Below are 54,832 nucleotides of genomic sequence, written 5' to 3'. Positions count from 1 at the left end.
ACCGGCGTCGGGTCCGGCGCACTCGCCGACCGGCTGCGCGTCAACGAGGCGACCGACGCGGCCGTGCTGATCGGCGGCGTCCCCGACGGGGCCCGGTACGCACTCGCCGCCACCGTGCCCACCGTGCCGGACGACGCCGCCATCGGCGCCGCGGCCGCCGCCGACGTCGACCTGCCCCCGGTCACCGGTGTGCCCGACGTCGTCGGCCTGGTGGCGCAGGAGATGGCCGGCCGCGCGACCACGCCGCTGGAGGTCGCCCGTGCGCTCGAGGCGGGACTGGCCGAGCGGGGCTGGTTCAGCCACGGCATCGCCGAGGCCGGCGACCACCCGTCGCTGTCCGGCCACGGTGCCGACCGCATCACCTCGCTGCTCAGCGGTGAGCTCATGGTCGGCGACAGCGAGCAGTACGCCTCGGCGATGGCCCTGATGGCGCGCGAGCTGGGGCTGCCGGCCCGGGTGGTGCTCGGCCTGCGCCCGGACCCCGACGACGGCGGCGACGTCACGCTGACCGGTGGTGACGCCGAGGCGTGGGTCGAGATCGCGTTCGCGGGCCACGGCTGGGTGCCCTTCGACCCGACGCCGGACGAGAGCCGCACCCCCGACGACCGCACCCCGCAGGACCAGGCCGAGCCCGAGCCGCAGGTCGTCCAGCCTCCGCCGCCGGCCGAGGAGCCGGTCGTGCCGCCGGAGGAGGAGACGGAGCAGCCGCGCACGGAGGACCCCTCACCCGGCGACGACGTCGCCCCGGCCTGGCAGCGGGCCGCGACGGTCCTGGCCGTCGCGGGCGCCCCGCTGGTCCTCGTGCTGGCACCGGCTCTGCTGCTCGCGGCCCTGCGGGCCCGTCGGCGGCGGCGCCGGCGCACCGCCGACGACCCCGTCGACCGCGTCGTCGGGGGATGGGAGGAGGTGCTCGACGCCGCCGCCGACCTCGCCCTGCCCGTCCTTTCCGGCGGCACCCGGCGCGAGGCGGCTCAGGTGCTGGCCCGGGGCGCCGGCCCGGCCGGGGCGCCGCTCGCCGGTCTGGCCGGTCGGGCGGACGCCGTGGTGTTCGCGCCCGGCCGCCCCGCGGACGCCGAGGTGGACGGCTTCTGGGCCGGTGTCGACGCCGCCGTCGCCGAGCTGCGCGCCGCCGTGCCGCGCAGCCGGCGCCTGCGCGCCCGGTGGTCGACCGCGTCGTTGCGGCGCCGGCCCGGTCGGGCGGGCGTGGGCACCACCTCGGCGCGGCCCGTCCCACCCACCCGGCCCGAGGCCCGCACCCGGCACCGTGCGACGGCGGCCCGCGACCGTCCCGCGAGCACCGGGCCCCGCGACCACCCCCGCGACCACCCCCGCGGGGTCGGCCGTCGCGGACCGCACACGACCCCCGGCGTCCCGGCCGGCGCGCGCGCCGACGACAGCGCCGACCTGACCGTCGACCACATCGACCTGACCGTCCACCCCACCCCACGAGCCCGGCGGCGCACGCCCCGGGACGGAGAGTCATGACACCGCACCCGTACGCCGCCGTCCCCGGGGCGCCCGCACCGGCCTTCCCCGCCCCCGCCCGGGGGACGGTCCCGACGCCGCTCGCCGGCACCGTCCCCGCCCCGACCGGCCGGCGGGTGGCCGCCCACCTCGTCGACGCGGCGGTGCTGCTCCCGGGCGTCCTCGCCGTGCTGGGCGGGGCGCTGCCCCTGCTGGCCGGTGCCGCCGGGCCCCGCCTCGGCGTGCGCGCCGCGCTGGTGCTCGCCGGCGCCGTGATCGGCGTCGTGACCCTCGCGGTGCAGGCGTGGAGCGACGCCGCCCGCGGCTGGACCGTCGGCAAGCGGGTCCAGGGCCTGCGCACCGTCTCCGCACGGACCGGTGCCCCCGTGGGTCATGTCGGTGCGCTGGTGCGGGGCTGGTCCGACCTCGCCGACGGCACCGTGGTGATCGACGCACGCCACGCGGAGCCGGCACCGACCGCCACCGAGCGGCCCCTCCCGGCCGCCCGGCCCGAACCGACCGGGCCGCCGCCCACCCCGGCGGCGCCCCCGGCCGCGGCCACGGCGGCCGGCCTGCTGCCCGAGCCCAGGCCCGCGGGGCCGGTGCCGCGGTCGGCGACGCTCACCGTCCCGACCCGCGTGCCGCTCGCCGCCCGGCTCCAGGCGTCCCCGGTCCCGCGGGTGCCGGTCGCCCCGGTCGTGCCCGTGCCCCGGCCACCGCTCGCCGACGGACCCGCCGGCGCGAGGACGGCGGCACCTGCCGAGCGCCCCGCCGGGCCCTGGGTCGAGGTCGTGCTCCTCGACGGCCGCACGGTGACCGTCGCCGGCCACGCCCTGGTCGGGCGCGACCCGGTGGAGCGGTCGGGGGAGTCACCGGGCACACTGGTCGCCGTGGACGATCCCGACCGCTCCGTGTCCAAGACCCACCTCGCGCTCGGCGTCGACACGTCCGGCGCCTGGGTGGTCGACCGCCGGTCCACCAACGGCACCGTCGTGACGCTGCCCGACGGGCAGCAGATCTTCTGCGTCCCCGAGGAGCGCGTCCGGCTGCGGGTGGGCGCGACGGTCGGGTTCGGCGGCCACGCGTTCACCGTCACCGAGCTCGCGACGGGCGCCGGCACGGGTGCCACGGCCACCGCCGTCGAACCGCCGACGGCGCTCACCACGCCGGCCGTCAGCCCGTGGGCCCCGGCCGTCCCGGGCGGTGTCGACCGGGTGACCGGCCGATGACCGGGACCGCGCGGTTCCCCAGCGAGGCCTTCCCCGCCTTCCCCTCGATCGAGCTCGACCACCCCGGCGCCTGGGTGCCGCTGGTCGCGCCGGGGGTCGTGCTCGCGGTCGCCAAGCGGGTGCCGCCGCGCAGCTTCCAGCCGCTCGTCGGTGTCTCGGTCACGCGCTTCGGCCCCGGACGCACCCTCGCCGACGCGATCGAGGCGGTGCTGGCCAGCATCGCGCCGCTGTCGGGGTACGCCGAGCTGGGCCGGGCCGAGCTCGACGTGCTGGGGCTGCCCGGCTTCCGCATCGAGGGTGCCTTCGAGCACCCCCAGCTCGGCGGCCTCGTGCAGGCGGCCCGCCTCACCGTCGTCGACCACGGGGCCGCCGTCGACGTCGTCCAGCTGACCGGGACCTGCACGGCGAAGCAGCTGCGCGGGACCCTGGACGAGATCCGCGCGATCCAGGCGGGCGCCCGCCTGGCGTGAGCCCGCGGTCGGCGGCCGGGGCCCGGGGTGGGTCCGCCGGCCGGTCAGGCCGCGGCGCGTGCCGCGGTCCGCCGGGCGAGGGCCTCGGCCCGGCCCGTGCGCAGCCCGTCGGCGGTCAGCAGGACGAGGGCGACCCACACGAGTCCGAACCCGACCCAGCGCGCCGTCGGCATCTGCTCGCCCAGCACCACGACGCCGATGATGAACTGCATGGTCGGCGCGATGTACTGCAGCATCCCGACCACCGACAGCGGCAGCCGGCGCGCCGCCGAGCCGAACATCAGCAGCGGCACCGCGGTGACCACACCGCTGGAGACGAGTGCGACCACGTGCCCGGTGCCGTGCGCCCCGAAGCTGCCCGTGCCGTTCGCCGCCAGGACCACCAGGTACGCCGACGCGAACGGCAGCAGCACCAGCGTCTCGACCGCCAGGCTGGTGACCGCCGGGACCGTCCGCCCGGCGCGGTTCTTGATCAGCCCGTACAGCCCGAAGCTGAAGGCCAGCGACAGCGCGATCCACGGCAGCCGGCCGTAGCCGACCGTGATCACCACCACGGCGACCGTCCCGCAGGCCAGCGCCACCCACTGCGCGCGCCGCAGCCGCTCACCCAGCACGAAGACCGCGAGCAGCACGGTGACCAGCGGGTTGATGAAGTACCCGAGGGCGGCGTCGACCACCTGGTCGGTCAGCACGCCGTACACGTAGACCGTCCAGTTCACCGCGATGAGGACGGCGGCCACGGCGAGCAGCCCGAGGGTGCGGGGCGTGCGCAGCACCCGGACGAACGTGCCCCAGGTGCGGGTGGCCACCAGCAGCAGCACGCAGAAGCCCAGCGACCAGACGATGCGGTGCCCGATGATCTCCACCGCGCCCGCCGGCTGCAGCAGCGGGAAGTAGAGCGGCAGGACGCCCCACAGCAGGTACGCGCCGGCGCCGAGGGCCAGCCCGGTGCGGTCGGGCAGGGCCGGTGCGGGCACCGGCGTGGAGACGGCGGGATCGGTGCCGCGGGTCGAGCTCACCGGGTGAACCTAGTCCCCGCGGCGCCGCGGCCGCCTCGCCACGCCAGCGGGTGGTCCGGCGTCACACCCGCCGTCGTAAGGCTTCCCTCACCTCACGCCGTAGACTCGCGGGTGAGAACCCCGCCCGGCCGCACGCCACCGCGCTCGCGTCGGACCTGCGCCGGCGGGAGTCCCCGACCCGGAAGGTCCCCGCTCGTGAGCACCCGACCCCTGCGCGTCGCCGTCGTCGGCGCCGGTCCCGCCGGCATCTACGCCGCCGACATCCTGTCGAAGACGGAGCTGGACGTCAGCATCGACCTCCTCGAGCGGTTGCCCGCCCCCTTCGGCCTGGTCCGGTACGGCGTCGCCCCCGACCACCCGCGCATCAAGCAGATCATCGTCGCCCTGCACAAGGTGCTGGACCGTGGGGACATCCGGCTGCTCGCCAACGTGGACTACGGCGTGGACCTCAAGCTCGAGGACATGCGCCAGTTCTACGACGCGATCATCTTCTCGACCGGCTCGATCCGGGACGCCGCGCTCGACATCCCCGGCATCGACCTGCCCGAGTCCCTGGGCGCCGCCGACTTCGTCTCCTGGTACGACGGCCACCCCGACGTCCCGCGCACCTGGCCGCTGGGGGCCCGCGAGGTCGCCGTGCTGGGCGCGGGCAACGTCGCGCTCGACGTGGCCCGGATCCTGGCCAAGCACGCCGACGACCTGCTGCCGACCGAGATCCCGGCCAACGTCTACGAGGCGCTCAAGGCGTCGCCGGTCACGGACGTGCACGTCTTCGCCCGCCGCGGCCCGGCCCAGGTCAAGTTCTCCCCGCTCGAGCTGCGGGAGCTGGGTCACGTGCCGGACGTCGACATCGTCGTCTACCCCGAGGACTTCGACTTCGACGACGGCTCGATGGCCGCCATCCACTCCTCCAACCAGACCAAGCAGGTCGTCAAGACCCTCACCGACTGGACGCTGAAGGAGCCCGAGGAGCTCACCGCGAGCCGACGCATCCACCTGCACTTCCTGCACCGCCCGGTCGAGGTGCTCGGTGAGGACGGGCACGTGGTCGGCCTGCGCACCGAACGCACCGCCCTGAACGGCGACGGCACCGCGAGCGGCACCGGGGAGCACCACGACTGGCCGGTCCAGGCGGTCTACCGGGCGGTCGGCTACTTCGGCTCGCCCCTGGTGGACATCCCCTTCGACGACGCCGCGGGCGTCATCCCGAACCGCGCCGGCCGGGTCGTCGACGTGGACGGTGACGTCGTCGCGGGCGTGTACGCCACCGGGTGGATCAAGCGCGGCCCGGTGGGCCTGATCGGGCACACCAAGTCCGACGCCACCGAGACGGTGCGCCACCTCGTCGAGGACGTGCTCGCCGGGGACGGCGGGCAGGCGCCGGACCTGCGCACCGCCGTCGAGCCGGAGCCGCAGGCCGTCACCGACTTCCTGACCGCGCGCGGGGTGCCGGTCGTCGATTGGGCGCAGTGGCAGGTGCTGGACGCGTACGAGCGGTCCCTGGGCGAGGCCGCCGGGCGCGAGCGGGTCAAGGTCGTGCCCCGCGAGGAGATGACCGCGATCGCGCGCGGGGAGCGCCCGGGCGCCTGAGCGGGCCGCCGCCGTCGGGCCCGGCCGGCGCCGGTCAGGCCCGGCCGGCCCCGGTGATCCGCCGCAGGAACTCCTGCGTGCGCGGCTGCCGCGGCGAGCCGAGCACCTGCTCGGGCGTCCCCCGCTCGTGCACCCGCCCGGCGTGCAGGAAGCACACCTCGTCGGCGACGTGCCGCGCGAAGCCCATCTCGTGGGTCGCCACCACCATGGTCATGCCCTCGGCCTTGAGCTCGCCGAGCAGGTCCAGCACCTCGCCGACGAGCTCGGGGTCCAGGGCGCTGGTCACCTCGTCCAGCAGCAGCAGCCGGGGCGAGTGCACCAGGGACCGGGCGATCGCCACGCGCTGCTGCTGACCGCCGGACAGCTCGTCCGGGAAGGCGCCGGCCCGGTCGGCCAGTCCGACGCGCTCGAGCATCTCGCGCGCCCGCTCCTGCGCGGCCCGGCGGGGGACCCGGTGCACCAGCCGCGAGGCGAGGGTGACGTTGTCGAGCACCCGCATGTGCGGGAACAGGTTGAAGGACTGGAACACCATCCCCATCCGGGCGCGGTCGGCGTCGGCGTCGCGCCGGGGGTCGGTGATGTCGTCGCCCTCGAGCAGGATCACCCCGTCGTCGACCTCCTCGAGCAGGTCCACGGTCCGCAGCAGCGTCGACTTGCCGGAGCCGGAGGCGCCGATCAGCACCACGCACCGGTGGGCGTCGACGGCGAGGTCGACGCCGTCCAGCACGACGTGGTCCCCGAACGCCTTGCGCACGCCGCGCACGTCCAGCAGCGGCGCGTCGCCGGAGCGGTCCGCCGAGCCGGGCAGGGTGGCCGGCCCGGATGCCGGCGTGGACGACGGCGCGGTCATCGCAGCTCCCCGGCGCCGGCCAGGCCGCTGGTGGCGCCGGCCCAGCCGCCCCGGCGGGCCAGGGCGTCGGTGAGGCGCGTCAGCGGGATCGTGAGCAGCACGAACAGCACCCCGGCCACGACGTAGGGCGTGAAGTTGGCGTACTGGGCGGTGGAGATCTGGGCGGCCCGGACGGCGTCGATGGCGCCGAGGATCGAGATCAGGCCGGAGTCCTTCTGCAGCGAGACCAGGTCGTTGAGCAGCGGCGGGACCACCCGGCGCACCGCCTGCGGCAGCACGACGGTCCGCATGGTCTGCCCCCGGCTCAGCCCCAGCGAGCGGGCGGCGGCGACCTGCGACGGGTGCACGGACTCGATGCCGGCCCGGAAGACCTCGGCGACGTACGCCGAGTAGGTCAGCACCAGCGCGAGGCCACCGAGCACCACCGCGGACGTCGGGATGCCCTGCAGCCGCAGGCCCGGCAGGCCGAACCCCACGAGCAGCAGGACCAGGATCAGCGGCAGCCCGCGGAAGATGTCGACGTAGGCGGTCGCGGCGGCCCGCAGCGGGAAGAACACCGGCCCGCGCAGCGTCCGGGCGATGGCCAGGGCGAGCGCCACGACGAGGATCACCACCGCGGCCACCACCATGATCCGCACGTTGAGCCACAGCCCCTCGAGCACGCGCGGCACGGACTCCAGCGCCACCTGCGGGTCGAGGAAGGACTGCCGCACCCGCGGCCACCCGGGCGAGCTCGTCAGGACGAGCACCGCGACCGCGACCACGGCGGCGGTGCTGGCGACCGCGACGGCGGTGGACCGGACCGACTGCCGGCGCCGGTACGCCAGCCGGTCGACCTGGACCGGCGACGGCGTCCACCCCGGCCGGGTCACTTCAGGACGGGGGCGCCCGCGGACTCGGTGAGCCACTGCGCCTCGAGGTCCGCCAGCGTCCCGTCCGCGCGCAGCGCGTCGACGGCCTCGGTGACCGGCTCGGTCAGCGGGCTGTCCTTGTCGAGCACCAGCCCGAGCTGGTCGGGGGAGTCCCCGGGCGGCAGCTGGCCGACCAGGACGCCGCCGTCGAGCTCGGCCGCGGTGATGTACAGGGCGGTGGGCAGGTCCACCACGATGGCGTCGACCAGGCCGGCGGTCAGCGCCTGCTTGACCTGGTCGTTGTCGTTGAAGAGCTGGACGGGCCTGCTGGGCGCGATCGTGTCGGTGGCCACCTGCGCGCTCGTCGTCGCGACCATCGCGCCGATCCGGGCGTCGGCGAGCTCGGCCAGCGACGTCGCGCCGGCGACGGGGGAGCCCTCCACCGTGACCACGGCCTGCGCGGTGTCGTAGTAGCTCGAGGAGAAGTCGAGGTTCTCGCGCCGCTCGTCACTGATCGACACCTGGTTGATCGCGATGTCGAACGACTTGGCACCGGGGGCGATGATCTGGTCGAACGTCACCGGCACCCACTCGACGTCGTCCGCGGCGAAGCCGAGCTGCTCGGCCACCGCGTACGCGACGGCCGACTCGAAGCCCTCGCCGCTGCTCGGGTCGTTGCCGGACACCCACGGCTCGTAGGCCGGGTCGGAGGTGCCGACCGTGAGCACGCCCTCGGTGAGGGTCGGCAGCGCGTCGTCGTCGGTGGTCGCGGTGCCCGACGGCGCCGGGGCCTGGCCCCCCTCCTCGACGGGGGCGCACGCGCCGAGGGCCAGCACGCCGGACAGGGCGAGGACGACGACACGGGTGGTGCGCATGGGGGGCTCCGGGGGACGGTGGGCCAAGGGTGCGCGCGCCCGGCGGGGCGGCGGGCACAGGGTACGGGAACGCCTGCGGCCGGTGCCGCGTTGGTCGGGGCAGCACAGCGGTCGGCGGGACGTCCCGCCGCGGAGGGAGAACTGCGTCCATGGGTCGTCGCCACTACAACGGTCTGAAGACCGCCGCGCTGTTCGGCGTCATGTGGGCGGTGCTGCTGGGCCTCTACGCCCTCGTCGGGGGCGGGAGCAGCAGCCTGTTCCTCGTCTTCGCTGCCATCGGCCTGCTCGGGACCGCCTACGGCTACTGGAACTCGGACAAGATCGCGATCCGGTCCATGCGGGCCTACCCGGTCAGCGAGCTCGAGGCGCCGCAGATGTACCGGATCGTGCGCGAGCTCTCGACCCAGGCGCGCCAGCCCATGCCGAGGCTGTACCTGTCACCGACCGACGCGCCGAACGCGTTCGCGACCGGCCGCAACCCGCGCAACGCGGCGGTGTGCTGCACCGAGGGCATCCTCGACCTGCTCACCGAGCGGGAGCTGCGCGGCGTGCTCGGCCACGAGCTCATGCACGTGTACAACCGGGACATCCTGACGTCCTCCGTGGCCGCCGCGGTGGCGGGGCTGATCACCTCGTTCGCGCAGTTCCTCATGTTCTTCGGCGGCAGCCGCGAGCGCGGCGGCAACCCGCTCGCGGCGCTCGCCATGGCGCTGCTGGCCCCGTTCGCGGCGATGCTCGTGCAGATGGCGATCAGCCGGACCCGGGAGTACGACGCGGACGAGGACGGCGCCCGGCTCACCGGGGACCCGCTCGCCCTGGCCTCGGCCCTGCGCAAGCTGGAGCACGGGACGCAGCGTGCACCGCTGCCGCAGGACCGTGACCTGGTCGACGTCTCGCACCTGATGATCGCCAACCCGTTCCGGGGGGCGGGCATGGGCAAGATGTTCGCGACCCACCCGCCCATGGCTGACCGGATCGCCCGGCTCGAGGCCATGGCCGGCGGGCCCGGCGCCGGTCCCCTCGGCGGCCCGCAGGTCAGCCCGCCGCTGTACTGACGGCCGCCGCCGGCCGTCCCGCCGGCGTCGCGGGACGACGACGCCCGCACGTCCGGGGCGCACCCGAAGGCTGTGCACGGGGTGCGCGGGGCGGCGTCGTCCGGCGTCGGCGGTGCTAGCGGTAGTTGACGAACTGCAGCGCGACGTCCAGGTCCTTGCCCTTGAGCAGCGCGATGACCTCCTGCAGGTCGTCGCGGCTCTTGGCCGACACCCGCATCTCGTCGCCCGTGATCTGCGTCTTGACGCCCTTGGGTCCCTCGTCGCGGACGATCTTGCCGATCTTCTTCGCGTCCTCGGTGCTCAGGCCCTCCTTGACGGTGGCCGCCAGGCGGTACTCCTTGCCGGACAGCTGCGGCTCGCGCTCGCCGGTGTCCAGCGCCTTGAGCGAGATCCCGCGCTTGATGAGCTTGGTCTGGAACACGTCCAGCACCGCCATGACCCGCTCGGCCGAGTTGGCCGTCATCACGATCGACTCACCGCTCCAGGCGATCGACGCCCCGACGTTCTTGAAGTCGTACCGCTGGGCGATCTCCTTGGTGGCCTGGTTCAGGGCGTTGTCGACCTCCTGCCGGTCGACCTTGCTCACGACGTCGAACGACGACTCGCTCGCCATGACTCCTCCAGTGCTGGTCGGGTGCTGGTCGGGTGGTGCTCGGGTGGTGCTCGGTGTGGCACTCGGGTGCTGCTCGGTGTGGTGCTCGGGATGCCGGCCGGGGGCCGGTTCCTCGGACCCCTCGATGTGTTGCTATCCTTCCATCCGCACTCGCCGCCGGGTCCACGGGTCCGGCGAGAGCGCACGGCGGGTTACCCGAGTGGCCAAAGGGGGCTGACTGTAAATCAGCTGGCAACGCCTACGGGGGTTCGAATCCCTCACCCGCCACCGCGAACGGGGCGTCCTCGACGAGGGCGCCCCGTCGTCGTGCCACGGGCCGGTGGCGCCCCGGGGGCCCGCAGGCGTTCCGCACCGGCTGCCACCCGGCCGACGCACCGGCTGCGACCCGGTCGCTCGTCGGGGTCCCGGCGCGGGGTGCACGGGCGTGGCGCAGGCCACGCACCGGGATTTCGCCAGCACCCCCCGGGGCGTGTAACCTGGTCCGCGCTGCCCCGATAGCTCAGTCGGCAGAGCGTCTCCATGGTAAGGAGAAGGTCAAGGGTTCGATTCCCTTTCGGGGCTCTGGTGCAGGTCGAGGGCCGGCGCACATGCGTCGGCCCTCGACCCGTGACCTGGCGGGGTAGCTCAGGTGGTTAGAGCACACGGCTCATAATCGTGGTGTCGCGGGTTCGAGTCCCGCCCCCGCTACCGATGTGTAGCGAACGCGCGTCGGCCGGCCGGCGACGCGCCGAACAGACCAAGCGCCGCTCGCGCGGCGTGTGATGTGAAAGAGGGCTCCGAAGTGGCCAGCAAGTCCCAGGACGTCCGCCCGAAGATCACGCTCGCGTGCGTGGACTGCAAGGAGCGGAACTACATCACCAAGAAGAACCGTCGCAACAACCCCGACCGCCTCGAGCTGTCGAAGTTCTGCCCGCGCGACGGCAAGCACACGCTGCACCGCGAGACCCGCTGACCCCGGTCGCCGACATGGCGGTCAACCCGCAGTACGCGGGCCGCGTGTACCCCCCGAGCGAGCCCTACGAGGTCGGTCGGGAGAAGATCCGAGACTTCGCCGACGCCGTCGGTGCCGCCCACGAGGCGCACCGCGACGTCGGCGTCGCTCGTTCGCTGGGGTACGCGGACGTCGTCGCCCCGCCGACGTTCGCCGTCGTGGTCGCGCAGCGGGCCGAGCAGGCGTATGTCGCCGACCCGCAGGCCGGGGTCGACTTCAGCCGCGTGGTGCACGCCGAGGAGCGGTTCACCCACCACCGCCCCATCACGGCCGGTGACCGGTTGGTGACCGTGCTGCACGTCGACGCGATCACCGAGCGTGCCGGGTTGTCGATGGTGACCACCCGCGCGGAGATCGCGGCCGAGGACGGCGCTCCGGTCGCCACCGTGGTGTCCACCCTCGCCGTCCGGGGGGAGTCCGCATGAGCACCGAGCCCACGACCGCCCCGGGGGCTCCCGGCGCGCGTCCGGCGGTGGCCGACCTCACGGTGGGTCAGGTCGTCGCCACCGGCACCCTCACGGTGGACCGCGCCCGGCTGGTCCGCTACGCGGGGGCCAGCGGGGACCTCAACCCCATCCACTGGAGCGACCGCGTCGCGACCGAGGTCGGCCTGCCGGGGGTCATCGCGCACGGCATGTGGACCATGGGCGCCGCCGTCACCGTCGTCGCCGACTGGGCCGGTGACCCCGGCGCGGTCCTGGACTACGGGGTGCGGTTCACCCGCCCCGTCCCGGTGCCCGACCCGGGTGCTGCATCCGTCGACGTCACCGCCACCGTCGGCGCCCTCGACGCGCAGGCCGGCACCGCACGCGTCGACCTCACCGTGACCTGCGACGGGACGCGCGTGCTCGGCAAGGCCCAGGCGGTCGTCCGGCTGGCCTGACGGCGCTCACGCGGTCGCTCACCGCCGCGGCGGTGGGCCGGTCGTCGTCCCGGGCTGCAGGTCGACCGGGAGCACGACCTCGTCCACGGGACGCCCCGCGGCCAGCTCGACGGCGGCCTCGCCGGCGAGGCGGCCCTTGTCCGCGAGCGGCTGGTGCACCGTCGTCAGCACGTCCGGCGCGAGCCACGGCAGGTCGATGCCGTCGAAGCCGGCCACCGACACGTCCTCGGGCACGCGCAGGCCCAGCTCCCGCGCGGCCAGCACGACGCCCGAGGCCAGCAGGTCGCTGAGTGCGACGACCGCGGTCGGCGGATCGGGCCGGCTGAGGATCTGGTGCCCGGCGCTGCGCCCGTGCTCGACCAGCGAGGCCGGTGTCTCGACGACCACCTCCGGGACGACGCCGGCGTCGGCGATCCCGGCCAGGCGGCGACGGGTGTGCGCGTACCGGGCGCTGACCTCGCCGTCGACGTCCGGCGCGCCCAGGCGACGGTCGTGACCGTAGGGCAGGGCCACCACGCCGAACCGGCGGTGGCCCAGGCCGAGCAGCTCGCGCACGAGCAGGGCGGTCCCGCCCCGGTCGTCGATGCCCACGTTGGTCGTGGCCGCACCGGGGCGCCGGGGGTCGTCCCCGATCTCGCCCTCGATGGACACCACCGGGATGCCGCGCCGGGTCAGGGCGAGGACGACGTCGTCGTCCGGGCCGTTGGCGAGCACCACGACGGCGGCGTCCATGGCCGTGTGCTGCACCAGCGGCGGCACCTCGCCGGCCTCGGAGGGGACCAGCAGCAGCCCCAGGTTCTGCTCGCTGAGCGCCTGGGCGAGACCGTCGAGCATCTGGGTCGAGACCGGGTCGCGGAAGCTGCGCCGCAGGCGGTCGCCGACGACGACGCCGACGATGCCGGACCGCCCGCTGCGCAGCTGCTGACCGAGCGGGTTCGGGCCGGCGTAGGACAGCCGTGCGGCCGCCGCCAGCACCCGGTCCCGGGTCGCGGAGGCGATCGGTCCGGCACCGGAGAAGGCCAGTGAGGCGGTGGAGACGGACACGCCTGCCTCGGCGGCGACGTCGGCCAGCGTCGGGCGGGTCATTCCGTCACCTCCGGGGTGTGCCGGTCCTCACGTCCAGGTCCGGTCCGTTGCTCGGCGTGCGGGCGGGTGCACCCGCCGACGGCACCGGTGGCGGAATCCGTTTGACGCCGCGGTCAGCGTACAGACACACTTCACCCACGGGGTCGAATCGATTCGATCCGCGCGCCGCCCGGACCGGGCGCAGCGCCGACACCCTCTTCTGCCTGCTGGAGCCGCATGATGCACGCCCGGCCCGTCCCGGACGCCCCGACGGACCACGAGGTCGCTCGCGCGAGGTGGGGCCTGATGGGCCTGTTCATGCTCAGCGGACTGATGTTCTCCAGCTGGCTCACCCGGCTGCCGTCGGTGCGCGACGCGCTGGGGATGTCCCCGAGCGAGCTCGGTGCCGTGCTCCTCGCCGGTGCGGTCGGCGCCCTGGTCACCGTCGCCGTGGCGGGCCTCGTCGTCACCCGGTGGGGCGGTCGCGTCGCGATGCTGCTCTCGACGGCGGGCTTCACGCTCGCCTACGTCCTGCTCGCGGTGGGTCCGACCATCGGCGTCGTGCCGCTGCTCGCGCTGGGCGTCTTCCTCAACGGCGTGTCGTTCTCGATCGGCAACGTGCCGCTCAACGTCGAGTCGGCCGGTGTCGAGCGGCGCCTGGGTCGGACCGTGCTGCCGCAGTTCCACGCGGCGTTCTCGGTGGGCGCCGTGGTCGGCTCCCTGATCGGGGCCGCGATGGCGCAGCTCGGGGTGAGCCTGCTCGGGCAGTTCGTGGGCACGGCCGTGGTGGGCCTGGTGTGGCGGCTCGCCGCCATCCCGCACGTCGTCCTCGACACCCTCCCGGCGCGCACGCTCGCCGCCCGGGCCGCGGCCGCCGGTCCGGCGGCCGCGGCCGGGAGCGAGCCGGGTGCGGCGGCCGACGTCACGGTGGTGTCCGGCCGCAGCGGAGGCGTCCGGACCGCGCTCGGCGCCTGGCGTGAGCGGCGGACCGTGCTGATCGGCCTCGTCATCATGTCCGCCGCGCTCTCGGAGGGGTCGGCCAACGACTGGCTCGCACTCGCCGTCGTCGACGGCTTCGCCCAGCCCGAGGCGGTCGGCGCGGTCGTGTTCGGCGTGTTCGTCGGCGCGATGACCCTCGTGCGGATCCTCGGTACGAGCCTGATCGACCGCTTCGGTCGCGTCCGCGTGCTGCGCCTGTCGGGGGTCGTCTCGCTCGGCGGGCTGCTGCTGTTCGGCCTGGCGCCCAGCCTGCCGCTGGCGGGCGTCGGGGTGACGGCATGGGGCCTGGGGGCGGCGCTCGCGGTGCCGATCGGGCTCGCCGCCGCCTCCGACGACCCGCTGCGGGCCGCCGGCCGCGTCGCGGTGGTCTCGGCTTTCGCCTCGCTCGCCCACCTCGCCGCGCCGCCCCTGCTCGGGCTGGCTGCTGAGGCCATCGGTGCCCGGCACGCGCTGCTGCTCATCACCGTCGCGATGGTGGTCAGCATCGCCCTGGCGGGCCAGGTCGCGCGGCCGGGCGACGCCCGGGCCGCGGCCGCGCGCGTGGTCGCCGTGCGCGACACTGGTGCGGTCCCATCCGGTGGGGACGCCGGGACCGGGAGGCGAGCCGCGACGACCGGGCCGCGTCCGGGCCGACTTCCGGGCCGACTGCCGGGCAGGCGGCCCGGGACGAGACCCGCCGCCCGGGCCGGGGCCCTGACCGCCGCTCGTCCGCCGGCCCCCGCGGGCGGCGGTCCCGCCGGCCGCCGGCCGGTCCCGGCCCACCCGCCCCTGGCCTCCGCACCGTCCGTGTCGTCCGTGTCGTCCGTCCCCGAGGTGACCCCATGAGCCCCAACCCGGCCGCCGCCGACCGCACCGTGCAGGCCGCCTCGCGCGCGGTCTTCCTCGTCTTCGTCCTCAACGGCTTCAACTTCGCCAGCTGGGCGGCGCGGATCCCGGCGGTCCGGGACGAGCTGGGCCTGTCGGCTGCCCAGGTCGGCGTGCTGCTGCTGATCGGGTCGATCGGGTCGCTGCTCGCGCTACCGCTGTCCGGCCTGGTGGTCCAGCGCCTCGGGGCGTCGCGCACCGTGCTGACCTTCGGCGCGATCAACGTCGCAGGCCTGCTCGTGGCGGCCAGCGGGGTCGCCGCGGGTCAGGTGCTCGTCGTCGGGGCCGGGCTGGTGCTGTTCGGCGTCGGCACGGGCGTCTGGGACGCGGCGATGAACCTCGAGGGTGCGCTCGTCGAGCAGCGCCTCGGCCGGACGGTCATGCCCCGCTACCACGCCGGCTTCTCGCTCGGCACGATCGTGGGGGCGGGCCTCGGGGCCCTGGCCGCCGCGATCGGCACGTCGGTGATCGCCCACCTCGCAGTGGTGCTGCTGGCCAGCCTGGCCGGGGTCGTCTGGTCGATCCGCGCCTTCCTGCCGGCCGGCTACGGCGAGCCCGCCCGCGCCGACGGCGACGCGCCTGCCCCCCGCCCCGCCGGCGCCCGGCAGGCGTTCGGCGCCTGGCTCGAGCCGCGCACGCTCCTCGTCGGCCTCGTCGTGCTCGCCGCCGCGCTCACCGAGGGCGCCGCCAACGACTGGGTGGCGCTGGCCGTCGTCGACGGCTTCGACCAGCCCAACTCGGTGGGCGCGCTCACCTTCGCGCTGTTCGTCACCGCCATGACCGGGATGCGACTGCTCGGCACCGGCCTGCTCGACCGTTACGGGCGGATCGCCGTGCTGCGGCTGTGCGGCGCGCTGTCCCTGGTCGGCCTGGTGATCTTCGGGCTCGTCCCGTGGCTGCCGCTCGCCCTGGTCGGCGTGGTGCTGTGGGGCCTGGGCGCGGCGCTCGGCTTCCCGGTGGGGATGAGCGCCGCGAGCGACGACGCCGCGCGGGCGCCGGCCCGGGTGAGCGTGGTCTCGACGATCGGCTACAGCGCGTTCCTGGCCGGGCCGCCGCTGCTCGGCCTGCTCGCCGAGCACGTCGGGTACCGCCAGGCGCTCCTCGCGATCGCCGTCCCGGTGGTCATCGGGCTCGTGGTCGTCCGGGCGGCGGCCCCGCTGGCACCCGCGCCGGCTCGCCCGGAGGTGGCCGGGCAACGGGCGTAGCCTCGTGGGCATGACCACCGACGCCGTCCGCACCGTCGTGCTGGCCGACCTGACGACGCTGCGCCTGGGCGGACCGGTGGGCCGGTACGTCGAGGTCGACTCGTCCGAGGCGTTCGTCGAGGCCGTCCGTGCCGCCGACGACGCCGGCGAGCCCCTGCTCGTCCTGGGTGGCGGCTCCAACCTCGTGGTCGCCGACGAGGGCTTCGCGGGCGTCGTCGTGCACGACGTGCGCGATGGCGTGGAGGTCGAGGCCGCCGACTCGTGCGGCGGGGCGAGCATCCGCGTCCCCGCGGGCCAGGACTGGGACGCCCTCGTGGCGCGCGCGGTCCAGGAGGGCTGGGTCGGCGTCGAGGCGCTGTCCGGCATCCCGGGTTCGACCGGTGCCGCGCCCGTGCAGAACATCGGCGCCTACGGCCAGGAGGTCTCGGGCGTCATCTCCACCGTGCGGGTGTGGGACCGCGAGCGCTCGCGGGTGCGGACCCTGCCCCTGGTGGACCTCGCCTTCGGCTACCGCACCTCCCTGCTCAAGCGGTCGCTGCTCGAGCCGGGGTCGCCGTGGGGGCCCACGCCGCGCTACGTCGTGCTCGAGGTCGCCATGCAGCTGCGCGCGGGCACGCTGTCCGCGCCGGTCGCCTACCCCGAGCTCGCGCGGCGGCTCGGCGTCCAGATCGGCGAGCGCGCCCCGCTGGCGGACGTGCGTGACGCCGTCCTCGCGCTGCGCGCCGGCAAGGGCATGGTCGTCGACGGCGACGACCCGGACACCTGGAGCGCGGGCTCGTTCTTCACCAACCCCGTGCTGACGCTGGAGCAGGTTGCCGACCTGCCCGACGGCGCCCCGCGGTTCGGCGTGCGGACCTCACGTCCCGAGCGGTCGACCGGCCCCAGCCTCGGTGCGGTCGACCCGGACCTGGTCAAGACCAGCGCCGCCTGGCTGATCGAGCACGCGGGGTTCGGCAAGGGCTTCGGCCTGCCCGGGCCCGTCTCGCTGTCCACCAAGCACACCCTCGCGCTGACCAACCGCGGGCCGGGCACGGCCGCCGAGCTGGTCGCGCTGGCCCGCACCGTGCGCGACGGCGTGCGGAGCCGCTTCGGCATCACCCTGGAGCCCGAGCCGGTCCTGGTGGGTCTGGCCCTCGACGACGCGGCCTGACGCGTCCGGCACCGGGCCCACCTGACCGGTCAGCCCGGTCCGGGTCAGCCCGCGGCCGGGGCGGCGGCCGACCGGGCGGACGGCCCGCCCGGCAGCGGTGACGGCGCCAGCAGCGCACCACGCACGACGTCGAGCACCTCGGCGTCCGCCAGCCCGGCGGCCCGCGCCTGGCTGACCAGCGCGTGCGCCGCGCGGGTGACGGCGTCGTCGGTCGCCGCCCGGCCGTCCGCGACGACGGTCCCGGTCCGCCGCCGGGTGGTCACCACGCCCGTGGCCTCCAGCTCGCGGTAGGCGCGGGCGACGGTGCCGGCCGCCACGCCCAGGTCGCCGGCCAGCGCCCGGATCGTCGGCAGCCGGTCGCCGGCACGCAGCCGCCCGGCGGCGACGTGCGCCAGCACCTGCGAGCGGACCTGCTCGAAGGGCGGCACCCCCGAGGCCAGGTCCACCTCCAGCTGGAGGGTCACGCCGGCATCCGATCCAGCCCGGCGGCGACGACCGGTGCCTGCTCGCCGACGGCACGCCCCGGGACGAGCGCGACCACGAGGCCGGCCACCCCGACGGCCGCGCCGAGCAGCATCGCCGCCGTGCCCAGGTGGTGCACGGGCAGCAGGCGGCTCGTCAGGCCGTCCGCGGCGAACTCGGTCCCGACCCCGTGCATCGCCATGCCGGCCACGAGCAGGACACCGGCCGCGGTCCACGCGAGCACGAGCTGCGCGCCACGCAGCGCGCGGTGCGCGGACAGGCGCCGCAGCGCGAGATCCCACGGCAGGTCGGCGTCGGAGACGACCGGGCGTCGCGCGACCAGCCGGAGCACCCCCTCGGACGCGACCAGCACGACCGCCACCGCCACGAGCAGCGGCACCCCGTAGAACCACCCGGGGAACGGGCTCGCGCTCGCCGACCCCAGGTCCCACTGCCGGGTCAGCGCCCGGCCGCCGTCGGCGACGAGGCCGCACGCGACCAGGGTGACGACCAGTACCACCGCCCACGCCCAGGTGAGGCGGCGCAGCCGACGCGGTGCGACGTCGGCCACCGTCCGGCGCACCAGAGGCGCGCGGCGCAGCGTGCCCGACGGGCGCGGCCAGGTCGCCTCGCCGACCGCCTGGACGGCGCAGAAGCCGACGCCGGCGGCCGCCGGGACCAGCCCGAGGAGAACCCCCTGCACGAGGCTGGCCGGCAGTGCGGCGACCAGCGTCGGTCCTGTCGCCACGGCCAGCACGAGGACGGCGAGCGCCAGGGCGTGCACCACGGCGGCGTGCCGTCGCGCGGCCTGGGCGGCACGGGACGGCGGTGGCGCCGGAGCGCGGACGCCGGCGACCGCGACGACGACGAGCACCACCAGTCCGACCAGGGCCGTCAGCCCGAGGAGCAGGACGAGAATGCCGGGACCTGCCATGGCGGACCTCCGCGGTGAATCAATGTATCGAGTGATTGATACAGTGACGGTGCGCGGGGCGGACGTCAACCCCCCTCGGCGTCAGGGCGCCGGGACGGCGGCCAGCCACTCGTCCACCGCGGCCAGCATCCGGCGCCGGCTGGCCGGCGAGGCCAGGCACGCGCGGATGGACGCGCGCGCGAGGTCGGCGAGCTCGGGGTCGCTGAACCCGTGCACCGCCCGCGCCGCCTCGTACTGCGCGACGAGGCGGGACCCGAAGAGCAGCGGGTCGTCGGCGCCGAGCGCCACCGTCGCCCCGGCGTCCACGAGCGCGCGCAGCGGGACCAGCGACGGGTCGGCGAACACCCCGAGGGAGACGTTCGACGCGGGGCACAGCTCGAGCGCGACGCCGTCGTCCACCAGGCGGCCGAGCAGGTACGGGTCCTCGGCCGCGCGCACGCCGTGCCCCAGCCGGTCCGGGCGCAGGTGCTCCAGGACCTCCTCGACGTGCCGGGCGCCGAGCAGCTCGCCGCCGTGCGGCACCGACGCGAGCCCGGCCGCCCGCGCGATGGCGAAGGCGGGGGCGAAGTCCGCGGTGTCCCCGCGTCGCTCGTCGTTGCTCAGGCCGAACCCGACGACCTCACCCGGGCCGTGCCCCGCGTGCCGAGCGGCCAGCCGCGCGAGCGTGCGGGCCTCGAGCGGGTGGCGCATCCGGGACGAGGCCACGATCACGGCGACCTCGACCCCGGTGGCGCCCGTCGCCTCCCGGGCGGCGTCCAGCACGATCTCCAGGGCGGGGGTCACGCCGCCGACGAACGGCGCGTAGGACGTCGGGTCCACCTGGATCTCCAGCCGGTGGGAGCCCTCGGCGGCGTCGTCCTGGGCCGCCTCGTGGACGATCCGGCGCATCGCGGCCTCGGACCGCACGCACGCACGGGCGGCGTCGTACAGGCGCTGGAACCGGAACCAGCCGCGGTCGCCCGGCGGGAGGTCGAGCGGGTCGCCGTCCAGCAGCGCCGCGGGCACGCGCACCCCCGCGGCGTCCGCGAGCTCGGCGAGGGTCGAGGTGCGCAGGGAGCCGGTGAAGTGCAGGTGCAGGTGCGCCTTGGGGAGCAGGGCCAGGTCGCGCACGGCGGCCGGTGTGCCGGCCCGGTCGACCGTCAGGACGCCTCGGCCAGCAGCCGCTGGATGCGTCCGACACCCTCGGCCAGGTCGTCGTCCCCGAGCGCGTAGGACAGCCGCAGGAACCCGCTCGGCCCGAACGCCTCGCCGGGCACGACGGCGACCTCGGCGTGCTCGAGGATCACCGCCGCCAGGTCCGCCGACGTCGTGACGGTGGTGCCGCGGACCGTCCGGCCCAGCAGCCCCTCCACGCTCGGGTAGGCGTAGAACGCCCCCTGCGGGGTCGGGCACACGACGCCGTCGATCGCCGACAGCATCTGGACCATGGTCCGCCGTCGACGGTCGAACGCGGTCCGCATCGCGTCGACCGCGGACAGGTCACCGGTCAGCGCCGCGATCGCCGCGCGCTGCGACACGTTGGCCACGTTGGAGGTCAGGTGAGACTGCAGGTTGGTCGCCGCCTTGGTGACGTCGGCGGGGGAGATCATCCAGCCGACCCGCCACCCGGTCATCGCGTAGGTCTTCGCGACCCCGTTGAGCACGATCGTGGTGTCCGCCAGCTCGGGAACGGCGCGCACGATCGGGGTGAACTGCGCGTCGTCGTAGGTCAGGTGCTCGTAGATCTCGTCGGTCAGGACCCAGATCCCGTGCTCGTGCGCCCAGCGGCCGATCTCGGCCGTCTGCTCGGGGGAGTACACGGCACCGGTCGGGTTGGACGGCGAGCAGAACAGCAGCGCCTTCGTGCGGTCGGTGCGCGCGGCCTCGAGCTGCTCGACGGTGACGAGGTAGCCCTGGTCGACACCCGCGAAGACCTCCACCGGTACGCCGCCGGCCAGCCGGATGGCCTCGGGGTACGTCGTCCAGTACGGGGCCGGGAGCAGCACCTCGTCGCCCGGGTCCACGACGGCGGCGAAGGCCTGGTACACCGCCTGCTTGCCGCCGTTGGTCACCAGCACCTGACCGGGGGACACCTCGTACCCGGAGTCGCGCAGGGTCTTGGCGGCGATCGCCTCGCGCAGCGCGGGCAGGCCGGCGGCCGGGGAGTACCGGTGGTTGGCGGGGTCGCGCGTCGCCGCGGCCGCCGCCTCGACGATGTAGTCCGGCGTCGGGAAGTCCGGCTCGCCGGCGCCGAACCCGATCACGGGACGTCCGGCGGCCTTGAGGGCCTTGGCCTTCGCGTCGACCGCGAGCGTCGCGGACTCGGCGATGGCGGCCAGGCGGGCGGAGACCCGCGGGCGGTCGGCGGACGGGGTGGCGGGTGTGGTGGCGGTCACGCCGCCCATCTTGGCACGCGACGGGGTTCGACCCGTGGGTCGGTCTCGCGTACAGTGCTTCCTCGGTGGTTGACGTCCGCCATGATCGGTCGTGCCCACCGGGGCGGTATCCTGGGTGCTCGACCGGCCGGACGGCGTGGCTCGGTCACCGAAGGGCAGTGGCGCAATTGGTAGCGCACCGGTCTCCAAAACCGGCGGTTGCGAGTTCGAGTCTCGCCTGCCCTGCGCACGCGGCAACCCGGTCGGCCCCAGGTCGGTCGGGTTGCCTCCACGCCAGTCAGGCACCGAGAGGTGGCCGGCCCGGCGCCGGCGCTGGGCCTGACCACCACGAGACGTAGGGACTGATCTGTGAGCGAATCCGCACCCGCTGCGGCGTCGGGCGCCGGCGGCGCTGCCGCCGACGGTGCGCACGCGGTCCGCAGCGCACCGCAGGGGGACGGCCGCGGCGGCCTGTTCGCCCGGATCGCGCTGTTCCTGCGCCAGGTCGTCGCCGAGCTCAAGAAGGTCGTGCGGCCGACGCGGTCGGAGCTGTTCACCTACACGTCCGTCGTCCTGGTGTTCGTGGTGGTGGTGATGGCCTTCGTGACGGCGATCGACTTCGTCATCGGCCAGGTCACGCTGTGGGTCTTCGGCAGCTAGCCGCCACCGCCGGCGGGTGTCCGCCGTGGGGGCCGGTCGAGGACCGGCCCGCGTGTCCATGATCGAAGGTCTTCGAGGAAAGCAGGTCACGACGTGTCCCAGGAGTCGCAGGAGCAGAGCGCCGGCACCCCCGCCGAGGCGGAGCTCGAGGACGCCCTCACCTCGATCGGTGCCGTCGAGTCCGCCCACACCACCGACGAGATCGAGCCCGCCGACGAGACGTCCGGCGACCTCGCCGCGGCGGACGACGCCCCGGTCGAGGACGACGCCCCGGTCGAGGACGACGCCCCGGTCGAGGACGACGCCCCGGCGGGCGACGACGCCCCGGCCGAGGACGCCGCGCCGGTCGTCGCCGAGGAGCCGGCCGAGCTCGACCCGGTCGACGAGTTCAAGAAGGACCTGCGCCGCCAGCCCGGTGACTGGTACGTCATCCACTCCTACGCGGGCTACGAGAACCGGGTGAAGACCAACCTGGAGAACCGCATCCAGAGCCTGAACATGGAGGACTACATCCACCAGGTGGAGGTCCCCATGGAGGAGGTCACGGAGATCAAGAACGCGCAGCGCAAGGTCGTGCGCCGCGTCCGGATCCCTGGGTACGTCCTGGTTCGCATGGACCTCACCGACGAGTCGTGGGGTGCGGTGCGGCACACGCCCGGCGTCACGGGCTTCGTCGGCCACACGCACCAGCCGGTGCCGCTGACCCTGGACGAGGTCTTCTCGATGCTCGCGCCGACGCTGGCCCCCAAGGCCCCGGCCGCCGGCACCCAGAAGCCCGCCGCCGAGATCAAGGTCGACTTCACCGTCGGGGAGTCGGTCACCGTCACCGACGGCCCGTTCGACACCCTGCCGGCGTCGATCTCCGAGATCAACGCCGAGAGCCAGAAGCTCAAGGTGCTCGTCTCCATCTTCGGCCGGGAGACCCCGGTCGAGCTGTCGTTCAGCCAGGTCGCCAAGATCTGACCTGCGCCGGACCGGCTGCACTGCAACCGGGTCATCGCCCACGGCGTCGGCCCACGACACGAACGGAAGGCATCATGCCCCCCAAGAAGAAGGTCACCGGCCTGATCAAGCTCCAGATCAAGGCCGGCGCCGCCACCCCGGCGCCGCCGATCGGTCCGGCGCTGGGTCAGCACGGCGTCAACATCATGGAGTTCTGCAAGGCGTACAACGCGGCCACCGAGGCGCAGCGCGGCAACGTCATCCCGGTCGAGATCACGGTGTACGAGGACCGCTCGTTCACCTTCATCACCAAGACGCCGCCGGCCGCCGAGCTGATCAAGAAGGCCGCCGGGGTCGCCAAGGGCTCCCCGACGCCGCACACCGTCAAGGTGGCGACGCTGTCGGCCGACCAGGTCCGCGAGATCGCCACCACGAAGCTCGAGGACCTCAACGCCAACGACCTTGCGGCCGCCGAGAAGATCATCGCCGGCACCGCGCGCTCGATGGGCATCAAGGTCGAGGGCTGACCCCCACGACCGCACGGGCCGGGCGGCGACGCCCGGCCCCGCAGGGACCCGGCCCGCGTCCGCGTGGACCGGCGCAGGACGGCGTCGGGCACGGGCCCGGCGCCGAGAACGTCAGTGGGAGGGCCACGCGCTGGCCCACGACCACGACTGCCGATTCGAGGAGTGAGAGCAGATGACCAAGCGCAGCAAGGCCTACGTGGCCGCCGCCGAGAAGATCGAGAAGGACCGCCTGTACGCGCCGCTGGAGGCCATCCGGCTGGCGAAGGAGACCTCGGTCGCCAAGTTCGACGCCACCGTCGAGGTCGCCTTCCGGCTCGGGGTCGACCCCCGCAAGGCGGACCAGATGGTCCGCGGCACCGTCAACCTGCCGCACGGCACCGGCAAGACCGCGCGCGTGCTGGTCTTCGCGACCGGTGAGCGTGCCGAGCAGGCGCGGGCGGCCGGCGCCGACGAGGTCGGCGGCGACGAGCTCATCGAGAAGGTCGCGGGCGGCTACACCGACTTCGACTCCGCCGTCGCGACGCCGGACCTCATGGGCAAGGTCGGTCGCCTGGGCAAGGTGCTCGGCCCGCGCGGGCTCATGCCCAACCCGAAGACCGGCACCGTGACGATGGACGTGGCCAAGGCCGTGTCCGACATCAAGGGCGGGAAGATCGAGTTCCGCGTCGACAAGCACTCCAACCTGCACTTCATCATCGGCAAGGCCTCGTTCGACGACGTCCAGCTCGTCGAGAACTACGCGGCCGCGCTCGACGAGGTGCTGCGTCTGAAGCCGTCGGCGTCCAAGGGGCGCTACATCACCAAGGCCGTCGTCACCACGACGAACGGTCCCGGGATCCTGCTCGACCAGAGCAAGACCCGCAACCTCACCGAGGAGGACGCGGACGCCGCCTGACGTCCCGTCATCTGAGGCCCGCGGGGCCCGGCAGCCGATCGGCCGCCGGGCCCCGCGGTCGTCCCGGGGGCCGTCGTCCGTGCGCGCCGCGGCTCGGTGCCCGACGGCGATTTGGTGCCCGGCCAACCGTCCCGTACAGTCATCCACGCCCAAGACCGCCGGTCGTCGGCTGCGCTCCTGCGGAGCGCGGCTCACCGAAGTCCCGCAGCAGCGGAGGCCAGCGCAGGTGAGAGTCTCGTCGCCGGACCGTGTCCGGTGAGCATCCGAGCCCCGCGCCTGCGCGGGGCTCTTGTCGTTCCGGGGCCGAGGTGGCGAGCGGTGGCACCACCATCGGAAGGATTGCCATGGCGAGGCCGGACAAGGCAGCCGCAGTCGCAGCGCTCACGGACCAGTTCCGCGAGTCCAACGCGGCCGTGCTGACCGAGTACCGCGGGCTCACTGTCGCCCAGCTCAAGCAGCTGCGGCGCACGCTCAGCGGCAACGCAACCTACGCCGTGGTGAAGAACACGCTGACCTCCATCGCGGCCAAGGAGGCAGGTGTCGCCGTCGACGACGCGCACCTCGCCGGCCCGTCCGCGATCGCCTTCGTGACCGGTGACCCGGTCGAGGCGGCCAAGGGTCTGCGTGACTTCGCCAGGGCGAACCCCGCGCTGGTCATCAAGGGGGGCGTCCTCGAAGGCCGCGCCCTGACCGCCGAGGACATCACCAAGCTCGCGGACCTCGAGTCCCGTGAGGTCCTGCTGGCCAAGACGGCCGGCATGCTCAAGGCGACGCTGTTCCAGGCGGCGTACCTGTTCACGGCGCCCGCGGCTCAGGCCGTGCGCACCGTCGAGGCGCTGCGCGAGAAGCAGGCCTCTGCCGAGACCGCTGCCTGAGCCGACCCGGCTCCCAGCACCCCCCCACCCCACTCCGGGGCGTGACCGACCGGTCGTGCCTGGACAGAACGGAAGGAACGCCATCATGGCGAAGCTCAGCACCGACGAGCTCATCAGCGCTTTCAAGGAGCTCACCCTCATCGAGCTCTCCGAGTTCGTGAAGGCCTTCGAGGAGACCTTCGAGGTCACCGCTGCCGCGCCGGTCGCGGCCGCGGCTGCCCCGGCCGCCGGAGGCGGCGCCGCCGACGCGCCCGCCGAGGAGGAGAAGTCGGAGTTCGACGTCGTCCTCGAGGCCGCCGGTGACAAGAAGATCCAGGTCATCAAGGAGGTGCGCGCCCTGACGAGCCTCGGCCTGAAGGAGGCCAAGGACCTCGTCGACGGCGCCCCGAAGGCCGTCCTGGAGGGCGTCAACAAGGAGGCCGCGGACAAGGCCGTCGCCGCGCTCGAGGGCGCCGGCGCCACCGTCTCGGTCAAGTGATCCCGCGCCCCTGACGGGGCGCCGGCTCACCGCCCCGCACGGGGCAGTGGTTCACGAGGCCCGCACCGCTCGTCGGTGCGGGCCTCGCTGCGTCCGGGGTGGCCCCCCGCCGGGCGCGGCCGGTCGGGTGCTGCCGGTGTGTCCTGGGCCACGTGGCGGGGCAGGGTACGCCGACCGGGTCGCCGTGCCAAGTCGCACTGGGCTGGATGGTGGACAGTGCTCGCGGGGTGGGCTAGGCTAGCGCTTTGCGTTGGCCTGTGCCCGCGACTCCGTATAACCCAGGACCGATCAGCCCCGCACGTGCGGCGCGGATGGGCCTGCGGCCGGGGGGTCGCGAACCGCCGGGCGGCGCAGCGTGCACACGATCCGCAGGGAAGGACCCCTCTTGGCTGCCTCGCGCACCCCTTCTGCTCCGTCCGCCGACGCTATCGCAAATCGCACCGCGTCTCGCCGTATCTCCTTCGCCAAGATCCACGAGCCGCTCGAGGTCCCCGACCTCCTCGGCCTGCAGACCGAGAACTTCGACTGGCTGCTCGGCAACGAGAAGTGGCAGGCCCGCGTGGCCGCTGCCGTCGAGGCGGGCCGGACCGACGTGCCCGAGACCGCCGGCCTGGAGGAGATCTTCGAGGAGATCTCCCCGATCGAGGACTTCGGCGGCACCATGTCGCTGTCCTTCCGCGAGCACCGCTTCGAGCCGCCGAAGTACACGGCCGAGGAGTGCAAGGAGAAGGACTTCACCTACGCCGCGCCGCTGTTCGTGACGGCCGAGTTCGTCAACTACACGACCGGCGAGATCAAGAGCCAGACCGTCTTCATGGGGGACTTCCCCCTGATGACCGAGCGCGGCACGTTCATCATCAACGGCACCGAGCGCGTCGTCGTCTCCCAGCTGGTCCGGTCCCCGGGCGTGTACTTCGAGCGGGTGGCCGACAAGACGTCCGACAAGGACATCTTCACCGCCAAGATCATCCCCAGCCGCGGCGCGTGGCTCGAGTTCGAGATCGACAAGCGTGACGCCGTCGGCGTGCGCGTGGACCGCAAGCGCAAGCAGTCGGTCACCGTGCTGCTCAAGGCGCTCGGGCTGACCGAGTCCCAGATCCGCGAGGAGTTCGCGGCCTTCCCGGCCGTGATCGACACCCTCGAGAAGGACCACGTCACCACTGAGGACGAGGCCCTGCTCGACCTGTACCGCAAGATCCGCCCGGGCGAGCCGCCCACGGTCGAGGCCGGTCGCGCGCTGCTGGAGAACTTCTACTTCAACCCCAAGCGCTACGACCTCGCCAAGGTCGGCCGCTACAAGGTGAACAAGAAGCTCGGCATCGATGCCCCGCTCGGTGAGAGCGTGCTGTCCGTCTCCGACATCGTCGCGACGATCAAGTACATGGCCGCGCTGCACGCCGACGTCGCCACCATCCCCGGCAACCGGGGCGGGGAGAGCGTCGAGGTCCGCGTCGAGACCGACGACATCGACCACTTCGGCAACCGCCGCATCCGTGCGGTCGGCGAGCTCATCCAGAACCAGGTCCGCACCGGCCTGTCCCGGATGGAGCGCGTCGTGCGCGAGCGCATGACGACGCAGGACGTCGAGGCGATCACGCCGCAGACCTTGATCAACATCCGCCCCGTGGTGGCGTCGATCAAGGAGTTCTTCGGCACCTCCCAGCTGTCGCAGTTCATGGACCAGAACAACCCGCTCGCAGGCCTGACGCACAAGCGTCGCCTGTCCGCGCTCGGCCCCGGTGGTCTGTCCCGTGACCGCGCCGGCATGGAGGTCCGCGACGTCCACCACTCGCACTACGGCCGCATGTGCCCGATCGAGACCCCCGAGGGTCCGAACATCGGCCTCATCGGCTCGCTCGCCACGTACGGGCGGATCAACCCGTTCGGCTTCGTCGAGACCCCCTACCGCAAGGTCGAGCACGGCCTGGTCACCGAGGACGTGCACTACCTCACGGCCGACGACGAGGACCGCTACGTCATCGCGCAGGCGAACGCGCAGCTCGACGAGAACGGCCGCTTCGCCGAGGACCGCGTGCTGGTCCGCACCAAGGGCGGCGAGGTCGACCTCATCCCCGGCGTGGACGTCGACTACATGGACGTCTCGCCGCGGCAGATGGTGTCGGTCGCGACCGCCCTGATCCCGTTCCTCGAGCACGACGACGCCAACCGTGCGCTCATGGGCGCGAACATGCAGCGCCAGGCGGTGCCGCTGGTCCGCTCGGAGGCGCCGCTGGTCGGGACCGGCATGGAGCGGCGCGCGGCGGTCGACGCCGGCGACGTCATCGTGGCCACCAAGCCCGGTGTCGTCACCGAGGTCTCCGCCGACCTGATCACGGTCAGCAACGACGACGCCACGACGACGTCGTACCGCGTCGCGAAGTTCCGCCGCTCCAACCAGGGCACGTCCTACAACCAGCGCGTGCTGGTCGACGAGGGCGCCCGGGTCGAGCCCGGCTCGGTGCTCGCCGACGGCCCCGCGACGGACGAGGGCGAGCTCGCGCTCGGCCGCAACCTCCTCGTGGCGTTCATGTCGTGGGAGGGCCACAACTACGAGGACGCGATCATCCTGTCCCAGCGCCTCGTGCAGGACGACGTCCTGTCCTCGATCCACATCGAGGAGCACGAGGTGGACGCCCGCGACACCAAGCTCGGGCCGGAGGAGATCACCCGGGACATCCCGAACGTCTCCGAGGAGGTCCTGGCGGACCTCGACGAGCGCGGGATCATCCGCATCGGTGCCGAGGTCGCAGCCGGCGACATCCTGGTCGGGAAGGTCACGCCCAAGGGCGAGACCGAGCTGACCCCGGAGGAGCGGCTGCTGCGCGCGATCTTCGGCGAGAAGGCGCGCGAGGTCCGCGACACCTCGCTCAAGGTCCCGCACGGCGAGTCCGGCACGGTGATCGAGGTCCGCACGTTCAACCGCGAGGACGGCGACGAGCTGCCCGCCGGCGTGAACGAGCTGGTCCGCGTGTACATCGCGCAGCGGCGCAAGATTACCGACGGCGACAAGCTCGCCGGCCGCCACGGCAACAAGGGCGTCATCTCCAAGATCCTCCCGGTCGAGGACATGCCCTTCCTGCCCGACGGCACCGCGGTCGACGTCGTGCTCAACCCGCTCGGCGTGCCCGGTCGCATGAACGTCGGCCAGGTGCTCGAGACGCACCTCGGCTGGGTCGCCAAGCAGGGCTGGGACATCGAGCTCGCCGACGCCTCGGCGTCGTGGGTCAAGGACGTGCCGTCCGCCGCCGAGCGCAGCGAGCCGGGCAACCCGGTCGCCACCCCGGTGTTCGACGGCGTCCCCGAGGAGGTCCTCACCGGCCTGCTCGACGCGACGCACCCGAACCGCGACGGGGACCGCATGGTCGACGGCAGCGGCAAGGCCCGGCTCTTCGACGGTCGCTCGGGGGAGCCGTTCCCGGACCCGGTCGCGGTCGGCTACATGTACATCCTCAAGCTGCACCACCTGGTCGACGACAAGATCCACGCCCGCTCGACCGGCCCGTACTCGATGATCACGCAGCAGCCGCTGGGTGGTAAGGCGCAGTTCGGCGGGCAGCGGTTCGGCGAGATGGAGGTGTGGGCCCTGGAGGCGTACGGCGCCGCCTACACCCTGCAGGAGCTCCTGACCATCAAGTCCGACGACGTCCCCGGCCGCGTCAAGGTGTACGAGGCGATCGTCAAGGGCGAGAACATCCCCGACTCGGGAATCCCGGAGTCGTTCAAGGTGCTTCTCAAGGAGATGCAGTCGCTGTGCCTGAACGTCGAGGTGCTCTCCTCGGACGGCGTCTCCATCGACATGAAGGAGAGCGACGACGAGGTCTACCGCGCCGCCGAGGAGCTGGGCATCGACCTGTCGCGCCGCCCGAACGCCAGCAGCATCGAAGAGATCTGACGTCGCGCCCCCCGGGCCGGTGCCGCTGCGGCGGGTCCGGCCCGGGGGCCGACACCCCTGAATGAGAAGTTCCTCCATCCTGGCCGGTCCCTGCGACCGGCAAGCGAAGAGAGTAGGACCCCCTTGCTCGACGTCAACGTCTTCGATGAGCTGCGTATCGGACTCGCCACGGCTGAGGACATCCGCGCCTGGTCGCACGGCGAGGTCAAGAAGCCCGAGACCATCAACTACCGCACCCTCAAGCCGGAGAAGGACGGGCTCTTCTGCGAGAAGATCTTCGGCCCCACCCGGGACTGGGAGTGCTACTGCGGCAAGTACAAGCGCGTGCGCTTCAAGGGCATCATCTGCGAGCGCTGCGGCGTCGAGGTGACCCGCTCCAAGGTGCGCCGTGAGCGGATGGGCCACATCGAGCTCGCCGCCCCGGTCACCCACATCTGGTTCTTCAAGGGCGTACCCTCGCGCCTGGGGTACCTGCTGGACCTCGCGCCGAAGGACCTCGAGAAGGTCATCTACTTCGCGGCGTACATGATCACGTCGGTCGACGAGGCCGGCCGTGCCGAGGATCTGCCCAACCTCCAGAACGAGATCGACCTGGAGAAGAAGGAGATCGCGGACCGCCGCGACAACGAGATCAACGCCCGCGCGCAGAAGCTCGAGGCCGACCTGGCCGAGCTCGAGGCCGAGGGTGCCCGCTCGGACGCTCGCCGCAAGGTGCGCGACTCGGCCGAGCGCGAGATGGCGCAGATCCGCAAGCGCTCGGACGCCGAGCTCGAGCGCCTGGAGACCGTCTGGGACCGCTTCAAGAACCTCAAGGTCGCCGACCTCGAGGGCGACGAGATGCTCTACCGCCAGCTCACGGACCGGTACGGCAACTACTTCGAGGGCTCGATGGGCGCCTCGGCCATCCAGAAGCGCTTGCAGGCGTTCGACCTGGACGCCGAGTCGGAGTCGCTGCGCGACACCATCCGCAACGGCAAGGGCCAGCGCAAGACCCGCGCCCTCAAGCGGCTCAAGGTCGTCAACGCGTTCCTCACCACGAGCAACTCGCCCGAGGGCATGGTCCTGGACGCCGTCCCGGTCATCCCGCCGGACCTGCGCCCGATGGTCCAGCTCGACGGTGGCCGCTTCGCCACCTCGGACCTCAACGACCTGTACCGCCGCGTGATCAACCGCAACAACCGGCTCAAGCGCCTGCTCGACCTCGGTGCTCCCGAGATCATCGTGAACAACGAGAAGCGCATGCTCCAGGAGGCCGTCGACGCGCTGTTCGACAACGGCCGCCGTGGACGTCCGGTGACCGGCCCGGGCAACCGGCCGCTGAAGTCGATCTCCGACATGCTCAAGGGCAAGCAGGGGCGGTTCCGCCAGAACCTCCTCGGCAAGCGCGTGGACTACTCGGGCCGTTCGGTCATCGTCGTCGGGCCGCAGCTCAAGCTGCACCAGTGCGGCCTGCCCAAGCAGATGGCGCTCGAGCTCTTCAAGCCGTTCGTCATGAAGCGGCTCGTGGACCTCAACCACGCGCAGAACATCAAGTCGGCCAAGCGCATGGTCGAGCGCGCCCGCCCGGTGGTCTGGGACGTCCTCGAAGAGGTCATCACCGAGCACCCCGTGCTGCTCAACCGTGCCCCCACGCTGCACCGCCTGGGCATCCAGGCCTTCGAGCCGCAGCTGGTCGAGGGCAAGGCGATCCACCTGCACCCGCTCGTCTGCGCCGCCTTCAACGCGGACTTCGACGGCGACCAGATGGCCGTCCACCTGCCGCTGAGCGCGGAGGCGCAGGCCGAGGCCCGCATCCTCATGCTCTCGAGCAACAACATCCTCAAGCCGTCGGACGGCCGGCCGGTGACCATGCCCTCGCAGGACATGATCATCGGGCTGTACCACCTGACGTCCGACCGGCCCGACGAGGACGCGAAGGGCGCCGGGCGGTTCTTCAGCTCGGTGGCCGAGGCGATCATGGCGTTCGACGCCGGTGACCTGGACCTCAACGCGGTCGTGCGGATCCGGCTGGAGGACCTCGTCGCGCCGTCGGCCGGCTTCGACGCGCCGGAGGGGTGGACCGAGGGCGACCCGCTCGTCTTCACCACGACCCTGGGTCGGGCGCTGTTCAACGAGCTGCTCCCGGTCGACTACCCGTACGAGAACGGCGTCGTCGACAAGAAGCGGCTGTCGGTCATCGTCAACGACCTGGCCGAGCGGTACCCGAAGGTCGAGGTCGCCGCGAGCCTGGACGCCCTGAAGGAGGCCGGCTTCCGCTGGGCCACCCGCTCGGGCGTCACGATCGCCATCTCGGACGTCGCGACCCCGGTCGCCAAGGCCGCGATCCTCGAGGAGCACGAGGCGCGCGCCGCGAAGATCCAGGGCCAGTACGAGAAGGGCCTGATCACCGACGACGAGCGCCGCCAGGAGCTCATCGAGATCTGGACGCAGGCGACCGACAAGGTCGCCGAGGCGATGCGGGAGAACTTCCCGGCCCGCAACACCGTGTACCGGATGGTCGGCTCGGGTGCTCGTGGTAACTGGATGCAGGTCCGCCAGATCGCCGGCATGCGCGGCCTCGTGGCGAACCCGAAGGGCGAGATCATCCCGCGCCCGATCAAGTCCAACTACCGCGAGGGCCTGTCGGTCCTGGAGTACTTCATCGCCTCGCACGGTGCCCGCAAGGGTCTGGCGGACACCGCGCTGCGGACCGCCGACTCGGGCTACCTCACCCGCCGGCTGGTGGACGTCTCCCAGGACGTCATCATCCGCGAGGAGGACTGCGGCACCGAGCGCGGCCTGGTCATGCCGGTCGGCGTGGCCGGACCGGACGGCACCCTGCGCCGGCACGACAAGGTCGAGACGAGCGTCTACTCGCGCACGCTGGCGACCGGCGTCGAGGTCGACGGCCGCACGATCGGGGAGTCGGGGGAGGACGTCGGCGACGTGCTCATCGACGCCCTGCTCGAGGCCGGGGTCACCGAGCTCAAGATCCGCTCGGTCCTGACCTGCGAGTCGCGCGTGGGCACCTGCGCCAAGTGCTACGGCCGCTCGCTGGCGACCGGCAAGCTCGTGGACATCGGCGAGGCCGTCGGCATCATCGCGGCCCAGTCGATCGGTGAGCCCGGCACGCAGCTGACGATGCGGACCTTCCACACCGGTGGTGTGGCCTCGGCCGACGACATCACCCAGGGTCTGCCCCGTATCCAGGAGCTGTTCGAGGCGCGTACCCCCAAGGGTGAGGGCCCGATCGCCGAGTTCACCGGCCGGGTCACGATCGACGAGTCCGAGCGGACCCGCCGCATCGTGCTCACCCCGGACGACGGCTCGGAGGAGATCGCCTACCCGATCACCAAGCGGTCGCGGCTGCTGGTCACCGACGGGCAGCACGTCGAGGTCGGCACCCAGCTGGTCCAGGGCGCCGTCGACCCCAAGAAGGTGCTGCGCATCCTCGGCCCGCGGGCCACGCAGAAGCACCTGGTGGACGAGGTGCACCAGGTGTACCGCTCGCAGGGCGTGGACATCCACGACAAGCACATCGAGGTCATCGTGCGGCAGATGCTGCGGCGCGTGACCGTGCTGGACTCGGGCGACACCGACCTGCTGCCGGGCGAGCTGGCCGAGCGCGGCCGGTTCGAGGACGCCAACCGTCGGGCGGTCGCCGAGGGCGGCCAGCCGGCGTCGGGCCGTCCGGAGCTGATGGGCATCACCAAGGCCTCGCTCGCGACCGACTCGTGGCTCTCGGCCGCCTCCTTCCAGGAGACGACCCGGGTGCTGACCGAGGCGGCCATGAGCGGTCGCAGCGACCCGCTGCTGGGCCTGAAGGAGAACGTCATCCTCGGAAAGCTGATCCCGGCGGGGACGGGCCTGGCCCGGTACCGGAACGTCGCGGTCGAGCCGACCGAGGCGGCGAAGGCCGAGCTGTACCCGAGCTTCGGCTACGACGAGATCGACTTCCCCGCCCTGGGCCTCGGCTCGGGCGAGGCGATCCCGCTCGAGGACCTGGACTTCGGCGACTTCCGCTGACCAGTCCTCACCCGGTCCGGCCCCCGGCGCCCGTGCGGCGCCGGGGGCCGGACCACGTCGGGGGCTCGCTGCCGCGGCCCCTGTCAGGCTGGTCACATGCCTTTGACCCGTTCAGGCGGGCCAGGTAATGTGGTCAACCGTGCCCGCGCCGTCGGGCCCTGCGTGCACGCTCCTGGACCGACCGCCTCGGCGGTGCGGTGGAGGGGGCGGCGGACCCACGGTCCGCCGCACACGCACACACCATCTGCTCGCGTGAGTGGCCGGTGTGCCGGAGTCGGGCGACACGCCCGGTTGCGGGGGCGGGGCGGGACTCAAGGCCATCGGGCCGGCCCGGACGGGCCGGCCTCACCGGATCGGACAAGGCTCCGGTCGATCAGAGATCCACACCCGAACAGACACGGAGACGTAGTGCCTACGATCCAGCAGCTGGTCCGCAAGGGCCGGCAGCCCAAGGTGACCAAGTCCAAGACCCCCGCGCTCAAGGGCTCCCCGCAGCGCCGCGGTGTGTGCACCCGCGTCTACACGACCACCCCGAAGAAGCCGAACTCGGCCCTCCGCAAGGTCGCGCGCGTCCGCCTCTCGAGCCAGGTCGAGGTCACCGCCTACATCCCCGGTGTCGGTCACAACCTGCAGGAGCACTCGATCGTGCTCGTGCGCGGTGGCCGTGTGAAGGACCTGCCGGGTGTCCGCTACAAGATCGTCCGCGGCGCGCTCGACACCCAGGGTGTCAAGAACCGCAAGCAGGCTCGCAGCCGCTACGGCGCGAAGAAGGGCAACAGCTGATGCCTCGCAAGGGTCCGGCCCCGAAGCGGCCGCTCATCGTCGACCCGGTCTACGGGTCCCCGGTCGTCACGCAGCTCATCAACAAGGTGCTGCTGGACGGCAAGAAGTCCGTCGCCGAGTCGATCGTCTACGGCGCCCTGGAGGGTGTCCGCGAGAAGACCTCGGGCGACCCCGTCGTCGTCCTCAAGCGCGCGCTGGAGAACGTCCGCCCCGCGCTCGAGGTCCGCTCGCGCCGCGTCGGTGGTGCGACCTACCAGGTGCCCGTCGAGGTCCGCCCCGTGCGGTCCACGACGCTCGCGCTGCGCTGGCTCACCGACTACTCGCGCGCCCGCCGCGAGAAGACGATGACCGAGCGCCTCATGAACGAGATCCTCGACGCGAGCAACGGCCTCGGTGCCGCGGTCAAGCGTCGTGAGGACATGCACAAGATGGCCGAGTCCAACAAGGCCTTCGCGCACTACCGCTGGTAATCCCAGCCTCGCGCCGGGGGACCTCGGCGAGACCCGCTGGGTCACCCCCAGCTGCGCCGGGTCCCTCGGCGCGAACCGACTGCTCAGAAGGGCGACAACGTGGCACTCGACGTGCTGACGGACCTCAACAAGGTCCGCAACATCGGCATCATGGCGCACATCGATGCCGGCAAGACCACCACCACCGAGCGGATCCTGTTCTACACCGGGGTCAACTACAAGATCGGTGAGACGCACGACGGTGCGTCGACGATGGACTGGATGGAGCAGGAGCAGGAGCGCGGCATCACGATCACGTCCGCCGCGACGACCTGCTACTGGAAGAACAACCAGATCAACATCATCGACACCCCGGGCCACGTGGACTTCACGGTCGAGGTCGAGCGCTCCCTGCGGGTGCTCGACGGCGCTGTCGCGGTCTTCGACGGCAAGGAGGGCGTGGAGCCCCAGTCCGAGACGGTGTGGCGCCAGGCGGACAAGTACAACGTCCCGCGCATCTGCTTCGTCAACAAGATGGACAAGCTCGGCGCCGACTTCTACTTCACGGTCAAGACGATCGTCGACCGCCTCAAGGCCAAGCCGCTCCCGATCCAGCTCCCCATCGGTGCCGAGAACGACTTCATCGGCGTCGTGGACCTGATCGAGATGCGCGCGCTGGTCTGGCGTGGCGAGACGGCCATGGGCGAGAAGTACGAGGTCGAGGACATCCCGGCCGACATGCAGGAGCAGGCCGAGGAGTACCGCGCGGCGATCGTCGAGGCCGTGGCCGAGACCGACGACGCCCTGCTGGAGAAGTTCCTCGGCGGCGAGGAGCTGACGATCGCGGAGATCAAGAAGGGCATCCGTGCCCTCGTGCTCTCCGGCGACGCGTTCCCGATCCTGTGCGGCTCGGCGTTCAAGAACAAGGGCGTCCAGCCCATGCTCGACGCCGTCATCGACTACCTGCCGTCCCCGCTGGACGTGCCGGCCGTCGAGGGTCACGCGATCGGCGACGAGGAGACGATCCTGCGCCGCGAGCCGAAGTCGACCGAGCCCTTCTCGGCGCTCGCCTTCAAGGTCGCCTCGCACCCGTTCTTCGGCAAGCTGACGTACGTCCGCGTGTACTCGGGCCAGGTGTCCTCGGGTGCGCAGGTGTACAACGCCACGAAGGACAAGAAGGAGCGCATCGGCAAGCTCTTCCAGATGCACTCCAACAAGGAGAACCCGGTCGAGGACGCCACGGCCGGCCACATCTACGCGTTCATCGGGCTCAAGGACGTCACCACCGGTGACACCCTGTGCGACCCGAACAACAAGATCGTGCTCGAGTCGATGAGCTTCCCGGAGCCCGTCATCACCGTCGCGATCGAGCCGAAGACCAAGGGCGACCAGGAGAAGCTCTCCCTGGCCATCCAGAAGCTCGCCGAGGAGGACCCGACGTTCCGGGTCTCCCTCAACGAGGACACCGGCCAGACCGAGATCGCCGGCATGGGCGAGCTCCACCTGGACATCCTGGTGGACCGCATGCGCCGCGAGTTCAAGGTCGAGGCGAACGTGGGCAAGCCCCAGGTCGCCTACCGCGAGACGATCCGCCGTGCGGTCGAGAAGCTCGACTACACGCACAAGAAGCAGACCGGTGGCTCGGGCCAGTACGCGAAGGTCCAGATGACCTTCGAGCCGCTCGACCCCTCCGAGGGCGAGCTGTACGAGTTCGAGAACAAGGTCACCGGTGGCCGCGTGCCGCGCGAGTACATCCCGTCGGTGGACGCGGGCATCCAGAGCGCGATGAACCTCGGCGTGCTGGCGGGCTTCCCGCTGGTCGGCGTCAAGGCGATCCTGCTCGACGGCGCCGCGCACGACGTCGACTCCTCGGAGATGGCGTTCAAGATCGCCGGCTCGATGATCCTCAAGGAGGCGGTCCGCAAGGCGGACCCCGTCCTGCTGGAGCCGGTCATGGCCGTCGAGGTGCGCACGCCCGAGGAGTACATGGGCGACGTCATCGGCGACCTGAACTCGCGCCGCGGCATGATCCAGGCGATGGAGGACGCGACCGGTGTGAAGGTCATCACCGCTCAGGTCCCGCTGTCGGAGATGTTCGGGTACGTCGGCGACCTGCGGTCCAAGACCCAGGGTCGGGCCGTGTACTCGATGTCCTTCGACAGCTACGCCGAGGTTCCTCGGAACGTCGCCGAGGAGATCATCAAGAAGACCCGGGGCGAGTAGGTCCCACCGGTCGGGAGACCACTCCCACGGCAGCCGGCCGGAGCGGCCGAACGCCCGTGCAGGTGCCACCATGGCGCCTGCACCGTATGAGCAGATCACTACCGTGAGTCCGAGGAGGACACAGTGGGCAAGGCCAAGTTCGAGCGGACCAAGCCGCACGTCAACATCGGGACCATCGGTCACGTCGACCACGGCAAGACGACGCTGACCGCTGCCATCTCGAAGGTGCTGCACGACAAGTTCCCGGAGCTGAACCCCTTCACGCCGTTCGACGAGATCGACAAGGCGCCCGAGGAGAAGCAGCGCGGTATCACGATCAACATCGCGCACGTCGAGTACCAGACCGAGAAGCGCCACTACGCGCACGTCGACGCGCCCGGTCACGCCGACTACATCAAGAACATGATCACGGGTGCGGCGCAGATGGACGGCGCCATCCTCGTGGTCGCCGCGACGGACGGCCCCATGGCCCAGACGCGTGAGCACGTGCTGCTCGCCCGCCAGGTCGGCGTGCCGTACCTGCTCGTCGCGCTGAACAAGTCCGACATGGTCGACGACGAGGAGATCCTCGAGCTCGTCGAGATGGAGGTCCGTGAGCTGCTCAGCTCGCAGGGCTTCGACGGCGACGACGCGCCGGTCGTGCGCGTCTCCGGCCTCAAGGCGCTCGAGGGCGACCCGACCTGGGTCAAGTCCGTCGAGGACCTCATGGACGCCGTCGACGAGAACGTCCCGGACCCGGTCCGCGAGATCGACAAGCCGTTCCTCATGCCCATCGAGGACGTCTTCACGATCACCGGTCGTGGCACCGTCGTCACCGGTCGTGTCGAGCGCGGCGCGCTCAAGGTGAACGAGGAGGTGGAGATCGTCGGCATCAAGGAGAAGGCGATCAAGACCACGGTCACCGGCGTCGAGATGTTCCGCAAGCTGCTCGACTACGCCGAGGCCGGCGAGAACGTCGGTCTGCTGCTGCGCGGCACCAAGCGCGAGGACGTCGAGCGCGGCCAGGTCGTCGTGAAGCCGGGTTCGATCACCCCGCACACCGACTTCGAGGCGCAGGTCTACATCCTGGCCAAGGACGAGGGCGGGCGTCACAACCCGTTCTACGCGAACTACCGTCCGCAGTTCTACTTCCGCACCACCGACGTCACCGGCGTCATCACGCTGCCCGAGGGCACCGAGATGGTCATGCCCGGCGACAACACCGAGATGACGGTCGCGCTGATCCAGCCGATCGCCATGGAGGAGGGCCTCGGCTTCGCCATCCGTGAGGGTGGCCGGACCGTCGGCTCGGGCCGGGTCACCAAGATCATCAAGTGATCCACCGGAAGGGCCCGGGTGCGTGCACCCGGGCCCTTCCGCATTCCTCCGCGAGCGCCGGTGCGCCGGTCGCCGCGGAGCGTGTCCTCGCTCACGCCGCCCCTGCGGGGTTGGCCAGGGCGAGGAACGTCTGGCAGACTAGCCAGGTTGCCCGGGGCCGGTCGTGCGCGCGTGTGCGTGCGCTGACTGCTCGGGGTGAGCACACGTTGGAGCTCAGGTCGGCGGGGAAGGTGCCTGCGGCGGAGCTCAGACAGCCTCCAACGGCCCCGCACCTCGAACAGGTGCGCAGCGCGATGGTGTGACGCAGAACGCGACACGCCCGAGTGCGTGGGCCGGACAGCTAGCGGTTCGAGAGAGAGAGTCAGACGACGCCATGGCGGGACAGAAGATCCGCATCCGGCTCAAGTCCTACGACCACGAGGTCATCGACAGCTCGGCGCGCAAGATCGTCGACACGGTGACGCGCGCTGGTGCGACGGTCGTGGGTCCGGTGCCGCTCCCGACGGAGAAGAACGTCTTCGTCGTCATCCGGTCGCCCCACAAGTACAAGGACAGCCGCGAGCACTTCGAGATGCGCACGCACAAGCGGCTCATCGACATCATCGATCCCACGCCGAAGGCGGTGGACTCGCTTATGCGACTCGACCTGCCGGCCGACGTGAACATCGAGATCAAGCTCTGAAGCTGGGAAGGAACTGATCATCATGACCACCCAGCAGAACGCGCGCGCCGTCACGGCCGTGCTCGGCACCAAGCTCGGCATGACGCAGGTCTGGGACGACAACGGTCGTCTCGTGCCTGTCACCGTCGTGCAGGTCGGCACGAACGTCGTCACGCAGGTGCGCACCGCTGACACGGACGGGTACTCCGCGGTCCAGCTGGCCTACGGCCAGATCGACCCGCGCAAGGTGACCCAGCCGCTCAAGGGCCACTTCGAGAAGGCCGGGGTCACCCCGCGCCGGCATGTGGCCGAGATCCGGACCTCCGACGCGGCCGAGTACACGCTCGGCCAGGAGATCACCGCCGCGGCCTTCGAGGCCGGCACGACGGTCGACGTGTCCGGGACCACCAAGGGCAAGGGCACGGCCGGTGTGATGAAGCGTCACGGATTCGCCGGCGTCAGCGCCTCCCACGGTTCGCACCGCAACCACCGCAAGCCCGGCTCGATCGGTGGGGCCTCGACCCCGTCGCGCGTCTTCAAGGGCATGCGGATGGCCGGGCGCATGGGACACCAGCGCCAGACCACTCAGAACCTGACCGTCCACGCGGTCGACGCCGAGAAGGGCCTGCTGCTCGTCAAGGGCGCCGTCCCGGGCCCCAAGGGCGGCGTCGTCCTCGTGCGCAACGCAGTGAAGGGGGCATGAGCGACGTGGCTGACACCGGACTCACCCTGACCGTCGACGTCGTCGACCCCAGCGGCACGAAGGCGGGCACCACCGACCTGCCCGCCGAGGTCTTCGACGTCCAGACGAACGTCCCGCTGATCCACCAGGTCGTCGTCGCGCAGCTCGCGGCGGCGCGCCAGGGCACCCACGACACGAAGAACCGTGGCGAGGTGCGCGGTGGTGGGCGCAAGCCGTACAAGCAGAAGGGCACCGGCCGCGCCCGCCAGGGCTCGACGCGTGCGCCGCAGTTCGCCGGCGGTGGCACCGTGCACGGCCCGACGCCGCGTGACTACTCCCAGCGGACCCCGAAGAAGATGAAGGCCGCGGCGCTCCGCGGTGCTCTCTCGGACCGCGCCCGCGCCGGTCGCGTGCACGTCGTCACGGGCTTCGCCCCGGGCGCGGCGCCGTCGACCAAGTCGGCCGTCGCCATCCTCGACACCCTGTCCGGGCGCAAGAACGTCCTGGTCGTCGTGGAGCGTTCGGACGAGATCACCTGGAAGTCGCTGCGCAACGTCGAGCGGGTCCACCTGCTCGTCGCCGACCAGCTCAACACCTACGACGTGCTCGTCTCCGACGACGTCGTGTTCACCCAGGGAGCGCTCGACGCGTTCCTGGCCGGCCCGGCCGCCGGTCGCACGGTCACCGCGACCGCGACCGAGTCCGAGGCCGCACTGACCGAGGAGGACGCGAAGTGACCGTCGTCACCAAGGACCCGCGCGACATCCTGATCGCGCCGGTCGTCTCGGAGAAGAGCTACGGGCTGCTCGACGAGGGGAAGTACACGTTCATCGTGGACCCCCGCGCGAACAAGACCGAGATCAAGATCGCGATCGAGCAGGTCTTCGCGGTCAAGGTCGAGTCGGTGAACACGATCAACCGCAAGGGCAAGACGCGGCGGACCAAGTTCGGGCTCGGCAAGCGCAAGGACACGAAGCGCGCGATCGTCACCCTCCGCGAGGGCACGATCGACATCTTCGGCGGACCGGTCGGCTGAGGCCGACCGCCACGAGCAGAGATTAGGACAGATCCCCATGGGAATCCGTAAGTACAAGCCGACGACGCCGGGGCGCCGTGGCGCCTCCGTCGCCGACTTCGTCGAGGTCACGCGCTCCACGCCGGAGAAGTCGCTGGTCCGCCCGCTGCACAAGACGGGCGGTCGCAACTCGACCGGCCGCGTGACCATGCGTCACCAGGGCGGTGGCCACAAGCGCGCCTACCGGGTCATCGACTTCCGTCGCCACGACAAGGACGGCGTGCCGGCCAAGGTCGCCCACATCGAGTACGACCCCAACCGCACGGCGCGCATCGCGCTGCTGCACTACGCGGACGGCGAGAAGCGCTACATCGTGGCGCCGAACAAGCTCCGCCAGGGAGACGTCGTCGAGAACGGTGCCGGCGCCGACATCAAGCCGGGCAACAACCTGCCGCTGCGCAACATCCCGACCGGTACGGTCATCCACGCCATCGAGCTCAAGCCCGGTGGCGGCGCGAAGATCGCCCGCTCGGCCGGTGCGTCGGTCCAGCTGGTCGCCAAGGACGGGCCCTACGCGCAGCTGCGCATGCCGTCCGGTGAGATCCGCAACGTCGACCTGCGCTGCCGCGCCACGGTCGGCGAGGTCGGCAACGCCGAGCAGTCCAACATCAACTGGGGCAAGGCCGGCCGCATGCGCTGGAAGGGCAAGCGCCCCTCCGTGCGCGGTGTCGCCATGAACCCGATCGACCACCCGCACGGTGGTGGTGAGGGCAAGACGTCCGGTGGGCGTCACCCCGTGAGCCCGTGGGGCCAGCCCGAGGGCCGGACCCGCCGTCCGAACAAGCCGAGCGACAAGCTCATCGTGCGCCGTCGGCGCACCGGCAAGAAGCGCTGATAGGGAGCCGACAGATGCCACGCAGCCTGAAGAAGGGCCCGTTCGTCGACGGTCACCTCCAGAAGAAGGTCGACCTGCAGAACGAGAAGGGGACCAAGAACGTCATCAAGACGTGGTCCCGCCGGTCGCTCATCACGCCGGACTTCCTCGGCCACACGTTCGCGGTGCACGACGGCCGCAAGCACACGCCCGTCTTCGTCACCGAGTCGATGGTCGGGCACAAGCTGGGCGAGTTCGCCCCCACGCGGACGTTCCGCGGCCACGAGAAGGACGACCGCAAGGGCCGTCGCCGCTGATGACGATTCAAGAAGGCAGGACAGCAATGGAAGCCAAGGCGCAGGCGCGGTTCGTCCGCGTCACGCCCCAGAAGGCCCGGCGCGTCGTGGACCTCATCCGTGGCAAGCAGGCCGAGCAGGCCGTCGCGACGCTGAAGTTCGCGCCGCAGGCCGCGGGGGAGACCGTGCTCAAGGTTGTCGAGAGCGCGATCGCCAACGCCCGGGTCAAGGCGGACCGGGCCGGCGAGGCGTTCGACGCCACGGCGCTGGTGGTCCGTGAGGCGTACGTCGACGAGGGTCCGACCCTCAAGCGGTTCCGCCCGCGTGCACAGGGACGGGCGAGCCAGATCCTCAAGAGGACCAGCCACATCACCGTGGTCGTGGCCCCCGTCGAGAAGAAGGAGAGGGCCCGATAGTGGGACAGAAGGTCAACCCGCACGGGTACCGCCTCGGCATCACGACCGACCACCGTTCGCGGTGGTTCGCCGACAGCACCAAGCCCGGCCAGCGGTACCGCGACTACGTCCGCGAGGACGTCCAGATCCGCAAGCTCATGTCGACCGGTCTCGAGCGCGCCGGCATCTCGAAGGTCGAGATCGAGCGCACCCGTGACCGGGTGCGCGTCGACATCCACACCGCCCGCCCGGGCATCGTCATCGGGCGTCGCGGTGCGGAGGCCGACCGCATCCGCGGCGAGCTGGAGAAGCTCACCGGCAAGCAGGTGCAGCTGAACATCCTCGAGGTGAAGAACGCCGAGATCGATGCCCAGCTCGTGGCCCAGGGCATCGCCGAGCAGCTCGCCAGCCGCGTGTCCTTCCGTCGGGCGATGCGCAAGGGCATGCAGTCCGCCCAGCGCGCCGGCGCCAAGGGCATCCGGGTGCAGTGCGCCGGCCGCCTCGGTGGCGCCGAGATGAGCCGCAGCGAGTTCTACCGCGAGGGTCGTGTGCCGCTGCACACGCTGCGCGCGAACATCGACTACGGCTTCTACGAGGCCCGGACCACGTTCGGCCGCATCGGCGTGAAGGTCTGGATCTACAAGGGCGACATGACCGAGAAGGAGTTCGCCCAGCAGCAGGCGACGCAGGCTCCTCGGGCGCCCCGCGGTGGCCCGCGCGGCGACCGTCCGGCTCGCGCCGGCGCCCCCCGTCGTCCCGAGCGGACCGACGCTCCCGCCGAGGCGGCCCCGGCCGCGGACGCTGCCGCGCCGGCCGCCCCCCAGTCCGGATCGGAGGCCTGAGCCATGCTGATCCCGCGCAGGCTGAAGCACCGCAAGCAGCACCACCCGGGGCGCTCCGGCGCCGCGACCGGTGGCACGACGATCGCGTTCGGCGACTTCGGCATCCAGGCCCTCGAGCCCGCCTACGTCACCAACCGCCAGATCGAGGCTGCTCGTATCGCCATGACCCGCCACATCAAGCGTGGTGGCAAGGTCTGGATCAACATCTACCCGGACCGCCCGCTCACCAAGAAGCCGGCGGAGACCCGCATGGGTTCGGGTAAGGGTTCGCCCGAGTGGTGGATCGCCAACGTCAAGCCGGGTCGAGTGATGTTCGAGCTCGCCGGTGTCCCGGAGCCGCTGGCTCGCGAGGCCATGCGCCGCGCCCAGCACAAGCTCCCGATGAAGACCCGTTTCGTGGTCCGCGAGGGTGGTGGCAACTGATGGCTATCGGAACCAAGGAGCTCGCCCCCGACGAGCTGGACGGCTTCGACGACGAGCGCCTCGTCGCCGAGCTGAAGAAGGCCAAGGAGGAGCTGTTCAACCTGCGCTTCCAGTCGGCCACCGGTCAGCTCGAGAGCCACGGGCGGCTCAAGGCTGTGCGTCGTGACATCGCGCGGATCTACACGATCCTGCGTGAGCGCGAGCTCGGCATCCGTACCGCCCCGAGCGCGAGCGAGTGAGGTCCAAGCGATGAGTGAGACGACGAACGAGGCCGCGGTCGGCGCGGCCCCCGCCCAGCACCGCCCGTACCGCAAGACGCGGCGTGGCTACGTGGTGAGCGACAAGATGCAGAAGACCGTCGTGGTGGAGGTCGAGGACCGGGTCAAGCACCCGCTCTACGGCAAGGTCATCCGGCGCACCAGCAAGGTCAAGGCGCACGACGAGGCCAACGCGGCCGGCATCGGCGACCTGGTCCTCATCATGGAGACGCGGCCGCTGTCCGCCACCAAGCGGTGGCGCGTGGTCGAGGTCCTCGAGCGGGCCAAGTAGGCCCTGCTCACCAGCACAGCACGACTCAGTTGCCCCCGGGGGAATGCGGTGGTGGGACCACGGGTTCCACCACCGGCCCGGGTGCATGACGGCAGCTATCCGTTCGGCCAGGCTCAGACCCCTGCGAGCAGGGTGCGAGAACCAGCAGACGACAGGAGTTAATACATGATCCAGCAGGAGTCGCGACTTCGGGTCGCCGACAACACGGGTGCCAAGGAGATCCTCTGCATCCGCGTTCTCGGTGGTTCGGGACGTCGCTACGCCGGAATCGGTGACGTCATCGTCGCCACCGTCAAGGACGCGATCCCCGGCGGCAACGTCAAGAAGGGCGACGTCGTCAAGGCGGTCATCGTCCGGACCCGCAAGGAGCGTCGGCGTCCCGACGGCTCGTACATCAAGTTCGACGAGAACGCCGCCGTGATCCTCAAGAACGACGGGGACCCCCGTGGGACGCGCATCTTCGGCCCGGTGGGCCGTGAGCTGCGCGACAAGAAGTTCATGCGGATCATCTCGCTGGCTCCGGAGGTGCTCTGACCATGGCGAAGATCAAGAAGGGTGACCTCGTGCTGGTCATCTCGGGCCGCGACAAGGGCCAGACCGGTCGCGTGCTGGAGGTCCTGGTCGAGTCGCAGCGCGTCGTGGTCGAGGGCGTGCAGCGGGTCACCAAGCACGTCAAGGCCGGCCAGACGCAGCGCGGCACGCGGACCGGTGGGATCGAGACCGTCGAGGCCCCGATCCACATCAGCAACGTGATGCTCGTCGACCCGGAGACCAAGAAGGGCACCCGGGTCGGGTACCGCACCGAGGAAGTCGAGCGTGACGGTCGGACCAGGACCGTGCGGGTCCGCGTGGCCAAGCGCTCCGGGAAGGACATCTGATGACCACCGAGAGCACGGTCACCACCGGCGGGGACACCCCCCGCAACGACTACGGCCGTCCGGTCCCGCGCCTGAAGGCCCGGTACAACGACGCGATCGCGCCCGACCTGTTCACCGAGTTCGCGCACGCGAACGTCAACCAGGTCGCACGGCTGACCAAGGTCGTCGTGAACATGGGCGTGGGCGAGGCCGCCAAGGACTCCAAGCTCATCGACGGTGCCATCAAGGACCTCACCGCGATCACCGGTCAGAAGCCGCAGGTCACCAAGGCCCGCAAGTCGATCGCCCAGTTCAAGCTGCGCGAGGGCATGCCGATCGGCGCCCACGTGACGCTGCGCGGTGACCGCATGTGGGAGTTCCTGGACCGCCTGCTGTCCACCGCGCTGCCCCGCATCCGCGACTTCCGCGGCCTGTCGGCCAAGCAGTTCGACGGGCACGGCAACTACACCTTCGGTCTGACGGAGCAGTCGATGTTCCACGAGATCGACCAGGACAAGATCGACCGCGTGCGTGGCATGGACATCACCGTCGTGACCACCGCGACCACCGACGCAGAGGGCCGCTCGCTGCTGAAGCGTCTCGGCTTCCCCTTCAAGGAGGACTGACATGGCGAAGACCGCCCTGATCCAGAAGGCCGCCAAGACGCCGAAGTTCAAGGTGCGCGCCTACACCCGGTGCCAGCGGTGCGGGCGTCCGCACTCCGTGTACCGCAAGTTCGGCCTCTGCCGGATCTGCGTGCGCCAGATGGCGCACGCCGGCGAGCTCCCCGGCGTCACCAAGAGCAGCTGGTAACAACTACGCCGCTGGTCCGGGCCACCCGCAGACGCGGACCCGGATACCCCGGCGAGGAAGGGCCTGAGCCCACATGACCATGACCGACCCGATCGCAGACATGCTCACGCGTCTGCGGAACGCGAACTCGGCGCACCACGACACGGTCACCATGCCGTTCTCGAAGCTGAAGTCGCACATCGCTGAGATCCTCCAGGCCGAGGGCTACATCGCCGGCTGGAAGGTCGAGGACGCCCCGGTGGGGCAGTACCTCACGATCGAGCTCAAGTACGGCCCGAACCGCGAGCGCTCGCTCGCCGGTGTGCGCCGCGTGTCCAAGCCGGGCCTGCGCGTGTACGCCAAGTCGACCAACCTGCCCAAGGTGCTCGGCGGCCTGGGCGTGGCGATCCTGTCCACGTCCTCCGGTCTCCTCACCGACAAGCAGGCCGCCAAGAAGGGCGTGGGTGGGGAAGTCCTCGCCTACGTCTGGTAAGTCCGAGACGGAAAGGAGCTAGCCATGTCTCGAATCGGCAGAGTCCCCGTCCCGGTCCCCACCGGCGTGGACGTCTCCATCGACGGCCCCGTGGTCACGGTCACGGGCCCCAAGGGCACCCTGAGCCACACGGTGGCCTCGCCCATCCAGGTCATCCGCGACGAGGACGGCGCCCTCGCGGTGTCGCGCCCCGACGACGAGCGCGCCTCGCGCTCGCTGCACGGCCTGACCCGCACGCTGCTCGCCAACCTGATCACCGGCGTCACCGAGGGCTACACCAAGCGCCTGGAGATCGTCGGGACCGGGTACCGCGTCACGGCCAAGGGCGACACGCTCGAGTTCGCGCTCGGGTTCAGCCACCCGGTCAACGTCGCGCCCCCCGCCGGCATCTCGTTCGCCGTCGAGGCCCCGACCCGGTTCTCGGTCAGCGGCATCGACAAGCAGCAGGTCGGCGAGGTCGCAGCCAACATCCGCAAGATCCGCAAGCCCGAGCCGTACAAGGGCAAGGGTGTGCGCTACGCCGGCGAGGTCGTCCGGCGCAAGGTCGGAAAGGCTGGTAAGTAAGCGATGGCGATCACGATCAAGGGCAAGGGCAAGGCGATCAGCCGCGCCCGCCGCCACCTGCGGGTGCGCAAGAAGGTCTCCGGCACGCCGGTCCGTCCGCGTCTCGTCGTCACCCGGTCCGCCCGGCACATGACGGCCCAGGTCGTCGACGACACGGTCGGCCGCACGGTCGCGTCGGCCTCGACCCTCGAGGTCGATCTGCGCGCCCTGGGCGCGGACAAGACCGCCAAGGCCCGCCGCGTGGGCGAGCTCGTCGCCGAGCGCGCGAAGGCCGCCGGCGTCGACGCGGTCGTCTTCGACCGCGGCGGCAACAAGTACCACGGCCGGGTGGCAGCAGTCGCCGACGGGGCCCGCGAAGGCGGACTGGCCCTGTGACGACCACCACCTCCGCACGGAAGAAGAGGATTCACTGATGGCTGCTCCTCAGCGCAGCAACACCGGCGCGCCCGCGGGCGGCGCCGGCGGCGGCGGCGACCGCCGCGACGGTGGCCGCCGTGACGGTGGCCGCCGGGACGCTCCCGAGAAGAGCCAGTTCCTCGAGCGCGTCGTGACGATCAACCGCGTGGCCAAGGTCGTCAAGGGTGGCCGCCGCTTCAGCTTCACCGCGCTCGTCGTGGTGGGCGACGGCGACGGCACCGTCGGCGTCGGCTACGGCAAGGCCAAGGAGGTGCCCGCGGCGATCGCCAAGGGCGTCGAGGAGGCCAAGAAGAACTTCTTCAAGGTCCCGCGCATCCAGGGCACCATCCCGCACCCCATCCAGGGTGAGGCGGCGGCCGGTGTCGTGTTCCTGCGGCCCGCATCGCCCGGTACCGGTGTCATCGCCGGCGGACCGGTACGTGCGGTGCTGGAGTGCGCCGGTGTGCACGACATCCTGAGCAAGTCGCTCGGCTCCTCCAACGCCATCAACATCGTGCACGCCACGGTGGAGGCGCTGCGCGGTCTCGAGCAGCCGGAGGCCGTGGCCGCTCGCCGTGGGCTCCCGCTCGAGCACGTCGCCCCGGCGTCCCTGCTGCGGGCCCGCGCTGCCGGCACGGCCGCGGCGGCCGGCGTGGGAGCGGGTGCCTGATGGCGCGCCTGAAGGTGACCCAGACCAAGTCCGCCATCGGCGGCAAGCAGAACCAGCGCGACACGCTGCGGACCCTCGGTCTGAAGCGGATCGGTGACACCGTCGTGAAGGAGGACCGCCCGGAGATCCGTGGCATGGTCCAGACGGTGATCCACCTCGTCGCGGTCGAGGAGGTCGAGTGATGAGCGAGAGCACGCAGGCCGCGAAGGCCACCGCTGCCGGCACGTCCACGGCTGCCGGCACGTCCACCGGGTCGGCCCGCACGGGCGGCACCGGGGGCGGAGCGGGCGGCACCCTGAAGGTGCACCACCTGCGTCCGGCCCCCGGGGCCAAGACCGCCAAGACCCGTGTGGGTCGTGGTGAGGCGTCCAAGGGCAAGACGGCCGGTCGCGGGACCAAGGGCTCCAAGGCCCGCTACCAGGTGCCGGAGAGCTTCGAGGGTGGGCAGATGCCTCTGCACATGCGCCTGCCGAAGCTGCGCGGGTTCAAGAACCCGTTCCGCACCGAGTACCAGGTCGTCAACCTGGACAAGCTGGCCGAGCTGTACCCGGCGGGCGGGTCCGTCACGGTCGCCGATCTCGTGGCCAAGGGCGCGGTCCGCAAGGGCCAGCCGGTCAAGGTGCTCGGCACCGGCGAGATCACGGTGGCGCTGACGGTCGCGGTGGACGCCTACTCGGCGTCGGCCAAGGACAAGATCGTCGCGGCCGGCGGGTCCGTCGAGCAGGACTGATCGCATGGACGGGGTCGGTGGGACACGCGTCCCACCGACCCCGTTTTCGCATCTGCACGGTGATCCGTGAGGATGGCCCCTGCGTCGCAACGACGCACGCACAGATGGACCGGCTCCACCGGGACACGACACACCGCCTCTGGCGGAGCAGGAGGATAGGTGCTCAGCGCATTCGTCCGGGCGTTCAGGACGCCCGACCTGCGGCGCAAGCTGCTCTTCACGATCGCCATCATGTCGATCTTCCGGGTCGGGTCCTTCCTCCCGACGCCCGGGGTCTCCTACCCGAACGTCCAGACCTGCATCGCCGAGACGGCGGGCGGCAACGATCTGCTCGGGCTGGTCAACCTGTTCAGCGGCGGCGCGCTGCTCCAGCTGTCGGTGTTCGCCCTGGGGATCATGCCGTACATCACGGCGAGCATCATCGTGCAGCTGCTGCGTGTGGTGATCCCACGGTTCGAGGCCCTGCACAAGGAGGGCCAGTCCGGTACCGCGAAGCTCACGCAGTACACCCGCTACCTGACCATCGGCCTGGCCATCCTGCAGTCGACGACCGTCATCACGGTCGCGCGCAACGGCGGTCTGTTCGCGGGCTGCTCGGTGGACGTCATCCCCAACGCCGGGGTGATCACGGTCCTGCTCATGGTGCTGACCATGACCGCCGGTACCGGTCTGATCATGTGGCTCGGTGAGCTGATCTCCGAGCGCGGCATCGGCAACGGCATGTCCCTGCTGATCTTCACCTCGATCGCGGCGAGCTTCCCGACCGCGCTGTGGTCCATCGCCGGTGGCGACAACGGCATTACCAAGTTCATCATCGTGCTCGCGGTGATCATCCTGGTGATCGGCCTGGTGGTGTTCGTCGAGCAGTCCCAGCGCCGGATCCCGGTCCAGTACGCCAAGCGGATGGTCGGCCGGCGCATGTACGGCGGGTCGAGCACCTACATCCCGATCAAGATCAACATGGCCGGGGTCATCCCGATCATCTTCGCCTCGTCGCTGCTCGCCGTGCCCGGGCTCATCGCCCAGTTCGGCGACCAGACGGCCGGCTGGGTGCAGTGGCTCTCGGTGTACCTGGTGGACCCGGCAGCGCCCCTGCACCTGGTGCTCTACGTCGTCCTGATCATCTTCTTCTGCTACTTCTACACGGCCATCACGTTCAACCCGGACGAGGTCGCCGACAACATGAAGAAGTACGGCGGCTTCATCCCGGGCATCCGCGCCGGCCGGCCGACCGCGGAGTACCTGTCCTACGTGATCTCGCGGATCACCGCGCCCGGGTCGGTCTACCTGGCCCTGGTGGCGCTCATCCCGACGATCGTCTTCATCCTGCTGGACATCTCGACCGCCATCCCGTTCGGCGGCGCCTCCATCCTCATCGTCGTGGGCGTCGGGCTGGAGACCGTCAAGCAGATCGAGTCGCAGCTGCAGCAGCGGCACTACGAAGGGTTCCTGCGATGAGCGCGCGACTGGTGATCATGGGCCCGCAGGGCTCCGGCAAGGGCACGCAGGCCGCTCGGCTGTCGCAGCGGCTGGGGGTGCCGGCCATCTCGACCGGTGACATCTTCCGGGCCAACGTCAAGGGCGGCACCGAGCTCGGCAACCAGGCCAAGGCGATCATGGACGCCGGTGACCTCGTGCCCGACTCGATCACCAACGCCATGGTCCGCGACCGGCTCGCCGAGCCGGACGCCGCCGAGGGGTTCATCCTCGACGGCTACCCGCGCAACGCGGCCCAGGTCCAGGCGCTCGACGCCGTCCTGGCCGAGCGCGGCGAGACGCTGGACGCGGTCATCGAGCTCGGCGCCGACCGCGAGGAGCTGCTCAACCGGCTCGCCGGGCGGGCCGCGGCCGAGGGCCGCACGGACGACACCGCCGAGGCCATCTCCCGCCGGCTGGCGATCTACGCCGAGCACACCGCCCCCCTCACCGGTGCGTACGCCCAGCGGGACCTGCTGGTCACGGTGGACGGCATCGGGGACATCGACGAGGTGACCGAGCGCCTGATGTCGGCGCTCGGGTCCCGCGTCGGCTGACCGGCACGGGTCGGGCGATGTTCGGTCGGGACCGCATCGAGTACAAGACGCCGGAGCAGGTGCGCGTCATGCGCCGCGCCGGGCTGGTCGTGGCGGACGCGCTGGCGGCCGTGCGTGCCGAGGTGCGCCCGGGCCTGACCACCGCGGACCTCGACGCCGTCGCCGCCGACGTGATCCGGTCCGCGGGCGCGACGCCGTCCTTCCTCGGCTACCACGGCTTTCCCGCGACGCTGTGCGTGTCGGTGAACGACGAGGTCGTGCACGGCATCCCGGGCCCGCGGGTGCTGGAACCCGGTGACGTGGTCTCCGTGGACTGCGGGGCGATCGTCGACGGCTGGCACGGCGACTCCGCCATGACCGTGGTGCTCGACGCCGCCGACCCGCTCGACGTCGCCCTCGCCGAGACCACCGAGCGCGCGATGTGGGCGGGGATCGCGGCTCTCGCCGGCGCCGACCGGCTGGGCGCGGTCGGCGAGGCCGTCGAGGACGTCGTCGACTCCGCCGCGGCGGCCGGCGCCAACGGCGGGACGCGGTTCGGCATCGTGCAGGAGTACGTCGGGCACGGCATCGGCAGCGCCATGCACCAGCCGCCCGAGGTGCTCAACTACCGCGCCCGGGACCGGGGCGCGAAGCTCAAGCCGGGCATGTGCGTGGCGGTCGAGCCGATGCTCGTGCGCGGCGCTCGCGACACCCGGGTGCTCGCGGACGACTGGACCGTGGTGACCACGGACGGGTCACGCGCGAGCCACTGGGAGCACTCGGTCGCCGTCCTGCCCACCGGGGTGGTGGTGCTCACCGCGCACGACGGCGGGGCGGCGCGGCTGGGCGAGCTCGGCGTCCAGGTCGCCGACCTCGGCAGCTGAGCGCGCCCGGTGCCGGCCGATCGGCGCCGGTGGGTCGCGGGCGCGACGTGGCGGGCGGCTGAGTGCGACGTCACACGGTCCGGCCCGGTAGGGCCGGTTCCCCGTCAGCCGGCCATGGCGTAGAGTTGTCCGTTGGGCGTGTGCCTGCTCATGCCGTGCACCCGCCGATCCCATCACCGCCCGTCCGGTCCTGCGACCTGCCCGGGCGGGGGTGGCTGTCGTTGCACACCAAGAGTTAGCGGAGGATATGGCAAAGAAGGACGGTGTCATCGAGATCGAGGGCAGCGTTGTCGAGGCCCTGCCGAACGCGATGTTCCGCGTGGAGCTGGCCAACGGCCACAAGGTGCTCGCTCACATCTCGGGCAAGATGCGCCAGCACTACATCCGGATCCTCCCCGAGGACCGCGTGGTCGTTGAGCTGAGCCCGTACGACCTGTCCCGCGGCCGGATCGTCTACCGCTACAAGTAACCGCCACTCGATCATGCCGCCACCTTCGTCCGCGCCCGCGGGCACGGACGCGGCGGCGAAGGAACAGCCATGAAGGTCAAGCCCAGCGTCAAGAAGATCTGCGACAAGTGCAAGGTCATCCGCCGGCACGGTCGCGTCATGGTGATCTGCGAGAACCTGCGCCACAAGCAGCGCCAGGGCTGACCCCCTGACGCTCGGCACGGCTCGAGCGAGCACCCGGGCCGCCTCGTCACGAGGCGGCGCCACCAGCGCACAGCCACTGCTCCTCGCCCCTGGCGGCGGCGCAGAACCCCCGGTCGGAGGCCGGGGCCCGCACACATGCGGGACGGCGGTGCGGAAGACCTCCGACGCAGTACAGGAGACACCTCTCAGATGGCACGTCTTGTCGGCGTCGACCTCCCCCGCGAGAAGCGGCTGGAGATCGCGCTCACCTACATCTACGGCGTGGGTCGCACCCGCGCTCAGCAGACCCTGGCCGCGACGGGCATCAGCCCCGACGTGCGCGTGCGGGACCTCGGCGACGCCGAGCTGGTCGCCCTGCGCGACTACCTCGAGGGCAGCTTCAAGCTCGAGGGCGACCTGCGGCGCGAGGTCGCCGCGGACATCCGCCGCAAGGTCGAGATCGGCAGCTACGAGGGCATCCGCCACCGCCGCGGCCTCCCGGTGCGTGGCCAGCGCACCAAGACCAACGCGCGTACCCGCAAGGGCCCCAAGCGCACCGTCGCCGGCAAGAAGAAGGCCGGTCGCAAGTAGCCCGCTCGCCCCGGGCCGGTGACACGTCACCGGCTCCGCGGCACCCGCGGCCCGCCGACCTCAGACCCGAGAGAGAAGTCCCATGCCCCCCAAGTCCCGTACCGCCGTGCGCAAGCCGCGCCGCAAGGAGAAGAAGAACGTCTCCCACGGCCAGGCGCACATCAAGAGCACCTTCAACAACACCATCGTCTCGATCACGGACCCGTCCGGCGCGGTGATCGCCTGGGCCTCGTCCGGCCAGGTCGGCTTCAAGGGTTCGCGCAAGTCGACCCCGTTCGCGGCCCAGCTCGCCGCCGAGGCCGCCGCCCGCCGCGCCCAGGAGCACGGCATGAAGAAGGTCGACGTCTTCGTCAAGGGCCCCGGCTCCGGCCGTGAGACCGCGATCCGCTCGCTGCAGGCGACCGGCCTCGAGGTCGGCTCGATCTCCGACGTGACGCCCCAGGCGCACAACGGCTGCCGTCCGCCGAAGCGCCGTCGCGTCTGATCCACCCCGCAGAGCACACCGGGCCGGACCACCGGCCCGGTGTGCTCTCCCGGCGTGAGCCGGAGCCGACCGTCGTCGTGGCCGCGCGCCGCGCACGGACCTGCGCACCACGCCTGACCCGGGTGGACCGAGACCCGGCGGGCACGTAGTACCGCGGACGCGTCATATGGCGGACGCCCGCTGAGAGGAATGACACCGTGCTCATCGCACAGCGCCCCACCCTGACCGAAGAGGTCATCTCCGAGCGTCGCTCGCGGTTCTCGATCGAGCCGCTCGAGCCGGGCTTCGGCTACACGCTGGGCAACTCCCTGCGTCGCACCCTGCTGTCGTCCATCCCCGGCGCTGCTGTCACGTCCATCCGGATCGACGGCGTCCTGCACGAGTTCACCACCGTGCCGGGGGTCAAGGAGGACGTCACCGAGATCATCCTCAACATCAAGAACCTCGTCGTCTCCTCCGAGAACGACGAGCCCGTCGTGATGTACCTGCGCAAGCAGGGCTCGGGTGCGGTCACCGCGGCGGACATCGTGCCGCCGGCGGGCGTCGAGGTGCACAACCCCGACCTGCACATCGCGACGCTCAACGAGAAGGGCAAGCTCGAGATCGAGCTGACCGTCGAGCGTGGGCGCGGGTACGTGTCGGCGCAGCAGAACAAGTCCTACGACGCCGAGATCGGCCGCGTCCCGGTCGACTCGATCTACTCGCCGGTCCTCAAGGTGACCTACAAGGTCGAGGCGACCCGTGTCGAGCAGCGCACCGACTTCGACAAGCTCATCGTCGACGTCGAGACCAAGAGCGCGATCGCCCCGCGGGACGCGCTGGCCTCGGCCGGCAAGACGCTCGTCGAGCTGTTCGGTCTGGCGCGTGAGCTCAACGTCGAGGCCGAGGGCATCGAGATCGGCCCGTCGCCGACCGACGCCGCGCTCGCCGCCGACCTGGCCCTGCCGGTCGAGGAGCTGCAGCTGACGATCCGCTCCTACAACTGCCTCAAGCGCGAGGGCATCCACACCGTGGGTGAGCTCGTGGCCCGCAGCGAGGCCGACCTGCTGGACATCCGCAACTTCGGTGCGAAGTCCATCACCGAGGTCAAGGAGAAGCTCGCCGAGCTCGGCCTGTCCCTCAAGGACAGCCCGCTCGACTTCGACCCCACGCAGACCGCCGGGTACTACGAGGGCGACGAGGTCGAGTTCACCGAGGACGAGCAGCAGCAGTACTGACGCCGGGCCGACGGCGCCCCCGGGCGCCCGACCACCCATCACTTTCAGAGTTGAGGAGTTAGACGATGCCTACGCCCACCAAGGGTCCCCGGCTCGGTGGCGGTCCGGCGCACGAGCGGCTCATGCTGGCCAACCTGGCCACGAGCCTGTTCGAGCACAAGCGGATCACCACCACGGAGGCCAAGGCCAAGCGCCTGCGCCCCCTGGCCGAGCGGCTCATCACGTTCGCCAAGCGCGGCGACCTGCACGCCCGCCGTCGGGTGCTGACCGTGGTCCGGGACAAGGGTGTCGTGCACACCCTGTTCACCGAGATCGCCCCCGCCGTCGCCGAGCGCCAGGGCGGCTACACGCGGATCACCAAGATCGGCCCGCGCAAGGGCGACAACGCTCCCATGGCGGTCATCGAGCTCGTGCTCGAGCCGCTGAGCGCGAAGCAGGCCACCGTGCGCGAGGCCGAGGGTGCGACCCGTCGCGCCGCGGCGCCGCAGGCGGCGCCGGCCGCCCCCGCGGCGGAGTCCGCCGACGAGACCGTGGTCGCCGGTGACGTCGAGGTGACCGAGGACGTCGTGGAGTCCGGCGCCGCCGGGACCGACGCGTCCGACCAGACCGCGGCCGCCGACGAGGCTGCCGCTGCCCCCGAGGCCGACAAGGCCTGACGGGAGCGACCTGGAGGGCCCGGCGCCGAGATCACCTCTCGGGGCCGGGCCCTTCGTCATGCCCCCACGGTGCCGTGGGTGGGGTGGGTGCCGGTGGTCCGCGCGCAGCCGGCCGCAGCGGTCCACCGGACGTCGCGCCCGGCCCGCTG

The 54,832-nt window shown here is 71.9% G+C and carries 63 protein-coding genes and 4 tRNA genes (1 of these 67 cut by a window edge); 57 read left to right on the top strand and 10 right to left on the bottom strand.

Annotated features, from left to right (window positions below; translation table 11 throughout):
- The 3 genes in view from Q0840_RS03670 to Q0840_RS03660 are tightly spaced (each overlapping or abutting the next) and all read left to right on the top strand, a layout consistent with a single transcriptional unit that may run on beyond the window.
- Positions 1-1,485, top strand: the 3' portion of a protein-coding gene (locus tag Q0840_RS03670; protein ID WP_298456540.1) for a transglutaminase-like domain-containing protein. The gene continues 1,161 nt to the left of window position 1, outside the view; the window shows 1,485 of its 2,646 coding nt (coding positions 1,162-2,646); the start codon falls outside the window, past its left edge; its stop codon occupies positions 1,483-1,485.
- Positions 1,482-2,693 (top strand): RDD family protein, encoded by a 1,212-nt coding sequence (locus tag Q0840_RS03665; protein WP_298456536.1) that lies wholly within the window; start codon positions 1,482-1,484, stop codon positions 2,691-2,693. Before Q0840_RS03670 ends, Q0840_RS03665 begins: the two co-directional genes overlap by 4 nt.
- Positions 2,690-3,163 carry an LpqN/LpqT family lipoprotein gene (locus tag Q0840_RS03660; protein ID WP_298456533.1) on the top strand — a complete coding sequence of 158 codons (474 nt, stop codon included), beginning with the start codon at positions 2,690-2,692 and terminating at the stop codon, positions 3,161-3,163. Before Q0840_RS03665 ends, Q0840_RS03660 begins: the two co-directional genes overlap by 4 nt.
- A gap of 44 nt (positions 3,164-3,207) precedes the next feature.
- Here the strand turns inward: Q0840_RS03660 and rarD are convergent, their stop codons facing one another.
- The gene (gene rarD / locus Q0840_RS03655; protein ID WP_298456530.1) at positions 3,208-4,182 is read right to left on the bottom strand and encodes an EamA family transporter RarD; all 975 of its coding nucleotides are present in this window, start codon (positions 4,180-4,182) and stop codon (positions 3,208-3,210) included.
- Positions 4,183-4,377: 195 nt separating this feature from the next.
- Here rarD and Q0840_RS03650 point away from each other — a divergent pair, with 195 nt between their 5' ends.
- On the top strand, positions 4,378-5,772 hold the full coding sequence (locus Q0840_RS03650; RefSeq protein ID WP_298456527.1) for an FAD-dependent oxidoreductase: 1,395 nt from the start codon (positions 4,378-4,380) through the stop codon (positions 5,770-5,772).
- Positions 5,773-5,806: 34 nt separating this feature from the next.
- Here Q0840_RS03650 and Q0840_RS03645 read toward each other — a convergent pair whose 3' ends face one another.
- From Q0840_RS03645 to Q0840_RS03635, 3 genes are read right to left on the bottom strand one after another with little or no spacing between them, the layout of a single operon-like run.
- Positions 5,807-6,622, bottom strand: coding sequence for an amino acid ABC transporter ATP-binding protein (locus tag Q0840_RS03645; protein ID WP_298456524.1), 816 nt, complete (start codon positions 6,620-6,622; stop codon positions 5,807-5,809).
- Positions 6,619-7,494, bottom strand: coding sequence for an amino acid ABC transporter permease (locus tag Q0840_RS03640; protein ID WP_298456520.1), 876 nt, complete (start codon positions 7,492-7,494; stop codon positions 6,619-6,621). Before Q0840_RS03640 ends, Q0840_RS03645 begins: the two co-directional genes overlap by 4 nt.
- Positions 7,491-8,348, bottom strand: coding sequence for an ABC transporter substrate-binding protein (locus Q0840_RS03635; RefSeq protein ID WP_298456517.1), 858 nt, complete (start codon positions 8,346-8,348; stop codon positions 7,491-7,493). The genes Q0840_RS03640 and Q0840_RS03635 overlap by 4 nt, the downstream gene beginning before the upstream one ends.
- 149 nt (positions 8,349-8,497) lie before the next feature.
- On the opposite strand from Q0840_RS03635, the gene htpX reads away from it, so the two are divergent.
- Complete coding sequence (gene htpX, locus Q0840_RS03630; protein WP_298456514.1) at positions 8,498-9,403, top strand: zinc metalloprotease HtpX; 906 nt, start codon at positions 8,498-8,500, stop codon at positions 9,401-9,403.
- 115 nt (positions 9,404-9,518) lie between these two features.
- Here the strand turns inward: htpX and Q0840_RS03625 are convergent, their stop codons facing one another.
- Positions 9,519-10,016: a YajQ family cyclic di-GMP-binding protein gene (locus tag Q0840_RS03625; protein ID WP_298456511.1), complete on the bottom strand. Its 498-nt coding sequence runs from the start codon at positions 10,014-10,016 to the stop codon at positions 9,519-9,521.
- A 185-nt stretch (positions 10,017-10,201) separates the two neighbouring features.
- Between Q0840_RS03625 and Q0840_RS03620 the strand changes: the two genes are divergently transcribed.
- From Q0840_RS03620 to Q0840_RS03595, 6 genes are all read left to right on the top strand, one after another.
- A tRNA-Tyr gene (locus tag Q0840_RS03620) sits at positions 10,202-10,283 on the top strand.
- A gap of 221 nt (positions 10,284-10,504) precedes the next feature.
- Positions 10,505-10,577 (top strand) — tRNA-Thr (locus Q0840_RS03615).
- Between the two features lie 52 nt (positions 10,578-10,629).
- A tRNA-Met gene (locus tag Q0840_RS03610) sits at positions 10,630-10,703 on the top strand.
- Positions 10,704-10,797: 94 nt separating this feature from the next.
- Positions 10,798-10,968 carry a 50S ribosomal protein L33 gene (rpmG, locus tag Q0840_RS03605; protein ID WP_298456509.1) on the top strand — a complete coding sequence of 57 codons (171 nt, stop codon included), beginning with the start codon at positions 10,798-10,800 and terminating at the stop codon, positions 10,966-10,968.
- A 14-nt stretch (positions 10,969-10,982) separates the two neighbouring features.
- Complete coding sequence (locus Q0840_RS03600) at positions 10,983-11,432, top strand: MaoC family dehydratase N-terminal domain-containing protein (protein WP_298456506.1); 450 nt, start codon at positions 10,983-10,985, stop codon at positions 11,430-11,432.
- On the top strand, positions 11,429-11,890 hold the full coding sequence (locus Q0840_RS03595; RefSeq protein ID WP_298456503.1) for a MaoC/PaaZ C-terminal domain-containing protein: 462 nt from the start codon (positions 11,429-11,431) through the stop codon (positions 11,888-11,890). The genes Q0840_RS03600 and Q0840_RS03595 overlap by 4 nt, the downstream gene beginning before the upstream one ends.
- Before the next feature lie 18 nt (positions 11,891-11,908).
- Here Q0840_RS03595 and Q0840_RS03590 read toward each other — a convergent pair whose 3' ends face one another.
- On the bottom strand, positions 11,909-12,976 hold the full coding sequence (locus tag Q0840_RS03590) for a LacI family DNA-binding transcriptional regulator (protein ID WP_298456499.1): 1,068 nt from the start codon (positions 12,974-12,976) through the stop codon (positions 11,909-11,911).
- A gap of 216 nt (positions 12,977-13,192) precedes the next feature.
- Between Q0840_RS03590 and Q0840_RS03585 the strand changes: the two genes are divergently transcribed.
- From Q0840_RS03585 to Q0840_RS03575, 3 genes are read left to right on the top strand one after another with little or no spacing between them, the layout of a single operon-like run.
- Positions 13,193-14,779 (top strand): MFS transporter, encoded by a 1,587-nt coding sequence (locus tag Q0840_RS03585; RefSeq protein WP_298456496.1) that lies wholly within the window; start codon positions 13,193-13,195, stop codon positions 14,777-14,779.
- On the top strand, positions 14,776-16,023 hold the full coding sequence (locus tag Q0840_RS03580; protein WP_298456493.1) for an MFS transporter: 1,248 nt from the start codon (positions 14,776-14,778) through the stop codon (positions 16,021-16,023). Before Q0840_RS03585 ends, Q0840_RS03580 begins: the two co-directional genes overlap by 4 nt.
- Before the next feature lie 10 nt (positions 16,024-16,033).
- Positions 16,034-17,173, top strand: a complete 1,140-nt coding sequence (locus tag Q0840_RS03575; RefSeq protein WP_298456490.1) for a UDP-N-acetylmuramate dehydrogenase — start codon at positions 16,034-16,036, stop codon at positions 17,171-17,173.
- A 44-nt stretch (positions 17,174-17,217) separates the two neighbouring features.
- On the opposite strand, the gene Q0840_RS03570 is transcribed toward Q0840_RS03575, so the two are convergent.
- From Q0840_RS03570 to Q0840_RS03555, 4 genes are all read right to left on the bottom strand, one after another.
- Positions 17,218-17,637 (bottom strand): GntR family transcriptional regulator, encoded by a 420-nt coding sequence (locus Q0840_RS03570; RefSeq protein WP_298456486.1) that lies wholly within the window; start codon positions 17,635-17,637, stop codon positions 17,218-17,220.
- Positions 17,634-18,569, bottom strand: coding sequence for a hypothetical protein (locus tag Q0840_RS03565; protein WP_298456483.1), 936 nt, complete (start codon positions 18,567-18,569; stop codon positions 17,634-17,636). Before Q0840_RS03565 ends, Q0840_RS03570 begins: the two co-directional genes overlap by 4 nt.
- A gap of 81 nt (positions 18,570-18,650) precedes the next feature.
- Entirely contained in the window at positions 18,651-19,679 is a 1,029-nt protein-coding gene (locus Q0840_RS03560) for an adenosine deaminase (protein ID WP_298456480.1), read from the bottom strand.
- Positions 19,680-19,708: 29 nt separating this feature from the next.
- Complete coding sequence (locus Q0840_RS03555; RefSeq protein ID WP_298456476.1) at positions 19,709-20,944, bottom strand: pyridoxal phosphate-dependent aminotransferase; 1,236 nt, start codon at positions 20,942-20,944, stop codon at positions 19,709-19,711.
- A gap of 152 nt (positions 20,945-21,096) precedes the next feature.
- On the opposite strand from Q0840_RS03555, the gene Q0840_RS03550 reads away from it, so the two are divergent.
- The 43 genes from Q0840_RS03550 to rplQ all read left to right on the top strand — a co-directional run bounded on the left by Q0840_RS03550 (position 21,097) and on the right by rplQ (position 54,683).
- Positions 21,097-21,169: transfer RNA gene (locus Q0840_RS03550), tRNA-Trp, on the top strand.
- Positions 21,170-21,292: 123 nt separating this feature from the next.
- The gene (secE, locus tag Q0840_RS03545; RefSeq protein WP_298456473.1) at positions 21,293-21,583 is read left to right on the top strand and encodes a preprotein translocase subunit SecE; all 291 of its coding nucleotides are present in this window, start codon (positions 21,293-21,295) and stop codon (positions 21,581-21,583) included.
- 93 nt (positions 21,584-21,676) lie between these two features.
- A complete protein-coding gene (nusG, locus tag Q0840_RS03540) occupies positions 21,677-22,546 on the top strand; it encodes a transcription termination/antitermination protein NusG (RefSeq protein WP_298456470.1) in 870 nt (289 codons plus the stop codon).
- 74 nt (positions 22,547-22,620) lie between these two features.
- The gene (gene rplK / locus Q0840_RS03535; protein ID WP_298456465.1) at positions 22,621-23,052 is read left to right on the top strand and encodes a 50S ribosomal protein L11; all 432 of its coding nucleotides are present in this window, start codon (positions 22,621-22,623) and stop codon (positions 23,050-23,052) included.
- Positions 23,053-23,224: 172 nt separating this feature from the next.
- Positions 23,225-23,947: a 50S ribosomal protein L1 gene (gene rplA, locus Q0840_RS03530; RefSeq protein WP_298456462.1), complete on the top strand. Its 723-nt coding sequence runs from the start codon at positions 23,225-23,227 to the stop codon at positions 23,945-23,947.
- Positions 23,948-24,291: 344 nt separating this feature from the next.
- Complete coding sequence (gene rplJ / locus Q0840_RS03525; protein ID WP_298456458.1) at positions 24,292-24,822, top strand: 50S ribosomal protein L10; 531 nt, start codon at positions 24,292-24,294, stop codon at positions 24,820-24,822.
- 85 nt (positions 24,823-24,907) lie between these two features.
- Complete coding sequence (gene rplL, locus Q0840_RS03520) at positions 24,908-25,300, top strand: 50S ribosomal protein L7/L12 (protein WP_298456456.1); 393 nt, start codon at positions 24,908-24,910, stop codon at positions 25,298-25,300.
- A 385-nt stretch (positions 25,301-25,685) separates the two neighbouring features.
- On the top strand, positions 25,686-29,192 hold the full coding sequence (gene rpoB, locus Q0840_RS03515) for a DNA-directed RNA polymerase subunit beta (RefSeq protein ID WP_298456453.1): 3,507 nt from the start codon (positions 25,686-25,688) through the stop codon (positions 29,190-29,192).
- A gap of 123 nt (positions 29,193-29,315) precedes the next feature.
- Positions 29,316-33,197, top strand: a complete 3,882-nt coding sequence (locus tag Q0840_RS03510; protein WP_298456450.1) for a DNA-directed RNA polymerase subunit beta' — start codon at positions 29,316-29,318, stop codon at positions 33,195-33,197.
- Positions 33,198-33,605: 408 nt separating this feature from the next.
- Positions 33,606-33,980 (top strand): 30S ribosomal protein S12, encoded by a 375-nt coding sequence (rpsL, locus tag Q0840_RS03505; protein ID WP_298456448.1) that lies wholly within the window; start codon positions 33,606-33,608, stop codon positions 33,978-33,980.
- Positions 33,980-34,450 carry a 30S ribosomal protein S7 gene (rpsG, locus tag Q0840_RS03500; RefSeq protein WP_146899618.1) on the top strand — a complete coding sequence of 157 codons (471 nt, stop codon included), beginning with the start codon at positions 33,980-33,982 and terminating at the stop codon, positions 34,448-34,450. The genes rpsL and rpsG overlap by 1 nt, the downstream gene beginning before the upstream one ends.
- A 99-nt stretch (positions 34,451-34,549) precedes the next feature.
- Positions 34,550-36,652: an elongation factor G gene (gene fusA, locus Q0840_RS03495; RefSeq protein WP_298456443.1), complete on the top strand. Its 2,103-nt coding sequence runs from the start codon at positions 34,550-34,552 to the stop codon at positions 36,650-36,652.
- Between the two features lie 123 nt (positions 36,653-36,775).
- Entirely contained in the window at positions 36,776-37,969 is a 1,194-nt protein-coding gene (tuf, locus tag Q0840_RS03490; protein WP_298456440.1) for an elongation factor Tu, read from the top strand.
- A 373-nt stretch (positions 37,970-38,342) separates the two neighbouring features.
- On the top strand, positions 38,343-38,651 hold the full coding sequence (gene rpsJ / locus Q0840_RS03485; RefSeq protein WP_019146773.1) for a 30S ribosomal protein S10: 309 nt from the start codon (positions 38,343-38,345) through the stop codon (positions 38,649-38,651).
- 22 nt (positions 38,652-38,673) lie between these two features.
- Entirely contained in the window at positions 38,674-39,333 is a 660-nt protein-coding gene (gene rplC / locus Q0840_RS03480; protein WP_298456427.1) for a 50S ribosomal protein L3, read from the top strand.
- The gene (gene rplD / locus Q0840_RS03475) at positions 39,330-40,049 is read left to right on the top strand and encodes a 50S ribosomal protein L4 (protein WP_298456422.1); all 720 of its coding nucleotides are present in this window, start codon (positions 39,330-39,332) and stop codon (positions 40,047-40,049) included. The genes rplC and rplD overlap by 4 nt, the downstream gene beginning before the upstream one ends.
- Entirely contained in the window at positions 40,046-40,348 is a 303-nt protein-coding gene (gene rplW, locus Q0840_RS03470) for a 50S ribosomal protein L23 (RefSeq protein WP_298456419.1), read from the top strand. Before rplD ends, rplW begins: the two co-directional genes overlap by 4 nt.
- A gap of 37 nt (positions 40,349-40,385) precedes the next feature.
- The gene (gene rplB, locus Q0840_RS03465) at positions 40,386-41,222 is read left to right on the top strand and encodes a 50S ribosomal protein L2 (protein WP_298456414.1); all 837 of its coding nucleotides are present in this window, start codon (positions 40,386-40,388) and stop codon (positions 41,220-41,222) included.
- A gap of 14 nt (positions 41,223-41,236) precedes the next feature.
- A complete protein-coding gene (gene rpsS, locus Q0840_RS03460; RefSeq protein WP_298456411.1) occupies positions 41,237-41,518 on the top strand; it encodes a 30S ribosomal protein S19 in 282 nt (93 codons plus the stop codon).
- A gap of 26 nt (positions 41,519-41,544) precedes the next feature.
- Positions 41,545-41,913: a 50S ribosomal protein L22 gene (rplV, locus tag Q0840_RS03455; protein ID WP_298456409.1), complete on the top strand. Its 369-nt coding sequence runs from the start codon at positions 41,545-41,547 to the stop codon at positions 41,911-41,913.
- Complete coding sequence (gene rpsC / locus Q0840_RS03450; RefSeq protein WP_298456406.1) at positions 41,913-42,734, top strand: 30S ribosomal protein S3; 822 nt, start codon at positions 41,913-41,915, stop codon at positions 42,732-42,734. Before rplV ends, rpsC begins: the two co-directional genes overlap by 1 nt.
- 3 nt (positions 42,735-42,737) lie before the next feature.
- Positions 42,738-43,157 carry a 50S ribosomal protein L16 gene (gene rplP, locus Q0840_RS03445; protein ID WP_298456403.1) on the top strand — a complete coding sequence of 140 codons (420 nt, stop codon included), beginning with the start codon at positions 42,738-42,740 and terminating at the stop codon, positions 43,155-43,157.
- Positions 43,157-43,396 carry a 50S ribosomal protein L29 gene (gene rpmC / locus Q0840_RS03440; RefSeq protein WP_298456400.1) on the top strand — a complete coding sequence of 80 codons (240 nt, stop codon included), beginning with the start codon at positions 43,157-43,159 and terminating at the stop codon, positions 43,394-43,396. Before rplP ends, rpmC begins: the two co-directional genes overlap by 1 nt.
- Before the next feature lie 10 nt (positions 43,397-43,406).
- Entirely contained in the window at positions 43,407-43,706 is a 300-nt protein-coding gene (gene rpsQ, locus Q0840_RS03435) for a 30S ribosomal protein S17 (protein ID WP_298456399.1), read from the top strand.
- Between the two features lie 165 nt (positions 43,707-43,871).
- A complete protein-coding gene (rplN, locus tag Q0840_RS03430; protein ID WP_146899653.1) occupies positions 43,872-44,240 on the top strand; it encodes a 50S ribosomal protein L14 in 369 nt (122 codons plus the stop codon).
- A 2-nt stretch (positions 44,241-44,242) separates the two neighbouring features.
- Positions 44,243-44,584, top strand: a complete 342-nt coding sequence (gene rplX, locus Q0840_RS03425; protein WP_298456392.1) for a 50S ribosomal protein L24 — start codon at positions 44,243-44,245, stop codon at positions 44,582-44,584.
- Complete coding sequence (gene rplE / locus Q0840_RS03420; RefSeq protein WP_298456389.1) at positions 44,584-45,189, top strand: 50S ribosomal protein L5; 606 nt, start codon at positions 44,584-44,586, stop codon at positions 45,187-45,189. The genes rplX and rplE overlap by 1 nt, the downstream gene beginning before the upstream one ends.
- 1 nt (position 45,190) lies before the next feature.
- Complete coding sequence (locus Q0840_RS03415; RefSeq protein ID WP_298456386.1) at positions 45,191-45,376, top strand: type Z 30S ribosomal protein S14; 186 nt, start codon at positions 45,191-45,193, stop codon at positions 45,374-45,376.
- 73 nt (positions 45,377-45,449) lie between these two features.
- The gene (gene rpsH, locus Q0840_RS03410) at positions 45,450-45,848 is read left to right on the top strand and encodes a 30S ribosomal protein S8 (protein WP_298456384.1); all 399 of its coding nucleotides are present in this window, start codon (positions 45,450-45,452) and stop codon (positions 45,846-45,848) included.
- 24 nt (positions 45,849-45,872) lie between these two features.
- Entirely contained in the window at positions 45,873-46,412 is a 540-nt protein-coding gene (gene rplF / locus Q0840_RS03405) for a 50S ribosomal protein L6 (RefSeq protein ID WP_298456381.1), read from the top strand.
- A 3-nt stretch (positions 46,413-46,415) separates the two neighbouring features.
- Entirely contained in the window at positions 46,416-46,787 is a 372-nt protein-coding gene (rplR, locus tag Q0840_RS03400) for a 50S ribosomal protein L18 (protein ID WP_298456379.1), read from the top strand.
- A gap of 37 nt (positions 46,788-46,824) precedes the next feature.
- Positions 46,825-47,478, top strand: coding sequence for a 30S ribosomal protein S5 (gene rpsE, locus Q0840_RS03395; RefSeq protein ID WP_298456377.1), 654 nt, complete (start codon positions 46,825-46,827; stop codon positions 47,476-47,478).
- On the top strand, positions 47,478-47,660 hold the full coding sequence (rpmD, locus tag Q0840_RS03390) for a 50S ribosomal protein L30 (protein WP_298456373.1): 183 nt from the start codon (positions 47,478-47,480) through the stop codon (positions 47,658-47,660). Before rpsE ends, rpmD begins: the two co-directional genes overlap by 1 nt.
- Positions 47,660-48,208: a 50S ribosomal protein L15 gene (rplO, locus tag Q0840_RS03385; RefSeq protein WP_298456370.1), complete on the top strand. Its 549-nt coding sequence runs from the start codon at positions 47,660-47,662 to the stop codon at positions 48,206-48,208. The genes rpmD and rplO overlap by 1 nt, the downstream gene beginning before the upstream one ends.
- Before the next feature lie 159 nt (positions 48,209-48,367).
- The gene (gene secY / locus Q0840_RS03380) at positions 48,368-49,666 is read left to right on the top strand and encodes a preprotein translocase subunit SecY (protein WP_298456367.1); all 1,299 of its coding nucleotides are present in this window, start codon (positions 48,368-48,370) and stop codon (positions 49,664-49,666) included.
- Positions 49,663-50,241 carry an adenylate kinase gene (locus tag Q0840_RS03375; protein ID WP_298456363.1) on the top strand — a complete coding sequence of 193 codons (579 nt, stop codon included), beginning with the start codon at positions 49,663-49,665 and terminating at the stop codon, positions 50,239-50,241. Before secY ends, Q0840_RS03375 begins: the two co-directional genes overlap by 4 nt.
- Positions 50,242-50,258: 17 nt before the next feature.
- A complete protein-coding gene (gene map / locus Q0840_RS03370) occupies positions 50,259-51,104 on the top strand; it encodes a type I methionyl aminopeptidase (protein ID WP_298456361.1) in 846 nt (281 codons plus the stop codon).
- 247 nt (positions 51,105-51,351) lie between these two features.
- Entirely contained in the window at positions 51,352-51,573 is a 222-nt protein-coding gene (infA, locus tag Q0840_RS03365) for a translation initiation factor IF-1 (protein ID WP_012867920.1), read from the top strand.
- Positions 51,574-51,642: 69 nt separating this feature from the next.
- Positions 51,643-51,756, top strand: a complete 114-nt coding sequence (gene rpmJ / locus Q0840_RS03360) for a 50S ribosomal protein L36 (RefSeq protein WP_009740505.1) — start codon at positions 51,643-51,645, stop codon at positions 51,754-51,756.
- 189 nt (positions 51,757-51,945) lie between these two features.
- Positions 51,946-52,326, top strand: coding sequence for a 30S ribosomal protein S13 (gene rpsM / locus Q0840_RS03355; RefSeq protein WP_298456313.1), 381 nt, complete (start codon positions 51,946-51,948; stop codon positions 52,324-52,326).
- 82 nt (positions 52,327-52,408) lie between these two features.
- On the top strand, positions 52,409-52,810 hold the full coding sequence (gene rpsK / locus Q0840_RS03350; RefSeq protein ID WP_298456310.1) for a 30S ribosomal protein S11: 402 nt from the start codon (positions 52,409-52,411) through the stop codon (positions 52,808-52,810).
- Positions 52,811-53,007: 197 nt separating this feature from the next.
- Positions 53,008-54,027, top strand: a complete 1,020-nt coding sequence (locus Q0840_RS03345; protein WP_298456305.1) for a DNA-directed RNA polymerase subunit alpha — start codon at positions 53,008-53,010, stop codon at positions 54,025-54,027.
- Between the two features lie 65 nt (positions 54,028-54,092).
- Positions 54,093-54,683: a 50S ribosomal protein L17 gene (gene rplQ / locus Q0840_RS03340; RefSeq protein ID WP_298456302.1), complete on the top strand. Its 591-nt coding sequence runs from the start codon at positions 54,093-54,095 to the stop codon at positions 54,681-54,683.
- The last annotated feature ends 149 nt before the right edge of the window (positions 54,684-54,832 follow it).

Origin of the sequence: uncultured Cellulomonas sp., assembly GCF_947494015.1 — a bacterium.
GTDB lineage: Bacteria > Actinomycetota > Actinomycetes > Actinomycetales > Cellulomonadaceae > Pengzhenrongella.
Note: the sequence above shows the minus strand (reverse complement) of the source record. Positions and strands in the feature narration are given on the sequence as shown.

Excerpts from the sequence above, each read along its gene's own strand:
- rplR (WP_298456379.1), top strand. The coding sequence starts at position 46,416 with ATGGCGATCACGATCAAGGGCAAGGGCAAGGCGATCAGCCGCGCCCGC.
- Q0840_RS03375 (WP_298456363.1), top strand. The coding sequence starts at position 49,663 with ATGAGCGCGCGACTGGTGATCATGGGCCCGCAGGGCTCCGGCAAGGGC.
- rpsS (WP_298456411.1), top strand. The coding sequence starts at position 41,237 with ATGCCACGCAGCCTGAAGAAGGGCCCGTTCGTCGACGGTCACCTCCAG.
- rpsQ (WP_298456399.1), top strand. The coding sequence starts at position 43,407 with ATGAGTGAGACGACGAACGAGGCCGCGGTCGGCGCGGCCCCCGCCCAG.
- rpsM (WP_298456313.1), top strand. The coding sequence starts at position 51,946 with ATGGCACGTCTTGTCGGCGTCGACCTCCCCCGCGAGAAGCGGCTGGAG.
- rplQ (WP_298456302.1), top strand. The coding sequence starts at position 54,093 with ATGCCTACGCCCACCAAGGGTCCCCGGCTCGGTGGCGGTCCGGCGCAC.
- rplB (WP_298456414.1), top strand. The coding sequence starts at position 40,386 with ATGGGAATCCGTAAGTACAAGCCGACGACGCCGGGGCGCCGTGGCGCC.
- rplK (WP_298456465.1), top strand. The coding sequence starts at position 22,621 with ATGCCCCCCAAGAAGAAGGTCACCGGCCTGATCAAGCTCCAGATCAAG.
- rpmJ (WP_009740505.1), top strand. The coding sequence starts at position 51,643 with ATGAAGGTCAAGCCCAGCGTCAAGAAGATCTGCGACAAGTGCAAGGTC.
- Q0840_RS03575 (WP_298456490.1), top strand. The coding sequence starts at position 16,034 with ATGACCACCGACGCCGTCCGCACCGTCGTGCTGGCCGACCTGACGACG.
- Q0840_RS03595 (WP_298456503.1), top strand. The coding sequence starts at position 11,429 with ATGAGCACCGAGCCCACGACCGCCCCGGGGGCTCCCGGCGCGCGTCCG.
- Q0840_RS03415 (WP_298456386.1), top strand. The coding sequence starts at position 45,191 with ATGGCGAAGACCGCCCTGATCCAGAAGGCCGCCAAGACGCCGAAGTTC.
- rpsG (WP_146899618.1), top strand. The coding sequence starts at position 33,980 with ATGCCTCGCAAGGGTCCGGCCCCGAAGCGGCCGCTCATCGTCGACCCG.
- rplE (WP_298456389.1), top strand. The coding sequence starts at position 44,584 with ATGACCACCGAGAGCACGGTCACCACCGGCGGGGACACCCCCCGCAAC.
- rplV (WP_298456409.1), top strand. The coding sequence starts at position 41,545 with ATGGAAGCCAAGGCGCAGGCGCGGTTCGTCCGCGTCACGCCCCAGAAG.
- rplP (WP_298456403.1), top strand. The coding sequence starts at position 42,738 with ATGCTGATCCCGCGCAGGCTGAAGCACCGCAAGCAGCACCACCCGGGG.
- rplO (WP_298456370.1), top strand. The coding sequence starts at position 47,660 with ATGAGCGAGAGCACGCAGGCCGCGAAGGCCACCGCTGCCGGCACGTCC.
- Q0840_RS03665 (WP_298456536.1), top strand. The coding sequence starts at position 1,482 with ATGACACCGCACCCGTACGCCGCCGTCCCCGGGGCGCCCGCACCGGCC.
- rplN (WP_146899653.1), top strand. The coding sequence starts at position 43,872 with ATGATCCAGCAGGAGTCGCGACTTCGGGTCGCCGACAACACGGGTGCC.
- Q0840_RS03600 (WP_298456506.1), top strand. The coding sequence starts at position 10,983 with ATGGCGGTCAACCCGCAGTACGCGGGCCGCGTGTACCCCCCGAGCGAG.
- Q0840_RS03635 (WP_298456517.1), bottom strand. The coding sequence starts at position 8,348 with ATGCGCACCACCCGTGTCGTCGTCCTCGCCCTGTCCGGCGTGCTGGCC.
- Q0840_RS03625 (WP_298456511.1), bottom strand. The coding sequence starts at position 10,016 with ATGGCGAGCGAGTCGTCGTTCGACGTCGTGAGCAAGGTCGACCGGCAG.
- rplF (WP_298456381.1), top strand. The coding sequence starts at position 45,873 with ATGTCTCGAATCGGCAGAGTCCCCGTCCCGGTCCCCACCGGCGTGGAC.
- map (WP_298456361.1), top strand. The coding sequence starts at position 50,259 with ATGTTCGGTCGGGACCGCATCGAGTACAAGACGCCGGAGCAGGTGCGC.
- Q0840_RS03660 (WP_298456533.1), top strand. The coding sequence starts at position 2,690 with ATGACCGGGACCGCGCGGTTCCCCAGCGAGGCCTTCCCCGCCTTCCCC.
- rpsK (WP_298456310.1), top strand. The coding sequence starts at position 52,409 with ATGCCCCCCAAGTCCCGTACCGCCGTGCGCAAGCCGCGCCGCAAGGAG.
- rpsE (WP_298456377.1), top strand. The coding sequence starts at position 46,825 with ATGGCTGCTCCTCAGCGCAGCAACACCGGCGCGCCCGCGGGCGGCGCC.
- Q0840_RS03580 (WP_298456493.1), top strand. The coding sequence starts at position 14,776 with ATGAGCCCCAACCCGGCCGCCGCCGACCGCACCGTGCAGGCCGCCTCG.
- htpX (WP_298456514.1), top strand. The coding sequence starts at position 8,498 with ATGGGTCGTCGCCACTACAACGGTCTGAAGACCGCCGCGCTGTTCGGC.
- rpsJ (WP_019146773.1), top strand. The coding sequence starts at position 38,343 with ATGGCGGGACAGAAGATCCGCATCCGGCTCAAGTCCTACGACCACGAG.
- infA (WP_012867920.1), top strand. The coding sequence starts at position 51,352 with ATGGCAAAGAAGGACGGTGTCATCGAGATCGAGGGCAGCGTTGTCGAG.
- Q0840_RS03565 (WP_298456483.1), bottom strand. The coding sequence starts at position 18,569 with ATGGCAGGTCCCGGCATTCTCGTCCTGCTCCTCGGGCTGACGGCCCTG.
- rplL (WP_298456456.1), top strand. The coding sequence starts at position 24,908 with ATGGCGAAGCTCAGCACCGACGAGCTCATCAGCGCTTTCAAGGAGCTC.
- Q0840_RS03645 (WP_298456524.1), bottom strand. The coding sequence starts at position 6,622 with ATGACCGCGCCGTCGTCCACGCCGGCATCCGGGCCGGCCACCCTGCCC.
- Q0840_RS03585 (WP_298456496.1), top strand. The coding sequence starts at position 13,193 with ATGATGCACGCCCGGCCCGTCCCGGACGCCCCGACGGACCACGAGGTC.
- rpsH (WP_298456384.1), top strand. The coding sequence starts at position 45,450 with ATGACCATGACCGACCCGATCGCAGACATGCTCACGCGTCTGCGGAAC.
- rplC (WP_298456427.1), top strand. The coding sequence starts at position 38,674 with ATGACCACCCAGCAGAACGCGCGCGCCGTCACGGCCGTGCTCGGCACC.
- rplA (WP_298456462.1), top strand. The coding sequence starts at position 23,225 with ATGACCAAGCGCAGCAAGGCCTACGTGGCCGCCGCCGAGAAGATCGAG.
- rplX (WP_298456392.1), top strand. The coding sequence starts at position 44,243 with ATGGCGAAGATCAAGAAGGGTGACCTCGTGCTGGTCATCTCGGGCCGC.
- rpmC (WP_298456400.1), top strand. The coding sequence starts at position 43,157 with ATGGCTATCGGAACCAAGGAGCTCGCCCCCGACGAGCTGGACGGCTTC.
- rpmD (WP_298456373.1), top strand. The coding sequence starts at position 47,478 with ATGGCGCGCCTGAAGGTGACCCAGACCAAGTCCGCCATCGGCGGCAAG.
- Q0840_RS03590 (WP_298456499.1), bottom strand. The coding sequence starts at position 12,976 with ATGACCCGCCCGACGCTGGCCGACGTCGCCGCCGAGGCAGGCGTGTCC.
- rplD (WP_298456422.1), top strand. The coding sequence starts at position 39,330 with ATGAGCGACGTGGCTGACACCGGACTCACCCTGACCGTCGACGTCGTC.
- rplJ (WP_298456458.1), top strand. The coding sequence starts at position 24,292 with ATGGCGAGGCCGGACAAGGCAGCCGCAGTCGCAGCGCTCACGGACCAG.